54 protein-coding genes (1 of these 54 only partly in view) are annotated in these 57,671 nt (G+C 48.2%); 32 read left to right on the top strand and 22 right to left on the bottom strand.

All coding sequences use genetic code 11. From position 1 onward, the window contains the following. Positions 1-260 precede the first annotated feature (260 nt). From KIU71_RS03715 to KIU71_RS03705, 3 genes are all read left to right on the top strand, one after another. Entirely contained in the window at positions 261-956 is a 696-nt protein-coding gene (locus tag KIU71_RS03715; protein WP_214129836.1) for an AAA family ATPase, read from the top strand. Beyond that, complete coding sequence (locus tag KIU71_RS03710; protein WP_214129835.1) at positions 916-1,230, top strand: ribbon-helix-helix domain-containing protein; 315 nt, start codon at positions 916-918, stop codon at positions 1,228-1,230. Before KIU71_RS03715 ends, KIU71_RS03710 begins: the two co-directional genes overlap by 41 nt. Before the next feature lie 255 nt (positions 1,231-1,485). Next, positions 1,486-3,612, top strand: a complete 2,127-nt coding sequence (locus tag KIU71_RS03705) for a tetratricopeptide repeat-containing diguanylate cyclase (RefSeq protein ID WP_214129834.1) — start codon at positions 1,486-1,488, stop codon at positions 3,610-3,612. A 4-nt stretch (positions 3,613-3,616) separates the two neighbouring features. Here KIU71_RS03705 and prsR read toward each other — a convergent pair whose 3' ends face one another. From prsR to KIU71_RS03685, 4 genes are all read right to left on the bottom strand, one after another. Then, entirely contained in the window at positions 3,617-4,975 is a 1,359-nt protein-coding gene (gene prsR, locus KIU71_RS03700; RefSeq protein ID WP_214129833.1) for a PEP-CTERM-box response regulator transcription factor, read from the bottom strand. Between the two features lie 20 nt (positions 4,976-4,995). After that, the gene (gene prsK, locus KIU71_RS03695; protein WP_214129832.1) at positions 4,996-7,023 is read right to left on the bottom strand and encodes an XrtA/PEP-CTERM system histidine kinase PrsK; all 2,028 of its coding nucleotides are present in this window, start codon (positions 7,021-7,023) and stop codon (positions 4,996-4,998) included. Continuing rightward, positions 7,020-8,144, bottom strand: coding sequence for a beta-ketoacyl-ACP synthase III (locus tag KIU71_RS03690; protein ID WP_214129831.1), 1,125 nt, complete (start codon positions 8,142-8,144; stop codon positions 7,020-7,022). The genes prsK and KIU71_RS03690 overlap by 4 nt, the downstream gene beginning before the upstream one ends. A gap of 131 nt (positions 8,145-8,275) precedes the next feature. Beyond that, positions 8,276-10,087, bottom strand: coding sequence for a choice-of-anchor I family protein (locus KIU71_RS03685; RefSeq protein ID WP_214129830.1), 1,812 nt, complete (start codon positions 10,085-10,087; stop codon positions 8,276-8,278). Between the two features lie 280 nt (positions 10,088-10,367). Between KIU71_RS03685 and KIU71_RS03680 the strand changes: the two genes are divergently transcribed. Further along, the gene (locus tag KIU71_RS03680) at positions 10,368-11,159 is read left to right on the top strand and encodes a M48 family metallopeptidase (RefSeq protein WP_214129829.1); all 792 of its coding nucleotides are present in this window, start codon (positions 10,368-10,370) and stop codon (positions 11,157-11,159) included. Between the two features lie 95 nt (positions 11,160-11,254). On the opposite strand, the gene KIU71_RS03675 is transcribed toward KIU71_RS03680, so the two are convergent. Next, entirely contained in the window at positions 11,255-12,094 is an 840-nt protein-coding gene (locus KIU71_RS03675) for a mechanosensitive ion channel family protein (protein WP_214129828.1), read from the bottom strand. A gap of 383 nt (positions 12,095-12,477) precedes the next feature. Here KIU71_RS03675 and KIU71_RS03670 point away from each other — a divergent pair, with 383 nt between their 5' ends. The 6 genes from KIU71_RS03670 (at position 12,478) to ruvX (ending at position 17,201) form a co-directional block, all read left to right on the top strand. Next, positions 12,478-12,654 (top strand): hypothetical protein, encoded by a 177-nt coding sequence (locus KIU71_RS03670; protein WP_214129827.1) that lies wholly within the window; start codon positions 12,478-12,480, stop codon positions 12,652-12,654. 198 nt (positions 12,655-12,852) lie between these two features. Next, on the top strand, positions 12,853-13,581 hold the full coding sequence (locus tag KIU71_RS03665; RefSeq protein ID WP_214129826.1) for a 16S rRNA (uracil(1498)-N(3))-methyltransferase: 729 nt from the start codon (positions 12,853-12,855) through the stop codon (positions 13,579-13,581). A gap of 132 nt (positions 13,582-13,713) precedes the next feature. Further along, positions 13,714-15,150 (top strand): sensor histidine kinase, encoded by a 1,437-nt coding sequence (locus KIU71_RS03660; protein ID WP_214129825.1) that lies wholly within the window; start codon positions 13,714-13,716, stop codon positions 15,148-15,150. A 93-nt stretch (positions 15,151-15,243) separates the two neighbouring features. Then, positions 15,244-16,200, top strand: coding sequence for a glutathione synthase (gene gshB / locus KIU71_RS03655; protein WP_214129824.1), 957 nt, complete (start codon positions 15,244-15,246; stop codon positions 16,198-16,200). A 5-nt stretch (positions 16,201-16,205) separates the two neighbouring features. Continuing rightward, positions 16,206-16,763, top strand: coding sequence for a YqgE/AlgH family protein (locus KIU71_RS03650; RefSeq protein WP_214129823.1), 558 nt, complete (start codon positions 16,206-16,208; stop codon positions 16,761-16,763). 12 nt (positions 16,764-16,775) lie between these two features. Further along, a complete protein-coding gene (gene ruvX / locus KIU71_RS03645) occupies positions 16,776-17,201 on the top strand; it encodes a Holliday junction resolvase RuvX (protein WP_214129822.1) in 426 nt (141 codons plus the stop codon). 26 nt (positions 17,202-17,227) lie between these two features. Here the strand turns inward: ruvX and KIU71_RS03640 are convergent, their stop codons facing one another. Genes KIU71_RS03640 through KIU71_RS03630 form a run of 3 tightly spaced genes read right to left on the bottom strand, consistent with a single transcriptional unit; the run spans position 17,228 to position 19,718 of the window. Then, complete coding sequence (locus tag KIU71_RS03640; protein WP_250207243.1) at positions 17,228-17,572, bottom strand: putative signal transducing protein; 345 nt, start codon at positions 17,570-17,572, stop codon at positions 17,228-17,230. Beyond that, positions 17,550-18,665 (bottom strand): PilT/PilU family type 4a pilus ATPase, encoded by a 1,116-nt coding sequence (locus KIU71_RS03635; RefSeq protein ID WP_214129821.1) that lies wholly within the window; start codon positions 18,663-18,665, stop codon positions 17,550-17,552. The genes KIU71_RS03640 and KIU71_RS03635 overlap by 23 nt, the downstream gene beginning before the upstream one ends. 9 nt (positions 18,666-18,674) lie before the next feature. Continuing rightward, positions 18,675-19,718 (bottom strand): type IV pilus twitching motility protein PilT, encoded by a 1,044-nt coding sequence (locus KIU71_RS03630; RefSeq protein ID WP_214129820.1) that lies wholly within the window; start codon positions 19,716-19,718, stop codon positions 18,675-18,677. Positions 19,719-19,749: 31 nt separating this feature from the next. Between KIU71_RS03630 and KIU71_RS03625 the strand changes: the two genes are divergently transcribed. From KIU71_RS03625 to KIU71_RS03610, 4 genes are read left to right on the top strand one after another with little or no spacing between them, the layout of a single operon-like run. After that, positions 19,750-20,436, top strand: coding sequence for a YggS family pyridoxal phosphate-dependent enzyme (locus KIU71_RS03625; protein ID WP_214129819.1), 687 nt, complete (start codon positions 19,750-19,752; stop codon positions 20,434-20,436). 8 nt (positions 20,437-20,444) lie between these two features. Then, positions 20,445-21,266: a pyrroline-5-carboxylate reductase gene (gene proC, locus KIU71_RS03620; protein ID WP_214129818.1), complete on the top strand. Its 822-nt coding sequence runs from the start codon at positions 20,445-20,447 to the stop codon at positions 21,264-21,266. A 14-nt stretch (positions 21,267-21,280) separates the two neighbouring features. Then, positions 21,281-21,820, top strand: coding sequence for a YggT family protein (locus tag KIU71_RS03615; protein WP_214129817.1), 540 nt, complete (start codon positions 21,281-21,283; stop codon positions 21,818-21,820). A gap of 32 nt (positions 21,821-21,852) precedes the next feature. Then, positions 21,853-22,287, top strand: coding sequence for a DUF4426 domain-containing protein (locus tag KIU71_RS03610; RefSeq protein WP_214129816.1), 435 nt, complete (start codon positions 21,853-21,855; stop codon positions 22,285-22,287). 9 nt (positions 22,288-22,296) lie between these two features. Here the strand turns inward: KIU71_RS03610 and yaaA are convergent, their stop codons facing one another. Continuing rightward, a complete protein-coding gene (gene yaaA, locus KIU71_RS03605) occupies positions 22,297-23,070 on the bottom strand; it encodes a peroxide stress protein YaaA (RefSeq protein WP_214129815.1) in 774 nt (257 codons plus the stop codon). 182 nt (positions 23,071-23,252) lie between these two features. On the opposite strand from yaaA, the gene tal reads away from it, so the two are divergent. The 3 genes from tal (at position 23,253) to KIU71_RS03590 (ending at position 26,392) form a co-directional block, all read left to right on the top strand. Next, a complete protein-coding gene (gene tal, locus KIU71_RS03600; RefSeq protein ID WP_214129814.1) occupies positions 23,253-24,206 on the top strand; it encodes a transaldolase in 954 nt (317 codons plus the stop codon). A gap of 170 nt (positions 24,207-24,376) precedes the next feature. Further along, positions 24,377-26,044 (top strand): glucose-6-phosphate isomerase, encoded by a 1,668-nt coding sequence (gene pgi / locus KIU71_RS03595; RefSeq protein WP_214129813.1) that lies wholly within the window; start codon positions 24,377-24,379, stop codon positions 26,042-26,044. 171 nt (positions 26,045-26,215) lie between these two features. Beyond that, positions 26,216-26,392, top strand: coding sequence for a DUF3545 family protein (locus KIU71_RS03590; RefSeq protein WP_214129812.1), 177 nt, complete (start codon positions 26,216-26,218; stop codon positions 26,390-26,392). A gap of 78 nt (positions 26,393-26,470) precedes the next feature. Here KIU71_RS03590 and ung read toward each other — a convergent pair whose 3' ends face one another. The 6 genes from ung to KIU71_RS03560 all read right to left on the bottom strand — a co-directional run bounded on the left by ung (position 26,471) and on the right by KIU71_RS03560 (position 33,292). Next, entirely contained in the window at positions 26,471-27,133 is a 663-nt protein-coding gene (gene ung / locus KIU71_RS03585; RefSeq protein WP_214129811.1) for a uracil-DNA glycosylase, read from the bottom strand. Positions 27,134-27,139: 6 nt separating this feature from the next. Then, positions 27,140-28,426, bottom strand: a complete 1,287-nt coding sequence (thrC, locus tag KIU71_RS03580; RefSeq protein WP_214129810.1) for a threonine synthase — start codon at positions 28,424-28,426, stop codon at positions 27,140-27,142. Between the two features lie 6 nt (positions 28,427-28,432). Then, positions 28,433-29,392 carry a homoserine kinase gene (gene thrB, locus KIU71_RS03575; protein ID WP_214129809.1) on the bottom strand — a complete coding sequence of 320 codons (960 nt, stop codon included), beginning with the start codon at positions 29,390-29,392 and terminating at the stop codon, positions 28,433-28,435. Next, complete coding sequence (gene thrA / locus KIU71_RS03570) at positions 29,393-31,858, bottom strand: bifunctional aspartate kinase/homoserine dehydrogenase I (RefSeq protein ID WP_214129808.1); 2,466 nt, start codon at positions 31,856-31,858, stop codon at positions 29,393-29,395. It abuts the gene before it with no gap. 315 nt (positions 31,859-32,173) lie between these two features. Continuing rightward, positions 32,174-32,512 carry a DUF3718 domain-containing protein gene (locus KIU71_RS03565; protein WP_214129807.1) on the bottom strand — a complete coding sequence of 113 codons (339 nt, stop codon included), beginning with the start codon at positions 32,510-32,512 and terminating at the stop codon, positions 32,174-32,176. Positions 32,513-32,926: 414 nt separating this feature from the next. Further along, positions 32,927-33,292 carry a response regulator gene (locus tag KIU71_RS03560; protein ID WP_214129806.1) on the bottom strand — a complete coding sequence of 122 codons (366 nt, stop codon included), beginning with the start codon at positions 33,290-33,292 and terminating at the stop codon, positions 32,927-32,929. Positions 33,293-33,442: 150 nt separating this feature from the next. On the opposite strand from KIU71_RS03560, the gene aceK reads away from it, so the two are divergent. The 3 genes from aceK to KIU71_RS03545 all read left to right on the top strand — a co-directional run bounded on the left by aceK (position 33,443) and on the right by KIU71_RS03545 (position 39,448). Beyond that, entirely contained in the window at positions 33,443-35,146 is a 1,704-nt protein-coding gene (gene aceK, locus KIU71_RS03555; RefSeq protein WP_214129805.1) for a bifunctional isocitrate dehydrogenase kinase/phosphatase, read from the top strand. A 500-nt stretch (positions 35,147-35,646) separates the two neighbouring features. After that, positions 35,647-38,856 (top strand): S8 family serine peptidase, encoded by a 3,210-nt coding sequence (locus KIU71_RS03550; protein ID WP_214129804.1) that lies wholly within the window; start codon positions 35,647-35,649, stop codon positions 38,854-38,856. Positions 38,857-38,914: 58 nt separating this feature from the next. Continuing rightward, on the top strand, positions 38,915-39,448 hold the full coding sequence (locus KIU71_RS03545) for a PEP-CTERM sorting domain-containing protein (RefSeq protein WP_214129803.1): 534 nt from the start codon (positions 38,915-38,917) through the stop codon (positions 39,446-39,448). A 70-nt stretch (positions 39,449-39,518) separates the two neighbouring features. Here the strand turns inward: KIU71_RS03545 and KIU71_RS03540 are convergent, their stop codons facing one another. After that, positions 39,519-39,914, bottom strand: coding sequence for an MAPEG family protein (locus KIU71_RS03540; RefSeq protein ID WP_214129802.1), 396 nt, complete (start codon positions 39,912-39,914; stop codon positions 39,519-39,521). Between the two features lie 143 nt (positions 39,915-40,057). Between KIU71_RS03540 and KIU71_RS03535 the strand changes: the two genes are divergently transcribed. Beyond that, on the top strand, positions 40,058-40,762 hold the full coding sequence (locus KIU71_RS03535) for a response regulator transcription factor (RefSeq protein WP_214129801.1): 705 nt from the start codon (positions 40,058-40,060) through the stop codon (positions 40,760-40,762). Then, the gene (locus tag KIU71_RS18000) at positions 40,759-42,156 is read left to right on the top strand and encodes a sensor histidine kinase (protein WP_214129800.1); all 1,398 of its coding nucleotides are present in this window, start codon (positions 40,759-40,761) and stop codon (positions 42,154-42,156) included. The genes KIU71_RS03535 and KIU71_RS18000 overlap by 4 nt, the downstream gene beginning before the upstream one ends. Positions 42,157-42,264: 108 nt before the next feature. Here the strand turns inward: KIU71_RS18000 and KIU71_RS03525 are convergent, their stop codons facing one another. The 3 genes from KIU71_RS03525 to KIU71_RS03515 form a co-directional block, all read right to left on the bottom strand. Continuing rightward, entirely contained in the window at positions 42,265-42,786 is a 522-nt protein-coding gene (locus KIU71_RS03525; protein WP_214129799.1) for a GNAT family N-acetyltransferase, read from the bottom strand. Further along, positions 42,783-43,340, bottom strand: a complete 558-nt coding sequence (locus KIU71_RS03520; protein WP_214130151.1) for a DUF3833 domain-containing protein — start codon at positions 43,338-43,340, stop codon at positions 42,783-42,785. The genes KIU71_RS03525 and KIU71_RS03520 overlap by 4 nt, the downstream gene beginning before the upstream one ends. 91 nt (positions 43,341-43,431) lie before the next feature. Then, a complete protein-coding gene (locus KIU71_RS03515) occupies positions 43,432-43,965 on the bottom strand; it encodes a chalcone isomerase family protein (RefSeq protein WP_250207242.1) in 534 nt (177 codons plus the stop codon). 191 nt (positions 43,966-44,156) lie between these two features. Here KIU71_RS03515 and KIU71_RS03510 point away from each other — a divergent pair, with 191 nt between their 5' ends. The 5 genes from KIU71_RS03510 to nspC all read left to right on the top strand — a co-directional run bounded on the left by KIU71_RS03510 (position 44,157) and on the right by nspC (position 48,724). Next, positions 44,157-44,855 (top strand): outer membrane protein, encoded by a 699-nt coding sequence (locus KIU71_RS03510; RefSeq protein ID WP_214129798.1) that lies wholly within the window; start codon positions 44,157-44,159, stop codon positions 44,853-44,855. 16 nt (positions 44,856-44,871) lie between these two features. Continuing rightward, positions 44,872-45,804: a 1-aminocyclopropane-1-carboxylate deaminase/D-cysteine desulfhydrase gene (locus KIU71_RS03505; RefSeq protein ID WP_214129797.1), complete on the top strand. Its 933-nt coding sequence runs from the start codon at positions 44,872-44,874 to the stop codon at positions 45,802-45,804. A gap of 56 nt (positions 45,805-45,860) precedes the next feature. Further along, complete coding sequence (locus KIU71_RS03500) at positions 45,861-46,271, top strand: hypothetical protein (protein WP_214129796.1); 411 nt, start codon at positions 45,861-45,863, stop codon at positions 46,269-46,271. Between the two features lie 99 nt (positions 46,272-46,370). Further along, entirely contained in the window at positions 46,371-47,570 is a 1,200-nt protein-coding gene (locus KIU71_RS03495) for a saccharopine dehydrogenase family protein (RefSeq protein WP_214129795.1), read from the top strand. A gap of 17 nt (positions 47,571-47,587) precedes the next feature. After that, the gene (gene nspC / locus KIU71_RS03490; RefSeq protein WP_214129794.1) at positions 47,588-48,724 is read left to right on the top strand and encodes a carboxynorspermidine decarboxylase; all 1,137 of its coding nucleotides are present in this window, start codon (positions 47,588-47,590) and stop codon (positions 48,722-48,724) included. A 5-nt stretch (positions 48,725-48,729) separates the two neighbouring features. On the opposite strand, the gene KIU71_RS03485 is transcribed toward nspC, so the two are convergent. After that, the gene (locus KIU71_RS03485) at positions 48,730-50,808 is read right to left on the bottom strand and encodes a TonB-dependent receptor (protein ID WP_390881768.1); all 2,079 of its coding nucleotides are present in this window, start codon (positions 50,806-50,808) and stop codon (positions 48,730-48,732) included. Between the two features lie 76 nt (positions 50,809-50,884). Beyond that, a complete protein-coding gene (gene rsmI, locus KIU71_RS03480; RefSeq protein WP_214129793.1) occupies positions 50,885-51,781 on the bottom strand; it encodes a 16S rRNA (cytidine(1402)-2'-O)-methyltransferase in 897 nt (298 codons plus the stop codon). 90 nt (positions 51,782-51,871) lie between these two features. On the opposite strand from rsmI, the gene KIU71_RS03475 reads away from it, so the two are divergent. From KIU71_RS03475 to KIU71_RS03455, 5 genes are all read left to right on the top strand, one after another. Continuing rightward, positions 51,872-53,815 carry a penicillin-binding protein activator gene (locus KIU71_RS03475; protein ID WP_214129792.1) on the top strand — a complete coding sequence of 648 codons (1,944 nt, stop codon included), beginning with the start codon at positions 51,872-51,874 and terminating at the stop codon, positions 53,813-53,815. Continuing rightward, entirely contained in the window at positions 53,802-54,167 is a 366-nt protein-coding gene (locus KIU71_RS03470) for a YraN family protein (protein WP_250207240.1), read from the top strand. The genes KIU71_RS03475 and KIU71_RS03470 overlap by 14 nt, the downstream gene beginning before the upstream one ends. A gap of 5 nt (positions 54,168-54,172) precedes the next feature. Next, complete coding sequence (locus KIU71_RS03465; protein ID WP_214130148.1) at positions 54,173-54,766, top strand: phosphoheptose isomerase; 594 nt, start codon at positions 54,173-54,175, stop codon at positions 54,764-54,766. Beyond that, the gene (locus KIU71_RS03460) at positions 54,766-55,359 is read left to right on the top strand and encodes a BON domain-containing protein (protein ID WP_214129790.1); all 594 of its coding nucleotides are present in this window, start codon (positions 54,766-54,768) and stop codon (positions 55,357-55,359) included. The genes KIU71_RS03465 and KIU71_RS03460 overlap by 1 nt, the downstream gene beginning before the upstream one ends. Before the next feature lie 73 nt (positions 55,360-55,432). Then, the gene (locus KIU71_RS03455; protein WP_214129789.1) at positions 55,433-56,935 is read left to right on the top strand and encodes an Hsp70 family protein; all 1,503 of its coding nucleotides are present in this window, start codon (positions 55,433-55,435) and stop codon (positions 56,933-56,935) included. Positions 56,936-56,945: 10 nt separating this feature from the next. On the opposite strand, the gene KIU71_RS03450 is transcribed toward KIU71_RS03455, so the two are convergent. After that, positions 56,946-57,671 carry the 3' portion of a lipase chaperone family protein gene (locus KIU71_RS03450; protein ID WP_214129788.1) on the bottom strand. The gene runs 228 nt beyond the window's last position, so only the last 726 of its 954 coding nucleotides appear in the window; the start codon falls outside the window, past its right edge; it ends in the stop codon at positions 56,946-56,948.

Raw genomic sequence — 57,671 nt, 5'->3', positions numbered from 1 at the left:
TATCCCCTTGTTGGATTTTCGCTTAGTGTGTAAAGCAAAGATGATGGTACTTTGCCACGAACAAATGCACAACATACGGGCATCAAACCGTATCAATTCACATGCCTAGTTATGAATCACCATGCCGTAGCAGGCTTGCGACACCTGTCCAATCGCTCTATCTTTGCGATGTCGACGCAAAACTCAGTGGTTTATTCAATCGGCACGTTGCCCGCTAGCGACAGTGCGGGTCGGCCAACGCAGTAATTGAGGCAAGTAGTATGATTATTTTAGTGGGTGGTGAAAAGGGCGGCAGCGGTAAAAGTTGTTTGGCGCAAAATATTGCCGTGTATTTGCGCACTGAAAAAGAAGCGTCGGTGCTGATGGTGGATTGCGATCCGCAGCGCACCACGTCAGATTGGATCCAGGAACGAAATGCCAATGATGCGCTACCTGATATCAATTGTGTGCAACTGTACGGAAAAATACGTAATGAATTGCTCAGCCTAAGAAATCATTATGATTATGTGATTGTTGATTGTGGTGGGCAAGACAATTTGGCGCTACGTTCATCAATGGCCGTTGCAGACCATATTCTCATTCCGCTACGCCCTAAACGACGTGATCTAAAAACCGTTCCGCACATGGAAGATATTATTTCAACCTGTAAAATGGTGAACCCCAGAATGAACGCTGCCTTTGTAATAACGCAGTGCCCCTCTCTGCCGAGCTTGGCGTCACGCATTCTCGAAGCCAAAGAGGTTTGTCGTTCTTTTGAAGTGGCCGTGCTGAATTCAGTCACCTTCAGCCGAAACATGTACGACGACTCGGAAGAGTCTGGTCAGTCTGTGATGGAAAGTGAGCCCGATGGCAAAGCGGCGGTTGAAATTCGCAGCATCATAGAAGAACTATTAGCACGAGGCAAAGGCGAGAACAATGAGTTTAGCCACTTTGAAGAAAACCGCGCGTTCGGTTAAAAATACGGATTCAAACGCCGCAGTTGACGTGGATAGCTTCATTCAAGGAGCCGTAGTTTATGCCAATGGCGGCGTTGGCGAAGCCGACAATGTTATTGCGTTTCACGCTCACGGTGTTGAACAGCCCATTCAGTCGCCGCTAAAACGCGCGACCTTTACCTTGGGTGATGAAGCCATCGCGCAGCTTGGAAAAATTGCAAAACGCAACGGTGTTGCCAAATCCAAGATGCTGCGTTTACTCATCGCCGCCCATTCGGAAAAAGGGAGTCGCTAGCAAAGTCGGTAAATCGCTACACAACTTGATCAATAAAAACAGTGACGTGACGTATTTATACGTTCGCATCAATTGAAATACCTTTAATTCGCATCAATTTCTGGTTATGTTGGTCATACTTTGGACAGTAGCTTTAACATGGATTTTCGTTTGAAACTCAGTTCAATCCACTCTGCAAAAAGCGCGATTTTACGGCTTCGAGTATGTGCCCGCAGCCTGCTTTGTATGCCTGTTATTTGCCTGACGTTTGCCCTCATGGCAACCTCATTTGCGCAGCACGTGTTTGCGCAAAACGCGTCCTCGCTGATTGACGTGATGAGTCCGAAAGGATACGAGCAGTATACGCGCATAATGTCATTACAAGACGAGGGCTTATACAGTCAGGTTCAGGCTGAAGCGCTTACACTGCTTAATGATGCTCGGTTGCGAGAACACAGTATTGATGAAGCAGCCGCTCAACGCTTAATTGGTCTTGCGGCGATGGAGCGCAATCAACACGACTTTGCCCATCAAGCGTTTTCACAAGCCGCCGAAACTGTGGCGCAAGCTGAGGAGTTTTTACTACTCGCGCAGATAAACTCTGATATTGGTCGCAATTACCGCTATCAATCAGACTATCACGCCGCACTGGATTACTACTATCGCTCGCTGTCTTACTACGAATCTCTGAATGATCGTGAGGGTATCGCTAACCAAAAAGCCAGTATTGGTGTGGTACTGGAACTGATGGGTCAATTCGAGCTGGCACTGAACGCGTATTTAGAGGCACTGGATGTTCAGCGCGAACAAAATGATGTGCGCGGTATTTCTAACAGTTTGTTCAACATCGCCGAAATTTATCGTGAACTGGGCAATTTAGATCGCGCGTTAACGTTCTTTAATGACGCACTCGCCATTGATAAGCAGCTTGGGTTGGTACGCAACATTGCCTACAGTCACGTTAAAATTGGCATCGTTTTGCGCCAACAGCAGCGTTATGCTGACGCTAAGCAACATCTAAACACCGCTATCCAACTGTTCACCGAGCTGCAAGCGCCGCGCGATAAAGATTGGGCCATTGCCAGCCTAGGTGAAGTGATGATTTCAGAGGGCAAACTCGCAGAGGGTATGTCGACATTACTCGACACACTAGAACGATCGAAACAACGCAATAACCTCGCATTGACGACAGACTTGCGGCTAGCGATTGCCCGCGCGGCAATTATCAGCGAGGACGCCGATCTAGCTTTGTATCATGCAGACCTCGGCCTCGAGGAATCGAACGTACGCGGTGAGCTAAAGCGCCAGGCTGAGTTCTATTCCGTTCGCGTTGCGGCATTAAGGCTTAAAGGTCAGTTTGAAGAAGCCTTGTTAGCCCGCGAGCAACAACTTGCTATCGAGCAAAGTATTCTAATGCAAGGCCGTGAAGCCGCGTTACAAAGCCTGCAATCAGAAGTTGAATATGCACGCCAGGAGCAATCGATCGAAACGCTGCGTAAAGATAAAGCCATGGAGCTTCATCTTGCTGAGCAGCGAAACATACGCAATGTTTCATTGCTCGCCAGTCTTATCGTTGTGTTATTGCTGGGTTTTTTACTTGTCAGCAGGCAATCACATCGATTACGCAGCAAAGAATTGTCTGATATTGTCAACCGCCGAACACTTGAGTTAGAGCGCAAGAATAGCGAGTTGCAGCAAGCGTATCGAACGCTTGAACAGATGAGTTTGCGCGACCCGTTGACGGGCTGTTATAACCGACACTATCTAGATGCGAACCTACCCGCAGAAATCCAGCGCTGCGTGCACAGCTACTCGTCAGCCATTGCCTTGGGACAATCTTTCCCAGACGACGCTGACCTGATCTGCTTTTTAATCGATATCGATGACTTTAAAGAGATTAATGACACTCACGGGCATGTCAGTGGGGATAAGTTTCTGGTTAAATTCGCGCAGATTATCAGTCAGGTCTTCAGGCATTCTGATCTACAGGTTCGTTGGGGGGGAGAAGAGTTTTTGGTGATCTGCCGAAATACGCCGCGCAGTGAAGCATCGTTGCTCGCTGAACGCTTGCGGATGGCCGTGAGTGAAAGTGTATTTGAAGCGCAAGACGGAACAATTTACACCGCCACTTGCTCGATCGGATTTAGTGCATTCCCGTTGGACCAAAAGGATCCCGAAAAAGCCAGTTGGGATGACATTTTCAATGCCGCTGATAATTGCCTGTATGCCGCTAAGTACTCTGGAAAAGATAGCTGGGTGGGCGTCTTGCGGGTGATTGATAAACACGCGCAAGATGAGCAAAATCCATTGGAGCAACAGCTGAACATTGGGCGGCTGGAGTTGGTAACCTCACTGAACAACACCGCCTCCATACAATGGCAGCATCGCGTCACGGCGACCTGACGCGCTACATTCCGGTTTTTAGGTCTTCCAGATGGTATTTATCAATCAGTGAATACAGCGTAGGGCGAGTCACTCCCAGCAACTCTGCTGTTTTAGAGATATTTTTGTCGGCGCGCACGTAGGCTTTTCGTATCGCATTGCTTTCCGCGTACTCTCGTACCTCGCGCAAATTAAGAATTTCTTTCTCTTGTTCTTCCTTCGGCCCACGCAGGCTCATGTCTTCCGCCGTGATCAGTTGCCCTTCTGCTAAAATAACAGCTGACTTCAATTTGTTTTGCAACTCGCGAATATTACCCGGCCACGGGTGACTTAGCATCGCTTGGAGTGCCGATTCACTGAAGCCCTTAATTTTGACATTGAACTCCTGACAGTATTGACCCAAAAAGGTTTTTGCCAGCAATACCACGTCTTGGTCGCGGTCTTTAAGCGGCGGGATATCAATGGTAATTTCGCCCACACGATAAAATAAATCTTCGCGGAAGGTTTCCTCAGCCACCATCGATTGTAAATCTCTGTGTGTCGCACAGATTACGCGAATGTCCACCGGAATTTCGGTTCTACCGCCAACACGTTCAATCACCCTCTCTTGCAGAAAGCGCAACATTTTTGCTTGCAAACCGATCGGCATGTCGCCAATCTCATCGAGGAACAGTGTGCCTCCCTGCGCCATCTCAATTTTACCGAGCGTGGTTTTGTTGGCACCGGTGAATGCTCCTTTTTCGTAGCCAAATAGCTCACTCTCCAGCAGGTTTTCTGGAATTGACGCACAGTTTATGGCTACGAAAGCTTTATCACTGCGATGACTGTGTTCGTGAATACTGCGCGCAAACACTTCTTTACCGGTGCCACTTTCGCCCAGTAGCAAAGCGCTGATATCGGTCTGCGCGATCTTCTCCGCTCGTCGACTGACCGACTGAATAGCCGCACTGTTACCAATAATTTTGCCCATTGACGGGTTTGAGCGGATAAGCACTCGATTTTCATGTTCCAGGTTGGCCAGATTCAGTGCACGATTGATAATCACTTTTATCGTGTCAGAATCGATAGGCTTTTGGTAAAAATCGTACGCGCCAAGTTCAATGGCTCTTAAGGCGTTTGACTTGTCATTATTGCCCGTTACCACGATCACTTTCGTGTGCGGTGCCAGACTTAAAATTTCTGACAACGCCAAAAGCCCTTCGGAGGCGTTGGCAGGATCCGGAGGTAACCCAAGGTCGAGTGTCACTACGGCGGGTTCATGCCGTCTAAGCTGTGCGATGGCGGATGTTCGGTCATCTGCATACACGACATCAAAATCAGTCAGGCTCCACTTTAACTGTTTTTGGATGCCTAGATCATCATCCACTACTAAGACTTTACTCATTTAGCCAACTTCCTATTGTGTTAAATCGACGGAATACGCAATGTAAACTGTGTGCCTGTGCCTTGCTCACTTTCAACGGACAACCGGCCATTGATCGATACAATGTAACTGCGCGCATCATACACGCCAATACCCATTCCGGCGTTACCCTTGGTGGTCTCGAACGGTTTAAACAAGCGTTGTTCAATGAACTCCTGGCTCATTCCTTCACCTGAGTCAGTGATGGTGACGACTTGCTCTTGCCGGTCTTGATCAACCGCTAATTCTATATTGATGGTGCCGCTATCAGCGGTTGCCTGCTGCGCGTTGTTGACCAAATGGTACACAACATTGGCAAATTTTTCTGCATCAATCACAACAGGAACTTCATCCTCCACATCAAGGGTGGGAGTCGGTTTTAGACCCGCACAGCGCTTTTTCAGCACATGCTCAATAATGGAAGACAATAAATGGCTACCAGCCCGTGCTTCGTTCGGCTGTAATTTATCAGTTAACTGACGCAACATCTTATCCATACGAGACTTGGTGTGCTCTAGCGTTTCAAAGGTATCGTCGATAAATTCCGGGTTGTGCTTGTGCTGCTGCGCATTGCATAAGATAAGATCAATTTGCGCCAATACATTTTTAAGATCGTGCACAACGAATGCTGACATCCGGCTGAAGGCAGCAAACTGGGCGTTCTCTGCCAGATCATTTGATGCCTCATGATGAAAAATAAAATTGCTGATTTGCGCAGTCGCTGCATTCAGATAGTCCCGCAACTCCCAATTAAGCCGCAAGCGTTCTGCTTCCACACAACCTAACACGACAATACCCCAGAGTTTTTCATGCTGAAAAATAGGGATCAGGATATGCCCTTTCAGGCTGGCAACCTCGTCTTCACTAAGTTTTAGGTCCGAATAGAGGTAGGGCTTCACGCGGTATTCATCAACATCCATTATCCATTCTGTTGTCGTGAAAAATGCGCGTAACTTGGCCATTAAGCTCGGCGCTGTCACGGCGCTAACATCACACTGTGATGATGCAACACAGTCAATCATGGCGTTTTTTATTTTGATAATTGCACCGCTATCGTAATTTAACGCCCCAAGATACCCCTGCAATGCAGAGCCATAGACCTTTGGCAAGGCGGAGCCTTCTGCACTCAGGGTTTGAGTGAGTTTGACCCACTCAATACGATAGTCGAACTGATTGGCGAAAAAGTTTTTGGTAATAAACACTTTCACTTGCGTACGGAAGTTGTTCGACAAGAACACCGTCACCAGTAAAGCTATCGACAATGCAATCAATACGATTTGTATGGTTGGGCCCCAACTTCCACCCACAAATTTTATCGCGTAGCCGATTGCTGCCATCACAAATAAATAGCCGCCGGCGACTAACAACAGCGAACTATGCAACACGACCTCACGAGAGATAAAGATATCTACGCCCCAATGTTTTATGCGACGAGTGGCAATCACTAAAAATGGCACCATCAACACGTAAATGTAGCCACGAGCAGCGATGTAAATTGGCTCAACCTGAGCCACCATGGTGGCATTAGCGTAAGTAACGAACTCAAACAAATTGAGTACGCCAAGGTAGAGCACTAAGGGTTTAAATGCCCAGCGCTGAGTGCCAGACTGACGATAAACCTGTTCGAGTAAGATGAGCACCTCAAGTGCAATCACGGTTTGTAGCAGGAAACGCCACGTAAAAGACATGGGGATGAAATACGGCAGTACTAATGCCCCGGCAGGTAGTGCCAGAATGGCTATGCTGACGGGGCGCTTGAGTACATCCCACAGCGTGGCGAAATCATCCCGAAGAAACGCTGCCAAAAACAGTAACCAAACGCTCTGTTTGGCGATGTCAATGAATAGCAGGCGCTCCAGCGTCATCGTGCCCGTCACCAATGAGATGTGCGCGACACTCCACACCACAGTCACAATGGCCGACAGGATCAATAAGTATTTTGCGAGTCCGCCTTTACGTACCGTAAACAGCAGGAGCAGTAAGAGTAAATAGGCTGCTCCGGAAAACCCGTACCCCAGGTCGGAAATCAACGCTTTTTAAGCACCAAACTGCCGATTGAATAACCCGCGCCAAAGGAGCACAGGACACCTGTGCTTCCCGCTGTTAGGTCGGTGTGATTCAGAGCAAACGCGATCACCGAGCCCGCTGACGCGGTATTGGCATAAGTGTCTAATACTATCGGGGCTTCTTCGCGCGTTGCTTCGCGCCCGAGTAACTTTTTACTGATCAACGTATTCATGTTGATATTCGCCTGGTGCAGCCACCATCGGCTCACGTCAGCGACACCCAATCCACAACTTTCCAGGTGAGACTGAATGTGCTGGGCAGCGAGCGGACACACTTCCTTGAACACCTTTCTTCCTTCCTGATGAAACAATTTGTCAGCAGCATAGGGTTCAGCATCGGTAGCGTGAGTTATGTAGCCAAAGTTGGAACGAATGTTGTTCGAAAATGACGTTAAGGCTTTAGTACCTAAAATCTCATACTGATGCTCCCCCTGTGCGGTTGAGGCTTTTTCAACCACGCTGGCAGTCGCAACATCACCAAAAATAAAGTGACTGTCTCTGTCGGTATAGTTTACCTGTGGCGATACCAGCTCGGGGTTGATGACCAATACACACTTGGCCGTGTTGGCATTGAGCATTTCATAGGCGCGGTGCAAACCGAAAGTTGCAGCTGAACAAGCCACCAACATGTCAAACCCAAAGCCCTGAATACCCAGCTCTTGTTGAACTTCAATCGCGATCGCCGGATAAGAACGTTGTGTGTACGCGCAGCTCACAATAACAGCGTCAACGTCGTTGGCGTGTTTGTTGGCCGCTTGCAATGCAATTTTCGCTGCCGCCACGGCAATTTCCGCTTGTTGAGACAGTTCATCGTCCGCGCGCTCGGTCAGCTTTGGCCGCATGCGTTCAACATCTAACACACCGTCTTTGCAATAGATATAGCGGCTTTTGATGCCCGATGCTTTTTCGATAAATTCTGCACTACTGTGTGGCATGGCAGCCATTTCACCCTGTTCGATGGCGTGCTGATTTTCTCGGTTGAATTTGTCCGCATAAGCGTTGTAGCTGTGAACGAGTTCTTCGTTACTGATTTGATGCGGTGGATTCCAAACGCCTACGCCACTAATGACTACTGGATCGGTCATAAACACTCTCTTATTTTTGTGTATCGGCCAAGCCCGACACGAATGAAGCAAGAATACCTTGAGTGACTATAAATGTCATGAAACAAAAACGGCACCCTAAGGTGCCGTTCTTATGCTCACCAATGCTGGGATCAGTTTAGCGTGATTTCCCACACGCTAACCGTACCACTTACTTCGTTGCCCGTGATCAGCAGTGGACTACCGGTAGGGCTATCGTCTGCTGCGACGAACACCAAGCTTTCTGGAGCAAGGTCACCGATCACATCATTCACTGTCAGCCCTTCCGTAAGGTCGCGGTTAATCACGTATTCTGCAAACTTCGCATCGTAAGGGTTGGTGATGTCGTACACCATAATTCCACTCATGCGCTCAAGGCCAATGAATGCATAGGTACGGTCGCCAATGGTGCCAACCGTCAATGCTTCTGGCTCTGGACCTTTGTTTTCAGAGCGTGAGTCACCTTCGTTTTCATCATTATTATTGTTGAACTGAGCACCATGAATTGACGCTGTGATCCGTTCAAAATCGTCGCCCGAATCAAACACCACCAGGCCATTTTGATCCCAAATGGTAAATGAGCGTGAGCCATAGGCATACGCAGCTGAATATTCACCATCACCATCGCTATCGCCCAACTCAGCGGTCACACGAAGGTCGTCAATTTCGCCGCCCATTTGAATCGACTCCAGCGCCGAACCAGGCTCAGCGGTGAGATCTTCAATCTTCACTTCATCCGTGTAGCTTAAACAGCCGTCATCTTCATCAAAGCTAACACCACCTGCGGCTGTACAAGCAGCTTCATCATCGGTTGCAAAGAAATATTCACGCGCATCACCTTCATTTGCCGTGACTAAAAAGTTTGCGCCCTTCCACTGATAAGTATCAATGGTGTCAGGCATATAAACACCAAACAAACCTTCGTATTGCCCGAAACTCACTGCACCATCTTCGTTGCCATCAAAATTCAAGCCAGACCAGTTTTTAAACCCAAGCCCCATGACTTGCACTGATAAGTCTTCCAAATCGACAATAGCGAGACCATTGTTTTCCTGTAGCGTGATGTAGGCTGTGGTATTGGTCGCAACAATGGCTTCGGGTTCAAGATCCTGAGCGACCGTAATATTGATTGCATTGCCATTGATAGTGCGGCCGCTAGGGTTAGGGAAATGCATACCTTGCGACGCTAACTCAACTTGTTGACCATTGAACGCCGTAAAGGTGATGGTGTCAGCCGTTTCTGCGGGTTCACCGCTGGCCAAAATATCAATCACCGAGATAGTGCCTTCTGGGTCAACACTGTAATCGCCGTTCGGCTCGCCTTCGTTAGCAACAATGACCTTACCGCCATTCGGTGTGAACTTCACCATATCTGGCAAGTTACCCACTTCTACTGCATCCAAAAAGGCAGGCGCTGAGCTGTCTAGGCCATTATAGAAAAGTACAAAACCATTATCAGCCTGAGTTGCACCCGCCACGGCTACTGCCATCAAATCGCCACTGACTGCAATGCTGTTGACGCCGCCCAGTGCGGTTCCTTCAAATTCGGCCGGTAGCGCAATTGTCGTTGGATTTAAATTAACCAAATTGATGGGGTCAGAAATCGGATTCGACGTTAAGTTCGATGCATTGATGACTGCAATGCTATTGGTTGTGCTGTTCGTGGCATAAATCGTTTGCGTCTGCGCATGATACTGGGCAATTTCTGCCGCACCACTCACACCCAAGCTAGCACGACCCACAATGGTCATGGTGATACCGAGCGAAGCATCTGAGCCGTCGTCACCGTCGCTGCCAGGTGCGCCATCTTGACCCGGCTCACCTTGTGGGCCCTGAAGTCCTTGTTCACCTTGAGCGCCATCGTCACCGTCTAACCCGCAGCCAGTCAAGGTTGCACTGATAAATAACGCTAACAAGCCGTATTTGAATACTTTTGAAGCCGCCATCTGCTTTCCTTTTAGTCTTAGTTTTTTTTGAACGTGTGTCTATTTATCCAATCATGCTAAATAGTCAGGATTAAGTCCACCGCTAAGTGAAAATTAGCTACCCGACCTCTATCAAACCGTTACATTCGCTGATCCGTGTTACAGTTTAGTGACGTGGTTGCAATTTAGTATCACTATTTACCTTGATCTTAGTGAGACTAGTGCAAATACTAGAGCGTGTTGATCTTTGCGGTACAAATTTTGTTCAACACGCTCTAGTGCAAAAATTAGGAACTTCATTATGAAACGATGTTTAATCAGTTTTTTCGTGTGTGCCGCCTTAGCGGGGTGTGCAACGTCGCCAACGGGCAGAAATCAAGTACTTCTTTACTCAGATAGCCAGCTTTCGGAAATGGGCTCGCAAGCATTTGCAGGAATGAAAGATGAACTGACTATATCCTCGGCGCGTGTTGAAAACAGCTACGTGCAGTGTGTAGCGAACTATATTACCGCGCAAGTACCGCCGAAAGTTTTCTCTGGCCAGTGGGAAGTGGTTGTTTTTGATGATGAGCAAGTTAATGCGTTTGCACTACCAGGAGGAAAAATCGGCGTTTACACAGGCCTTCTCAAGGTCGCCGAAAACCAACATCAACTGGCTGCTGTTATTGGTCATGAGGTTGGCCACGTGATCGCGCAGCACGGTAATGAGCGCATGTCGCAAAGTACGTTGATCAACGTAGGAACGCAGGCGGTTGGTGCGGCCATGGCTGCTAATGAAGTAGCCAACAGCGGCCCGATCATGGCGGCTATTGGTTTGGGTGTTCAGGTTGGCGTGCAGTTACCCTTTAGCCGCACGCATGAGTCAGAAGCGGATGCCATCGGCCTGAACCTGATGGCACAAGCAGGCTTTGACCCACGCCAATCGGTGAACTTGTGGGAGAACATGGCAGCGGCAAGCGGCGGTCAGCGCCAACCCGAGTTTTTATCCACTCACCCTGCGCCACAGACACGGATTGAGGATTTGAGTGCCGATATGCCTGCCGCGCTACCACTGTACCGCAACGCTAAATCCAAACCCAATTGCAAAGCTTAACCTGATAGAAAGCATTACCCGATAAAAAAGGCCGAATGCGTGAGCATTTCGGCCTTTTTTAATCCGCATCAACACAGGACGTGTTGTGCTGGCGACTATTCTTTTCCTTTTTCGTCCTGTTCCTCTTTGTGCACGTGCACATCCATTTGTGGGAACGGGATTGAAATACCTTCTTTATCAAAGCGCAATTTTACTGCTTCAGTAAAATCAAATTTAACACCCCAATAGTCTGAACTATTCACCCACGGTCTCACCACAAAGTTAACACTGCTATCGCCTAGCTCAGAGACAGCTACCACTGGCGCAGGATCAGCCAAAATACGCGACTCTTCTTTGATCATGGTTTCGAGTACATTTTTTGCCTTGAGCAAATCATCGCCGTAGCCAATACCAAACACCATATCCACACGACGCGTATCCTTAGCCGAGAAATTGGTAATGTTGTTGGAATAGATTTTGCCGTTTGGAACGATAATTTCCTTGTTGTCAGGCGTGGTCATAATGGTGGTAAAAATACCAATCGATTTTACCGTTCCCATGGTACCGCCACCCTCGATAAAGTTACCGGCTTTAAAAGGTTTAAACACCAGCAACATGACGCCTGCGGCGAAATTCTGTAGTGACCCTTGTAACGACAAACCGATGGCCAAACCAGCAGCACCTAAAATCGCCACAAGTGACGTGGTATCGACACCTAATTCGTCCAGCGCAGCGACGATCACAAACAGCATCAAAATCGCATGCAAAATCGACTTCAAGAACTCGACTAACATCTCGTCGTACTTGGAGCGCGCCATCACTTTGGTAAATAGTGACATTAAAATGCTGACGACAATACGACCTATTACGTAAATCAAGATCGCCATCACAATATTGATCCCCCAAGGGATAACATAAGTGTTAATGAGCTGTTCGATATCTTCCGCCGTATACATGGTGTGTTCCTTAAAATAATTGTGCTGAGTTGGTCGTTTAAAAAATAGCAACAAATCGGCTTAGCAAGCAACCGTTTAAGAACAATTTATTGTTTTACCCACCCGAGGATAACCTGATGTATGCAAAAACGTGTGCCTGTCATCAAGGTGTCATTAACGTCAATTATCTTGCGCGAACTGAACACAAAGGGGCATAACTTATCTTTATCGTTTTTGTGTATCTGATCACAGACTGTATTTCACTGAATTTGTGTTTTCGTCGCATTTGGCTGGCTTTTTTCTAAAAAATGTCTATATTTCGACCACGCTTTTCTGAGGCATTTTGGGTTTATCCCCAGCGTTAACTCGGGAAGATTGGCTTAATATTTTTAAAGGAATTGAAAATGTTATTACTATCTATCTTAATTTCATTGGTCTGTTTGCTATTTGTTTATGCGCTAATGCGTGATACCGGAAAAAATACTCCGTACGCTAGACGCAACTCAGTAACACAAATCAGCAAGAAATCTAAAGTCGCTGCCTTAGATGTGCAGGAAGGGGATACCGAAGTTGCGGCTTGATTGCGTTACTTCGCACGGCTCCTCCAAATAACGACCAACACATTATTCAAGCGACACAGCAGCGTTATTGGGCTGCTCCTGATATACCTACTCCCCACATCATCAGTGGGGATTTTTTTGCCCAACGCCGTTACACCCCTTTCAACCAACATTAAGACTCGTTATTATCCCTGCGTCTCTACTATTGCTGTGGCTTTTATGCGCATTAATCGCTTCTATATTGATACGGTGTTGTCTGTTGACACAACCGTCGGGTTGCCTGCTGAAACAGCGCATTATGTGTGTAATGTGCTTCGGCTCAGTCAAGATGATCCCGTGGTGTTGTTTAATGGCGATGGGAATGAATACAGTGGGCGGATCGCGTCTATTGCGAAAAAGCGTGCGAGTGTCGACGTGGATGCCAAGCTGAGCATTGATGCACAATCACCACTGCCTTTACACCTAGGCCAAGCGGTGAGCAAAGGTGACCGCATGGATATTGTGCTGCAAAAAGCGACGGAATTGGGTGTCAGTGAAATTACACCGCTACTTACCGAACGCTGCGCTGTGAAACTCAGTTCAGAGCGGTGGCTGAAGAAGCACGCACAATGGCTAAAAATCATCCAATCAGCCTGTGAACAGTGTGGTCGGAATACCTTGCCGACACTGCACCAACCGAAATCACTCAATCAATGGTTATCTGACTCAACGTCAGCGACTCGTTTGTTGTTTTCGCCCACCGCACAAAGGCGTTTATCACAGTTAAGCCCACCATCACAGGGCTTCCGCTTATTGATCGGGCCAGAAGGCGGTCTTAGCGAACAGGAAATCTACACAGCTAAAGAAGCAGGCTATGCTGAAACGTACCTCGGCCCTCGCATTTTACGCACAGAAACGGCCGCCATTGCCGTTGTGTCTGTTCTGCAAGGGGTTTATGGAGACCTGTAGTACCGGTTATTTGACGGGAAAACAACAAGTTGCCAATTATTTGACGTGACTGTTGGTTTTTTACTCACATCATCACGGATCTGTGCGATAATCGTGATTAATAAGAATAAAAATCATTGAGCATTTTCGTGTATGCGTCTCAAACTCATCGACAATTCAGCCGCCGATAAATTTGCAAAATTGAAAAATCGCAGCGTTATTGAACAAGGTCGCGCAAATGCGCTAGACCTGTTGTTGTCTGGAGGTTCTCTTGAAGACGTAGCCACGGCCATGTTAGAGGGAGTAGAGCTTGCTGATACCAGTATGCGTTGTGCCGTGTTATTGGCCAATGACGATGGCTTAACCCTGACTCCACTGGTTGCTCCTAGCCTACCTGCCAGCTTTATTAAGGCGCTGCAACGGCACCCAATTTCAGAAAGTGGAGGCAGTTGTGGCGCTGCGGTGTACCATCGCAAAGCCGTTTTTGTCGATGACGTGTATTCACATCCAAATTGGGAAGCCCTGCGGGCAGATGCGCGCAAAGCCGGGATCCATTCAGCGTGGTCCCATCCTTTAGTGTCTCCTGATGGAAAACTGTATGGCACGTTAGCAGCCTATTTTACTCACGCAAAAGCGCCAACGAGTGAAGACACAGACGCGCTTGAGTACGAGGCGAAGATCCTCAGCATTATCATTGAACGCGCTGAAAACATAGCGGCGTTAAAGCAGGCTAATGCTGACTTAGAACAAAAAGTCAGTGAGCGAACACGCGACCTTAGCCAATCAAACGCGTTGTTAAGCAAAGCGCTGGATCAACGCAACGAAGTACGCCTGCAGTTGTTAGAAATGGAAAACATGGCAGCGTTGGGTACGATGATGTCAAGTTTGACCCATGAAATTAACACACCGATTGGCGTGGCCATTACGGCATCGACCTATTTAAAAGCGATGCAGCAAAAGTCAGAGACTTTGTTCAAAAAAAACGGCCTCAGACGCTCCGACCTTGAAGCCTTTTATCAGGAATGTGCGGAAGCGTCAGATATTATAGAGCGCAATTTAAATCGCACCAGTCAGCTCATTCGCACGTTTAAACAGCTTTCTACTGATCAGCATTCTCAGCAAGCGCGCCCGGTTAACCTATGTGGTTACATTGATGAAGTGCTCTTGTCATTGAAACCACGATTAAAGCGCATCGGGCATGTGTTTTGTATTGATGTTAACGCAAACCTTGAAATCCAGAGTAATCCAGGCGCGTTGAGCCAAATATTGATCAACCTCATTATGAATTCGACTAATCATGGCTTCGAGCCTGGCGAACGCGGCCAAATCACGATCCGGGCTCGTGTCGAAAACGATGCACAAACACAACAACATTTGGTGTTGGAGTACAGTGACAACGGCAAAGGAATGACCGAACACACCGTGGCCAATATTTATAAACCGTTTTTCACTAATGCTCGCCACAATGGCGGAACCGGCCTAGGTATGCATATTTGCTACAATTTGGCAGTTGAAGCACTACAAGGCTCTATAGATTGCGTCTCTTCACTTGGCAAAGGCACGAAGTTCACCCTCCGCTTCCCTATATAGAGCAAGGCTTAGGGTTGATACTTTTCAAGTTCAACGCTTGATTTTATCGCCCAAGACGCCATTATTCACTAAACACCGCCACCGGGTAGCCGAATGACAATAGCGCTGGGGATCGTGATGGATCCTATTCACCGAATCAATATCAAAAAAGACACCAGTTTTGCCATGTTGCTTGAAGCGCAGGCGCGCGGTTATGTGCTTCACTATATTGAAATGTCGGACTTATTTTTAGACGATGGTGTCGCTTACGCGAACGTGCGCCAATTAACCGTTAAACAGGATGAGGCGAATTGGTTCTCGCTTGAACAGCCAAGCGTGATCAGGCTGGCTGACCTGGACGTACTGTTAATGCGTAAAGATCCGCCAGTTGATGCAGAGTTTATTTACGCCACCCATTTATTTTCTCTCGCTGAAAAAGAAGGCACTTTGGTGGTAAACCGCCCGCAAAGTCTGCGAGATTTTAACGAAAAACTCTTCACGGCATGGTTTCCTCAGTTCACGCCGCCGACGCTTGTCACTGCGAACAAAACTCAGGTGAAAGCCTTTCACCAGCAGCATCAGGATATTATCTGTAAACCCTTGGATGGGATGGGCGGAGTGTCGATTTTTAGAATCGGTTCTGACGGTGTCAATCTAGGCGTGGTCGCTGAAACACTGACCAACAATGGCAAGCGCTTCGCTATGTTTCAAAAATACATGCCGGCAATCAAAGACGGCGATAAACGTATTTTGATAGTTGACGGACAAGTCGTCCCCTATGCATTGGCTCGTCTGCCCAGTGGTGGCGAAACCCGCGGCAATTTAGCCGCCGGTGGTACCGGTAGGCCGCAGCCCTTGTCAGACAGTGACCGGAACATTGCGGAAGCCATTGCGCCATTGTTGGTTGAAAAGGGCTTACTGTTTGTCGGCCTTGACGTTATCGGCGACAAAGTCACAGAAATCAACGTGACCAGCCCAACGTGCGTGCGTGAGATTGAAGCGGCGTACAATATTAATATCTGTGCGATGCTGTTTGACGCTATCGAAAAACGGTTATCCTCAATACAATGAGCATTATGACTACCTTCGAAAATCATTTTCTCATCGCCATGCCCACATTGGACGATCCTTACTTTTCTCGCTCACTCACCTATATCTGCGAGCATAATGCTGAGGGAGCAATGGGACTTGTTATTAATCAACCGACAACACTGTCGTTAGCCGCGTTACTTGAACAAATTGATGAATCGCTACCCGTTGAAGACGACTACGCCGACACGATTGTGTTAGCCGGGGGGCCGGTGGCCCAAGACCGTGGTTTTATTCTACACACCAACCAACCAGGCTGGTCATCCAGTTTACAGTTGACACCCGAGATTATGGTTACCACGTCAAAAGACATCTTACCCGCATTGGCAACGTCGGCGGGCCCGGATAAATCCATCATTACGTTAGGGTACGCCGGTTGGACAGCAGGGCAGCTAGAACAAGAAATCCAAGAGAACAGCTGGCTGACGGTAGAAGCTGATCTGGATATTCTCTTCAACACGCCGATTCACAAACGCTGGCAAGCCGCAGTCAACAAACTGGGTGTTGATATTTGGCAACTTGCGCCGAATGTCGGGCATGCTTAAAGGACGGTTAACATGTCTCAAACGCTACTTTGCTTTGACTATGGCCTGAAAAGTATTGGTGTCGCGATAGGTCAATCTATCACTGGCACAGCGTCACCGCTTTTTGCGCTAAAAGCTAACGACGGTGTCCCCGACTGGGCTCGGGTTCAAGCGTTATTTGATGACTGGATACCCAATCGCTGTATTGTCGGCCTGCCACTCAACATGGATGGTACCGAACAGCCTATTTCTGCTCGCGCCAGAACTTTTGCCAATCGTTTGCAGGGGCGATTCAGAAAGCCTGTCGAGTTATGGGACGAACGCTTAACTACGGTTGACGCTAAAGCCGAACTTTTCTCTCTGGGTGGATTTAAAAAGTTGGAAAAAGGCAAAGTCGATAGTGTCTCTGCCTGCCTGATATTACAAAGTTGGTTTGAAGCGCAGGGGCATGCCCTCTAGAGCATGTTGATCTTTGCTCGGTTTGGCTAGTCAGGTCGAGCAGTACCGCACTGCCAACACAGGTTAAAACTTGGTTCATTTACCTCCTGACACCCTGAACACAACCAGCTCGCTTGCCCCTGCTTCGCTTGGTTTTCTGTCATAAAAGTATCGATCAGACGCTGTGCTTTCGGTTGCCATTCATCATCAGCAATCCACACTTCTGGCTGGGCATCAAGAGGCGACACCTCGCCAATGGCCCCAGCGATGTACTCGTTTTTCAGGTAGCACGGCACGCCACTGTCATCGAGTAATTGCTTGATGCGATAAACCGTGAAATGGTCAAAATCCCGGAAAACCCGCAAGCCATTAATCCATGTCGATGGACACATTGGACAAGGAGCCTAGCCCACTGCCCTCATTGGTATCCAGTTTGATCATGAGGCGCAGATCATTCGGTGAATCGGCGTGATGTAATGCTTGATCTAACGATATTTTACCCGCCTTGAAATGTTCATAAAGGGCCATATCGAAGCTCTGCATCCCCATTTCGCGACCTTTTTTCATGGCCTCTTTCAGGCCGCCAATTTCATTGCGCTGTATAAGATCGGTGACCAGTGGTGAGTTCAATAATATTTCTATTGCGGCTACGCGGCCCTTCCCATCAATAGTGGGTACTAACTGCTGTGCAACAATGGCACGGATATTTAAACTCAAATCAAAGCGTAACTTGTCGTGCAAATCTTTCGGCGCGAGATGCATGATCCGCTCAATCGCTTGATTAGCATTGTTGGCATGCAATGTCGCAACGCACAGATGGCCGGTGTCGGCAAACGACATTGCGTATTCCATAGTCTCCATAGAACGTATTTCGCCAATCAGGATCACATCAGGCGCTTGGCGAAGGGATGATTTTAGCGCATCGTGAAAGGAATGTGTGTCGATCCCGACCTCGCGCTGAGTAACCACACAGTTGCGATGTTCGTGAACAAATTCAATGGGATCTTCAATCGTCAGGATATGACCTTTCGAATGTTGGTTTCTATGTCCAATGAGTGCCGCCAGTGAAGTTGATTTCCCTGTGCCTGTCCCGCCAACAAACAATACCAAACCGCGCTTTGCCATAATGATGTCTTGCAAAACAGGCGGCAAGCCAAGTTCTTCGGCTTTGGGGATCTGCGTAACAATGCGGCGAATAACCATACCAGCAAGATCACGCTGCCAAAACGCACTGCAGCGAAAGCGGCCAATTCCCTCACGCGCGATGGCGAAATTACATTCCTTATTTTCAGCGAACTCTTTCTGTTGCGCAGGGGTCATTGCCTGATGCACTAAACTAAGCGCGTCATCAGCCGTCAGCTTCGTATCGTCCAATGGGGTGAGTGTGCCATTAATTTTGGCGCTGACCGGATAATTCACCGTCACAAAAATATCTGACGCGTCGCGCGTGACCATATCCTGCAAATAATCGTCTATGGCAAACATAGTCATTCCTTAGAAACTGGGTTTAGGCTGTTTATCAATCGACTTGGCGGCCGCGTCCTGAGCTGAGATAACGCCCTGCCCGACCAATCGCTGTAAACACTGATCCATCGTCTGCATACCATGGGCTTGGCCCGTTTGGATAACTGAATACATTTGCGGCACTTTATCCTCACGGATCAAGTTTCGGATGGCAGGAATGCCGACCATGATTTCGTGAGCCGCTATACGCCCACCGCCCACTTTTTTCAGCAATGTTTGCGAAATAACGGCACGCAGCGATTCTGACAACATTGAGCGTACCATGGCTTTTTCCTCGGCTGGAAATACATCAATGATCCGGTCAATCGTTTTTGGTGCGGAGTTGGTGTGCAGCGTACCAAACACCAAATGCCCCGTTTCGGCAGCAGAAATCGCCAAGCGTATGGTTTCTAAATCACGTAACTCACCGACCAGAATAACGTCTGGATCTTCACGCAGGGCTGAACGCAATGCATTTGAAAAACTGTGGGTATCACGGTGTACTTCGCGCTGATTCACGACGCATAATTTGTTATCGTGCACGAACTCGATGGGGTCTTCAATCGTCAGAATATGTTCACGTTTGTGTGTATTAATATGGTCAACCATGGCGGCGAGGGTCGTACTTTTACCTGAGCCAGTCGCCCCCGTCACCAACACAATCCCGGTTGGCTGATTAATGATGTCCTTAAAGATGTTTGGCGCGCCCAAGTCATCCAGCGTCAGCACTTTACTGGGGATCGTTCTCAGCACGGCTGCCGCCCCACGGTTTTGCACAAATGCATTGACCCGGAAACGCGATAGATCTTTCACTTCGAAAGAGAAATCTGTTTCCAGATTTTCTTCATACTCTTTGCGTTGCATATCGTTCATGATTTCATAGATCAACGCATGCACTTGTTTATGGTCGAGTGCGGGCACATTGAGTCGGCGCATCTCGCCATCAACCCGAATAATCGGTGGTAAACCTGCGGTCAAATGCAAATCTGATGCGTTGTTTTTTACACTAAAAGCCAAAAGTTCGGTAATATCCAAAGCCTGTTTCTCCGATTAAACTGTTGATGCAATGCAAACAATAGCAGATAGCCTGCACTGCGCACAGAACTTGATTGCGCAAAGTCTCAATAACGCTAATCGTCCTGCAAACGCAGTAAAATTACTAGCCGTTAGCAAAACAAAACCCGTATCTGATTTGCGTGCTGCGTATATCGCTGGGCAACGTTTATTTGGTGAAAACTACGTTCAGGAAGGCGTGAGTAAAATCGAGGCATTGCAAGATTTAAAGGATATTGAGTGGCACTTTATTGGCCCGTTACAATCCAATAAAACGCGCTTAGTGGCGGAGCATTTCGACTGGGTTCACAGTGTTGATCGTCTTAAAATCGCAGGACGGCTGTCGGACCAACGCCCTCACTATAAAGGCCCAATGAACGTGTGTATTCAGGTCAACATTGACGACGAAGAGAGCAAATCTGGCGTATCTGCCGATGAGGTAGGCGCTTTGGCAGACGCTGTGAGCTCGTGTGTTAATCTGCGGCTTCGTGGCCTGATGACGATCCCAAATGCGTCTCAGAATAACACCCAGCTGGACCAGAGTTTTCAACGCATGGCAACGTTGTTCACTGACTTGAAAGGACAGTATTCAACCATAGATACACTATCAATGGGAATGAGTGGTGACTTAGATCAGGCCATTTCCGCAGGTTCGACTATGGTACGATTAGGTACCGCTATTTTCGGCGCAAGAACGTAAGGAGTAGAATGCAACAACGTACAGTAGGTTTCATCGGCGCGGGTAACATGACCCAAAGTATCATTCGCGGCCTCGTGGCCTCAGGCTATCCGGCCGACGCCATTATCGCGAGCAACCGTTCTGAGGGCAAATTGAACGCGCTCAACGCTGATTTAGGCATTCAGATAACCACAGACAATAACGATGTACTGCGGCAATCTGACGTTGTGGTGTTGTCCGTTAAACCGCAGATGATGGCCGATATGCTGTCTGCTTGTGATGCTTCTTTAGTCAGTGACGACATGGTTTTTATGTCTATCGCCGCCGGCTTACCCTTACAGCGGCTTGCTGAAATGCTGCCTGCCGCACAGAAATGGGTTCGCGCCATGCCAAATACGCCCAGTGCTGTGGGCTTAGGTATGACAGGCTTGTACGGTAATCCACACGTCACGCAAGCTGATCAAGCCTTATGTAATGAATTGATGTCTGCTGTGGGTGAAACGCTGTGGGTAGAAAATGAAGCCCAAATTGATGGTGTCATCGCCGCTGCAGGTAGCTCTCCGGCCTATTTCTTTTTATTTTTGGAAGCAATGCAAGCTGAAGCTGAAAAAATGGGATTTAGCCACCAACAAGCACGAGTTCTCGTGCAACAAGCCATGCGTGGCGCTGCCGAGATGGTGATGCAAAACCCAGATACTGAAATTAGCACGTTGCGCACGAATGTCATGTCGAAAGGGGGCACAACGGCAGAAGCGGTCAACACATTCATCGCGGGCGGTTTACCTGAACTGGTCAGCAAATCAATGCAGGCCGCGGTGACGCGCGCTCAGCAAATGTCAAAGCAACTTTAGGAAAGACTGAGTCTATGAACGCTACCTACTTTTTGGTTTCCACCCTATTCAACCTGTATTTAATGGTGGTGCTTTTGCGTCTCTGGTTGCAATTAGCACGCGCTGACTTTTACAACCCGTTAAGTCAGGTAGTGGTCAAAGCGACACAGCCTGTTGTCGGCCCGCTTCGCCGCGTGATCCCTTCAATAGGGCCTTTTGATACGGCAACCTTTGTGTTTGCACTAGCCGTTTCGGCACTTAAAATTGTGGTGATCAGTCTGATGTTTAGCGCGCCTCTCAACCCCATAGGGGTGATTGTTGCCGCCCTGATCGATATGCTTCGCGAGGGACTCTCGTTGGTGTTCTGGGTGTTGATTTTGCGCGCGATACTCAGTTGGGTCAGTCAGGGCAATAATCCTGTTGAATATGTGTTAATGCAGCTAACTGAGCCGTTTCTGCGCCCAATTCGTAGTGTATTACCACAGATGGGTGGACTTGACCTGTCGGTACTGGTGGCCATCATCGCTTTGCAGTTTATCCGAATTTTATTGGGTGATGTGTTTGGCGGCTTTTAATCCTCATTTGCCTTTTATTGTCAGGAGATTTTATGCCTAATAGACTTTATCGCGCGCTATTGAGTGTGCTTCTCCTGACCATGCTGGCTTTTTCAGTCCACGCTGAACAGAAAGTGACGCTGGGTGATTGGGACGTGCACTATATGGTGGTGGGCACCACCTTCCTAACGCCGCAGGTCGCGAATGCCAATGACATTGTGCGCAGCCGCTACAATGCATTGATCAATATTTCGGTGCTTGACGCAGACACTCAAAAGGCGCAGGACATTGCTATCACAGGCTCCGCGACCAATCTGTTAGGCACAAAAAAGAACCTCTCCTTCAAGCAGGTGCGTGAAGGCGAAGCGATATACTACTTGGCTCAATTAAATTTTCGTGACCGTGAAACCTATCGTTTCAACGTGGTTATTCAGCAAGGCAATCAGTCGCAAACCTTAAAATTCCAACAGGAGTTATTTGTCGACTAATGCGCTGAGTTATTGCTCAGCGCGTGTGAATACCCATTCTTGGTCTGAACTCAGCGACGCTGAATACTGATAATCCGCTGTGTCAAATTGTTTGAGTTGCTCAGCGTCTGTGATTTTATGTTGAATAATATAACGAGCCATGAGGCCACGGGCTTTTTTGGCGTAAAAACTAATCACTTTTAGCTTGCCGTTTTTTGTATCTTTGAATACCGGTGTAATGACCCGAGGTGTCAACGCTTGCTCGTCAACGGCTTTAAAGTACTCGTTTGAAGCGAGGTTAACCAATACATCCGTGTTCTGTTTCTCTGCCGCGTTATTCAGTGCTTCTGAGATCTTTTGCCCCCAGTATTGATATAGATTATCCCCCCGATCATTTTTGAGTTTTGTCCCCATTTCTAAGCGGTATGCCTGCATCAAATCCATAGGTTTCAAAACACCGTAGAGTCCGGACAATATACGTAGATGTTGTTGCGCAAAGGCCATGTCGCTTTTATCCAACGTGGTTGCGTCAAGTCCTACGTAAACATCACCATTGAACGTCAGTACTGCCGGTTTAGCGTTTTGCTGTGTAAATGGCGTCGTAAAATTGTTGAAACGCTCTGCATTCAAAATCGCCAGTTTGTCGCTGATCTTCATTAAAGAGGCTAACTCTGCTGGTGATAATTTTTTGCATTGCTCGGCGAGATTCTTTGCATCGTCAAGCAATTGTGGTTGAGAGGGTTCCAGAGGAGCCGAATAAGGCTCGGTATCCAGATTTTTAGCGGGGGACAATACGACCAGCATGCCGACTCCTAACAGTGTTTGTTCTGATATGTATTGAGAGATTGCGTCATTTTTCCCGGTTACAAGGCAGGATGATGATTTTCATTGAATTTTTACAACACCACTGGCACTGATGCACGGACAGCGATACCCTACACGTATGACACAGTGCTATTCACGACACGCTAATTCAGGACACCACTATGACAAACCAACTTGCTTCACTCCGTTCAATGACCACTGTGGTTGCCGATACGGGTGACATTGAAGCTATCCGTAAATATCAGCCAGTTGACGCGACGACCAACCCTTCATTGCTGCTTAAAGCTGCAGAGCTGCCGCAATATGCTGACTTAATTGACGATGCCATCGATTATGCTAAATCCAAAACCAACGATGCCAATCAACAAGTTGAGTTAGCCAGTGACAAGCTAGCGGTGAATATTGGCGAACAGATCCAGTCGATTATACCCGGAAGAATTTCGACAGAAGTTGATGCGCGGCTGTCCTTTGATACCCAAGCAACCATTGCTAAGGCACACGAGCTTATTGCCCTGTACGAACAAGCTGGCGTTGACAAATCACGTATCTTGATCAAAATCGCCTCTACATGGGAAGGGATAAAAGCCGCTGAACAACTTGAGAAGGAAGGTATCAACTGTAACCTTACTTTGCTGTTCAGCTTTGCTCAGGCACAAGCTTGTGCAGAGGCTGGTGTTTATCTTATTTCGCCTTTTGTCGGGCGCATTCTTGACTGGCATAAAAAGAACACAGGAAAAGAGGGTTACGCGCCAGCCGAGGATCCCGGCGTAATATCAGTAACTCGCATTTATAATTACTACAAACAACACGGCTACCCTACTGTTGTCATGGGCGCCAGTTTCAGAAATACCGATGAAATCATCGAACTGGCTGGCTGTGACCGATTAACCATTAGTCCGCAGCTATTGGAAACCTTGGCAAATGCAGCCGGCGAGCTGACGCAAAAATTGGTGGCTGTCGATTCCGATTCACCGAAGCAAGAGGCCTTAACAGAGTCAGCTTTTCGTTGGGCGCACAACGAGGATGCGATGGCCACGGAAAAGCTGGCAGAGGGCATTCGTAATTTTGCCGCGGATCAAGTTAAACTCGAAACTCTCTTGCGGAAAAAATTGTAAACGCCGTGAAGGTCTCAAATTAAACCATTGCTCAGCCGAGATTTTTTCTCGGCTGTTTTTTTACAGCTCCGACCTTTCAGCAAATGTGGTTTTATTTCAACATTTACGCTGCAAACCTTAAGAAATATCCTTTACCATAGCGGAAAACACGCGATTTAAAGGATATCATCATGACCAATCTTACAGCATCAGCGCCATGGCAGGCGCTCAATCAATTGGCCAATCAACTGGAAGGCCAACATATGCGGGACTGGTTTCGTGCCGATCCACAGCGTGTCGCGCGTTATTCTGCCACTGCCTGCGGTATTGAGGTAGATTTTTCCAAAAACCGTATCAACGACAGTGTGATGACGGCACTTTACGAACTTGCCGATCACTGCACAGTGGAAGCTAAGCGAGATGCTATGTTTTCCGGTGAAATGATCAACACCACCGAAGGGCGGGCGGTACTGCACACCGCACTGCGCAATTTCTCGGGTGATGCGGTGATTGTCGATGGTGAAGATGTGATGCCACAAGTCCGGTCCACGCTGAGTAAAATGCGTGAGTTTACGGATACATTGCTGAACGGAAAAATGCTTGGGTACACTGGCAAACCGCTATCTCACGTGGTCGCCATCGGTATCGGCGGTTCGTTCCTGGGGCCTAAAATAATCAGTGAGGCGCTCAAGCCTTACCACAATGACAGCGTTCGCGTTCACTTTGTCGCCAACGTGGATGGGTGTCACATTCGAGACGTTTTGAAGAGTTTAGATCATGAAGAAACGCTGGTACTCATGTCGTCTAAATCCTTCACGACTCAAGAAACTCTGCAAAATACACAAACCGCTAAGGACTGGTTTATGCAACAGGGCGGAGCGCAAAAAGACATTGCGCAACATTTTGCTTGTGTATCCTCGAACGTCACTGCGGCGAAAGAATTTGGTATCAATCCAGATAATGTATTCCCGATGTGGGATTGGGTGGGAGGCCGCTACAGCTTATGGTCTGCCATCGGATTACCCATCGCCCTGTGCCTAGGGTTCAATGCCTTTGAGCAGCTTCTTAAGGGTGCCTTCGCCATGGATGAGCATTTTAAGTCCGCCCCTAAACATGAAAACCTGCCTTTTATCTTGGCCTTGCTAGGAGTGTGGTATCGAAACTTTCAAGGTGCGCAATCACACGTGTTGTTGCCTTACTATCACTACCTTCGCGGCTTCCCTGCCTATGTGCAACAATTGGATATGGAGAGTAATGGTAAGCAAGTGACGCAAAGCGGCAAAAGCATTAATTGTGCGACGGGCCCAATTATCTGGGGTAGCGAAGGAACAAATGGTCAACATTCCTTTCATCAGCTCATTCATCAGAGCAGTACACTGATCCCTGCTGATTTTCTATTACCACTGCGGGTCGACAGCAATGATCTGAATGCGGCACAACACCATGCGATGCTGGCATCTAACTGTTTTGGTCAAACTCAGGCGCTGATGCAAGGTAAAAGCTATGACGAATGCCTGGCTGACTTAAGTGCCACTCAGTACAGTGAAAAAGAGCGCATGCGCATTGCAGCGCATAAAACCATGCCCGGCAATAAGCCAAGCAACACACTGACTTTTGAACGCCTCGATCCGTTTACACTCGGCGCTATCGTTGCGCTGTATGAGCATAAGGTGTTTGTGCAGGGTGCAATCTGGGATGTGAATTCGTTTGATCAATGGGGTGTGGAGTTGGGTAAAGTTTTAGGTAATCAGGTGCTTGACGGTATCGGCGGGAAAAAAGACTTGGGTGAGTTTGACGCCTCTACCGCACGATTAATTGAGCGTTTCGTGCACGCGCAGCAATCGGATGATAGCCACTAGCGTAAAGTCCACGGGTCAGGTCATGGATTGTCATAAAAGCGCAATAAAATGTTAATCGTAAGTTAACATTTCCATTTTATATTAGTCGCCGATGTGGTACATATGTCGTGTTGATGGCAAATTAATCAACCCAATTTCGAAAGTGCGCAATATAACTATAAGGAGATCGCCGTGAATCAAAATGATGTATTCGCGATGGCAGATAGTGAAACCCGAACTACGAAACAACGTTCTAAAAAGCGTAAATGGCGAGAGATAGAAGCCATTCAAGACCGCTTCAAATTAGAAAAAGAACTCTCAGAATACGATTTCGATTTCGACCTTGAATTAGATAGCGCAAACAGATAATCATCTAAACGGCCGCACATTATGCGGCCGTTTTTTGTTGTGTTGTGTTGTGTTGTGTTGCAAGGGCCTGTGCCCTAGTTAAAGCTGCCAGTTTATAGGTGCTTTGCCTTGCTGGATAAGATAGTCATTGGCCTGACGAAAGTGACCACACCCAATGAAGCCTCGATAGGCTGATAGCGGCGATGGATGGGGCGCAGTGAGTATACAATGCCGATCAGGTTCAACCTGACTCGCTTTGCGTTGTGCATGGCCCCCCCAGAGAAGAAATACGACCCCAGTTGAGTGACGGTTTAATGCCGTGATCACGGTATCGGTAAACCGCTCCCACCCTAATTTAGCATGTGAGTGGGCCTGCCCAGCCTGCACGGTCAGAACGGTATTCAAGAGCAGAACGCCTTGCGCCGCCCAAGCTTGTAAATTGCCATGCGCGGGCATTGAGAAGCCATTGAATTCGTGTTGCAACTCTTTGAATATATTGACCAATGACGGTGGTGGCTTGACCCCCTGTTGAACCGAAAAGCATAAGCCATGCGCTTGGTTTGGTCCGTGATAGGGATCCTGACCGAGAATAACAACTTTGACATTCTCAAATGGCGTACTCGAAAACGCGCTAAACACCGATTCCTTGGGCGGATAGATCACCTCACCCGCCGCACGGCGACGGGCTAATTCCTGCATCATTTCGACGAAGTACGGCTGCTGTTTCTCATCGCCGAGAACATCACTCCACGTAGTTGCCACGCCGCATTACTTCCCTAATCTGTCGAACATAAACTTCTTCAAAGCAGCGTAGTCGTTTGCAATATCTACGGACAGACCCTCTTTTCCAGCAACATCAACTAAGGCGGGCGGGAGAGCAATCGGTTGCCCCAATACATTTTCCACAGATTCGCGGAACTTGGCGGGATGAGCGGTACCTAAGAACAGGCCGGTTTCACCCTCTTGCAATTGCTTTGTCAGGGCTCTGAATGCCACTGCCGCGTGAGGCTCACTCAAATAGCCTAATTTTGCCAGTTGCTTCATCGCTACCTGAGTGTAGTCTTCATCAACCGACTCGCCAACAATCTCATCAGGCTGGATTTCGCCGCGTTGCAGCATCGCCTCTATACGCGGCCAGTTGTTAGGTTGACTCACATCCATTGCGTTAGACAAGGTAGCAACCGTTTTCTTTGGTTGCCATTCGCCGGTACGCAAATAGCGCGGTACCGTATCGTTCACATTGGTCGCCGCGATGAAGCGCTTAATGGGTAGCCCAAGCACTTTTGCAATGACGCCAGCAGTGAGATTACCGAAATTACCACTGGGCACTGACACCACCACTTGATTTCGCGCAGACTCTGGCAATTGCGCAAACGCTTCAAAGTAGTAGCACACTTGCGCCATTAGCCGGCTGATATTGATCGAGTTGGCGCTATTCAAATGCAAGCCCTGGCGCACTTCGGGATCGTCGAATGCTGTTTTAACCAATGACTGACAAGCATCAAAATCGGCATCAATGGCAACGGTGTGAATATTTCCACCCAAAGTGGTAAACAACTTTTCCTGTAATGGGCTGATCTTGCCCTTAGGAAACAGGATGACCACGTTAATATTGTCAATGCCGTGAAAAGCATGGGCAACTGCAGCACCTGTATCACCAGATGTAGCTGTTAATATAGTTATTGGCTCACCGGCACTGATATTGGCCAGACACTGAGCCATGAAACGGCCACCAAAATCTTTAAACGCCAGTGTTGGCCCATGGAATAATTCAAGACAATGGATCTGTTCGCTGACAGCTTCAACACGGGCGGGAAAATTAAATGCATTACCCACAATGCTATTCAACGTGGCGTCATCTAACTCGTCACCTAATAAGTGTCTCAATATGACAACGCTGCGTTCTACTAAGGGTTTGTCGAGTAAACCTTGAACATCTTGCATTGGCTGAATGTGTTCTGGAAAAAATAGTCCCTGCTGTTGACCCAAACCGGTCTTGACGGCAGTGGCAAAGTTGACGCGCTCTTCAGCGACTTTTAAATTAACTAATTCCACGCTGTTTTAACTCACTGTAGTTGTTGTTATCGCCGCGCCGGTCGGCGGTATCCGGCAAATATGACTGAAGCCATCCTCAGTCTGCACGTACGCTTGTTGCAGATAGTCACAAATGGCGCGCGCTTTATCAATATCATCTGTCACACTAAACACAGTGGGACCTGAACCGGAAATTCCAAAGGCCAGCCCACCACGCTCAAGCGTCGCCGTACGGGCCGAGTCGAAACCGGGTAACAGTGACTTTCGCCAAGGTTCTGCAAGCACGTCATGCATGACTCTGGCGGCATCTGCAGGCGCTTTTCGGTGCAACGCATCGACGAAAACCCCTAATTGGCGCCCAAAGGTGAGTACATCATTGATCTTATATTGCTTGGGAAGAATTTCACGCGCTGCCGCAGTTGACACTGATAGCCCCGAGTAACTCACTATCCAATACCAGTCATCCAGCAGAGGCAGTTGAGTCACTGGCTTTTGACTATCTCCGGTCATGAGCGTCATCCCACCTAAGTAGCAGGGCGCGACATTGTCATAGTGGATACTGCCACTGATTTGCCCCTCCAGCTCTCCCATCATCAACAGCAACTGTGGCGCCGTGAAAGGCTTATCGAAATAATGATTCAGAGCGCAAAATGCCGCGACGATCGAACTCGCGCTGCTGCCCAAACCACTGCCAATCGGTAAGCGCTTTTCAAGGTGCAGTGCAACGGCGGGGCATGCTTTGTCTATTGACTGCATCGCACGCGCAAAATAGTGATAGCAGTCGAGTACGATATTGTCATTCGGCGTTGCCGGTAATTTGTGGGCAAAACCGCCCGATACGTTAAGCGTAAGGGTCTCCGCCGGAGACACAGTCACACTATCACCTAGCGATGTTCCGTCAATCGGTGCTAGCGCCGCTCCCAATAAATCAAACCCCAAACTCACGTTACCAATCGAGGCTGGCGCGAACGCGCTGACTTTTTGCATTTATGCGATTTCCTGTTTCCATGGCATGGTACGCAATATATCAGCAAATACCCCAGCAGCGGTAACCATTGCACCGGCTCCGTAACCGCGGATGACGTAAGGGATAGGTTGATAGTAAGCACTATGAATAGCCAATGCGTTTTCACCATCTTTAATCGCGGCGAGCGGATGATCCTGCGCCACAGCCTGAATACTGACTTTGCACTGCCCGTTTACAATAGCACCGACATAGCGCAACACTTTATTCTCCAGCTTGGCCGACTGCACACGTTTATCAAACTCAACATCGATTGAGGCAAGGTTGTCTAGAAATTCCTCAACGCTACCTTGTGCGTCAAAAGAAGCCGGTAGCACAGACTCTATGGTGATATCGCTGAGTTCAAGCGGCATATCGGCCTCACGAGCCATGATCAGTAGTTTACGCGCGACATCCATGCCACTGAGATCATCGCGTGGATCAGGTTCGGTATAGCCTTTTTCGCGTGCGATACGTGTTGCTTCTGAAAGCGTTTTTCCGTTTTCCAGTTCACCAAACACAAACGACAACGAACCCGATAAGATGCCTTCGAAGCGCTCTAATTGGTCGCCTGCGCTGAGCAACTTTTGTAAATTATCAATAACCGGTAACCCTGCCCCCACGGTTGTTTCATAGAGATACTGTCGGCTGGTATCCTGAGCGACACGCTGTAGTTGACGATAGTAAGCCATCGACTTTGTATTGGCTTTTTTGTTCGGCGTGACCACATGAAAGCCATTCTCAAGCATATCTAAGTATTGGTCTGCCACACTGTCACTGCTGGTACAATCTACGATGACCGGATTGACCAACGCATTATCGGCAACAAAATCAGCCAAACGCTGCGTGCTAAAAGACTCATTGCTTTCAGACAATGCGTTTTCCCAACCATTGTTCAACGCAATCGACGCGTCACGTAACAAGAGTTTTTTGCTGTTAGCGATGCCATACACATTAAGGCGCACGTTGCGCGCTAGCAATGACGGTTGCTGTTTATGGATTTGTTCAAGTAGTGCCTTTCCGACGGTACCACAGCCAATCAGGAAAACATCGATGGTGTGTAAACTTGAGAAGAAATTTTGATGGACAACTTTCACGGCCTTTTTCGCTTTATGTAGTTCTATAACAGTGGAAATGGATCGCTCAGAGCTGCCCTGTGCAATCGCGACATTGTTCACCCGAGCTTGGGCCAGTGCGCTGAAAAAGCGTGCCGCTAGCCCTTTCTGATGACGCATACCATCGCCGACGAGCGTCACAATAGCGAGTGACTTGCGCACCTCAATCGGATCAAGCAGATGATTACTCAGTTCTAGGGCAAAAGCGTCTTCCAACACGTCCAACGCTTTACCGGAATCTTTTTCGTGAATACAAAAGCTTATGCTGTACTCGCTTGATGACTGCGTGATGAGGCAAATAGAAATGTTAGCCTGTGCCAACACTTCAAAAACGCGACTGGCCATGCCGACCATCCCTTTCATGCCTGGACCGGCCACGTTGAACATCGCCATATTATCAAGCTGCGAAATCCCTTTTACGCTAGTCCATCTGGTACTTGGCTCAGCACTGATGAGCGTACCGGGTGCCGCAGGATTTAGTGTGTTTTTTATCCAGCAGGGGATGTGAAACTGAGCAATCGGCCCTATGGTTTTCGGATGCAGTACCTTCGCACCAAAGTAGGACAGTTCCATCGCTTCCTGATAAGTCAGTTTATCCAGCAACACGGCCCCATCGACCTGATTAGGATCAGCGTTGAAAACACCATCAACGTCGGTCCAGATTTCACAACTTTCCGCGTCCAGACAGGCCGCTAAAATGGCCGCTGAATAATCAGAACCGTTTCGGCCAAGAGTGACTTTCTCACCCTCAGGATTAGCTGCCACGAAACCCGGCATAACCAGCAGTTGTGTACCATCCTTGACGACGTCAGAAAATCTTGCACGGCTTTGATTAAGATCGGCGATGCTGTCCAAGTAGTCTCCGTCAGCAATAACGTAGTTCACCGGATCGATGATGGTGTTGGCCACCCCTTGCGCGCTCAGCATGTGACTGAACAGTGTGACACTAACATACTCCCCTAAGCTCAAAATGCTGGCCGTAACCGGTGCTGGTGCCAGACCCAGTAGCTTGATCCCTTTAAGTTGGTCGTTAAGCACGTCAAGACGTTGTCGAATAAAGGTGGTGACCGCATCAAGGTTAAAGTTATCCAAAGTGTCATTCAGCTCGTTGGCAATGCCTAGCAAGGTCATTTCCAGCTTGGCGTAAAGCTCACCGACGTCTTTGCCTCTCGCGGATTCTTCACACAATAGCGACAAAGCATTGGTGACTCCTTTAGGCGCTGAAAGCACGACAGCCGCACCGTGTGAAGCATGTGTCTGCTGGCTGATATTCATGACGCTTAAGTACCGTTTTGCGTCTGCCAACGACGACCCGCCAAATTTCATTACTTTCACTGTTTTTCTCCCGTGTTGTGCGCTGACATATGCGATAACTTTATGCAGTTTAGAGCTAAAAAAAAACCCGCTGTTGTGAGCGGGCTTTCGTTGAATTTGTGTCTTGCACTAGTCAACGACCGCCCGAATAAGGGTGGTTGTCATCATGGTAATAGTGCAAATAATCGTCTTCATGGGTTCAATGTGACGTATAGACGTCTAGATGTCAATACTGAAAATAAAGAAATCGGAAAAGGTGGGTAAATAGCCGCTTCTGTCGCACCTTGGTGTGCGTTCAAAAGCGGCGTAGATTGGGTTGCCCTGCACGCAGACATGTTAGCTTTGCGCTAACAAGTATGCGTGTACATCTTCAGCCTGTTTGTCCTGCGAAAACTCAATCAGCGTTTTTCCATTACAGGTAACGCCTTGCTCAGAGGTCACCGCGCGAAGCACACCGCGTTGACTGCCCGCCAGACGCCCTACCTTGCGAGAAGCCTGCTTGCGTAACTTAATGACATCATCCTGTACGATTGCCTGACAAAAACCGGCGTATTGTGTGTCACCGACAAAACGGATATCGCGCGTTTCAGAGGCATTATTGGCAAAGGCGCTTACGCTACTCAGTAGTGCTGCACCCAGTGTTACTATCGTTACTGATTTTCTTAACGTGTTCATCGTTATTCCTCGACCTTTAATTAAATGACGTTGCGTTATCATGTGCATTGATGCAGCGTCGGCAATGCATCTAGCCGACCTGCTGAATGCACAATCAGTTATGGCAGAGGTTAAATGGATTTGTTGTAGCAATATTGTGGCGTTGGCGTAAATCTAGGGTTAAATGAGATGTTAGCGACTCGTAAAAATTCTAAATTACGGAAATATAGGAAGATTATTTGATTCTTTAGTCAAACTCATTCTATAAATGAAATTTATAGATCAAAATAATTCTAAAAGTAGGGGCGATAATCAGTGACAACGAGTACCGCAGTGGTCTCAATGCAAAAAATTTTACAAAAGTACAGCAATAAGCAAGTGAGCGGCCGCGCCAGGCGCTCTGAAAACAGAGAGTGAAACGGTTAAAAACGCGCGTTAATACAATCCAAATTTTTTCAAAACGGCACCCAGGCGCTGTGTATCCACGGGCTTTTTGATAAAATCTAGCGCCCCCAAGCTCAACACCTTCTCTTGCATTTGTGGTTGAATATCACCGGAAACCACAACCACAAACACTTCCAAACCGCGTGCCTTGATCTGTTCTAGTACGCCGACACCATCCAATACCGGCATGGTTAAATCCAATAGCAACAAGGTGATTTGTTCTCGTAACATGATGTCGAGTGCCTGTTGACCATTTTCAGCAGTCACCACAGAGGCTTGCAATGGTGGCGGTAAACTGCGTTTAGCCATCTTGCGCGCAAGCGAAGAGTCATCGCAAATGAGTACGGGGAAAGTCATACGGCGTCTTGTAATTATTGTATTTGGCGTATAGTCCTAAAATAACCGATGATCACAACAATTGAAAGCTGTAGCGAACATGTTCCCTTCTTTTCTTCTTAGCTGTTAATCTAAGGTCTATTGAACTAACACGCCATCGACACTGAACCTATGAAATTACCTGACAAAGTCGCCTACCAAATACTTAATGGATTTGATAAAAGTTTTAGATGGTACAGCCGTATCACTCGCGGCGCGCAATCTCGTTTTGAACAGGGCCAGTGGGCCGCAACGCATCAGGCAGTCAAAGAGCGCATTACTATTTACGAACAATCTTTGTCGGATATCGTCAGTGAGATTTATCAACTCATTCACGTTCACCAACAGAATCACCAGTTTTGGGTGGATCTCAAAAGTCGGTTTACTCGGCTTCTGGACAACCACCCGCAGTTTGAGCTCGCAGAAACCTTCTTCAACTCTGTGATTGGCCGCGTGTTTAAACACCAGCATATAGATGACCAGATAATGTACGTTCTGCCCAGTCGTTGTTTTCTTTCGGGAGCAGACAGGCAAAAAGTGTTGAATAGCTTTGATACCACCGGAACGGTGCGAGCCATGCATGAAGCCATATTGGCTACGTATCGATTTAACATCGAATATGAAAATAAAGAGCGCGATCTCGAGTTTATGGATATTGCATTGCGTAAGCGCTTAAGCAGAGCCCAACTCGCCAGTGTCAAAGCCGTAGAGCTGCTAAAACCTGTTTTTTATCGCAGTAAAGCCGCGTATCTGGTTGGGCGAATTTGTATGCCCGATGAGACCGTCCCCTTCGTGATTGCCTTGCAAACCAACGAAAATCACCAACTGTTTGTCGACGCGTTGCTAACTGAGCGAATGGATCTCAGCGTGATTTTTGGCTTTGCGCGTTCTTATTTTATGGCGGATACACTGTATCCCGGTGAAGTAGTTTCCTTCTTACATGAGCTGCTGCCCCATAAAAAACAGTTTGAGCTGTATATGTCTTTAGGCTTCTATAAGCACGGAAAAACGGTCTTTTATCGTAATTTCCTCCAGCATCTTTCCCGTAGCGACGATCGCTTCGAGTCTGCGCCGGGCACCAAAGGCCTGGTGATGGCAGTGTTTCATCTTCCCAGTTACGGTGTGGTGTTTAAGATTATTAAAGATGAATTTGCAGAAAGTAAAAAAATCACGCGTGACCACGTCAAAGAGTGCTATCGACTGGTCAAGACATCCGATCGGGTGGGTCGAATGGCAGACACTCACGAGTATGTGAATTTTCGGTTACCCAGAAAACGGGTATGCCCTGCGCTTATTGATGAGCTGCTTGACACCTGTCAATCCAGCATTGAACTGACAGAAGAAGAAGTCATTATAAAGCATCTGTATATTGAACGAAAAATGACACCGCTTAACTTATACTTACAGCAGGAGCAAGATCCAGAAAAGCAAAGGCATGCGATTGACGAACTAGGGCTTTGCATTAAACAGATAGCAATGGCGAATATTTTTCCCGGCGATATGTTGCATAAAAACTTTGGGATCACAAAATCGGGGCGCGTTATTTTTTACGACTATGACGAGATTTGCTTAATGAGTGAGCGTCAATTCAGAGCTTTGCCTACCTCAGATGACCCGTTCGCAATCGACACCTTATCGGTGGGTCCTAACGATGTGTTTCCAGAGCAATTTGAACATTTTATTGTGGGCAAAAAAGTCTTCAAAGAGTTGCTTAAAGCACTACACGGTGACCTGATGACGCCCGCTTATTGGCGAAAAGTGCAGGCGATGACGAAAACCGGCACGATACAAGACTTTACGCCCTACCCGGCATCACATCGATTTCAGCAGCGGTGAATGAAGATAGTCATTAGTAATTCAGAGAATAAAGAGGTAACGCTAAGGTTAGTGCCCCATTATTGTGCAGGTTGTACCTCCAAACCAATCACTACACGCACGTGTAAGCCGTACGCTTTCGCATTGAGATTGGTATAATTAAACGGCTCAAGCTCGCCATACGATTGACTTACCGCATGATCGAACTGGGCTATAGCACTCTTGCGAAAGATAGTTGTACAAACTTTGTTCTGTCAGCATTTTTTACAATTTCATTGTGACTCTTCCACATTCTGAATAAAAATTCATTAAAACCAAGAACGTATATCAATGGCACGAAACTTGTAATGTTAATCTGCTGCCAAACAATTTACATCCTGTTAATCTTAACCAGGTAATGGCAACAAAATTCGTGGTCACTCCACCGAATAGTTAGACATTAGCGATTCTATGCAAAGGCATCTTATGCTGCCTTTTTTGTTAAGCATGAAAATAATAATAATATGTCAACGGAGACTTACATGAAGTTCAACAAGTACTTAAGCAGTATGGCTTTAGCCTGTGTTGCTTCGAGCTGCATTGCGTCAGCCTCGGATTACACGGTCGAGGTCGATCCCACCCAGTTCCGAGCAGCAGGCGCAGCGCCTGTTCAAAATAGTTCAACCGGCATGTATATTGTCCAGTTGAAAGGTGCGCCAGCGATAGCGGTTGCAGCTGATATTGGAGAGCTTACGCCGAGCAACCAGCTGGTTGCGCGATATGGCAACAACTACAACGCCAACACCCCAGCGATGACAGAATATGTTCGCACTGTCAAAGAACGGCAGGAAGCGGTCGCTTCGGCGATTGGTGTCAATGATGTATTGCATAGCTATGCGCATACATTCAACGGTTTCTCCGCAAAACTAACGCCAGCTCAAGCCAACGCGCTTAGAGCACACCCAGACGTTGCGAATGTGTTCGCAGACGAGTTACATCAGCTCCAGACGGCCAATACGCCTGCCTTTTTAGGATTAACAGGAGCCAATGGTCAGCACACTTTAGGTATCAAAGGTGAAGATGTAGTCGTTGGTATTCTAGATTCAGGTATTTGGCCTGAAAACCCTTCTTTTTCAGAAGATTCCTCTATCAGTGAGCGAGCTTATGGTGCGCCCCCCTCTGGCTGGAATGGCGAATGTAACGTAGGTTCGGTGGGTTCATTTACAGACGGCGAAGGTAGCGTTATTTATGATGACGCCACCGCTCCAGTCGATGAATTTGAGTGTAACAACAAACTCATCGGTGCACGTTACTTCGGTCAATCATTTTCTAGCGTATACGAGATCCGCTTCGGTCTAGGTGAGTTTGCCTCGCCGCGAGACGCAGACGGTCACGGTAGCCATACGGCTTCAACCGCTGCGGGTAATGCTGGTGTGACGGCCACGCTATCAGGCGTTGAAGTTGGCACAGTTTCAGGTATTGCGCCCAGAGCCCGCGTGGCGGCCTATAAGGTGTGCTGGAATGCGAATTTTGTCAGTGAAGCCGGCGTGAACGAACGCGGTTGTTTCTTCGGTGACAGCATGGCAGCAATCGACCAAGCAGTTGTTGATGGTGTGGACGTCTTGAACTACTCCATCGGTAACAGCCAAGCCATCAATTCACCGGTGTACACGGCTTCACTTCGAGCTGCACAAGCTGGCGTGTTCTTCTCTGGTTCTGCTGGCAACAGCGGCCCGACAGCAGATACCGTAAGTAACATCGCACCGTGGATCACGACGGTTGCTGCATCGACGTATGACGGTGAGTCAGCGTTGATTGGCAATGCGCTTACAATCAACTCAGGTGACCTTGAGGGTGATTCGCTGTTTTCTATTCACTCAGCGATTGGTCCTGATGTTCCTGAAGGCGGCTTAACCGGTGACTTAGGTTTAGCAAGTCCTATCTTGGCATGCGACCCCATCACAACTGACTTAACCGGTCAGATTGCGCTTATCGCTCGCGGCGCCTGTGCATTTTCGACTAAAATGCTCAATGCCCAAGCCGCTGGTGCTATCGGTGTTGTCGTTTATACTGACAACCGTACGCCAATCGCCATGGGTGGAGAAGGTGCAGGAATCAACATTCCTGGTGTCATGGTCACCAATGCTGATGGCCTGGCGCTTGTTGATAGCGTTAACAATGGTGTTACCAACGTTACAATGACCTTTGACCCAGCAGCGGGTACTTCAACTGAAGTTGGTAATATTATGGCTAACTTCTCATCACGTGGTGTGAATACGCAATCGAATGATATTTTGAAGCCTGATATTACGGCACCCGGTGTGCGTATTTTGGCCGCCACTAGCTCAAATCAATTTGAATTCGATGGCAATGTCGATGGTGAGAGCTTCGCGTATTTGCAAGGTACTTCGATGTCGAGCCCTCACATTGCCGGTATGGCAGCGCTTTTGAGCGGTCAGTATCCAGAATGGAGCCCAGCGCAAATTAAATCGGCGCTAATGACGACTGCTTATCAAGATGTTGTGAAAGAAGATGGCGCGACACCAGCAACGCCATTTGATTTCGGTGCAGGTCATGCATCTCCGGTTGATGCAATGAACCCTGGCGTTGTATACGACGCTAACCTAGGTGACTATCTCGGCTTCTTGTGTGGCCAAGGTGAAGACTCCTTAGTGCTAAGTTTGCAAGGTGAAGATGCTCTTAGCTGTGCGCAGATTGCTGACGCTGGCTTTGCCACCGACGCGACTGAATTGAACTACCCGTCAATCGCTATCGGCACGCTTGATTCTATCGAAACCGTATCACGTACAGTAACTGATGTTACGGGTGATGGTGGTCAGTATGCAGTTGTTGTTGATGCACCTGCCGGCATTTCAGTTAGCGTAGAAACATTCGATTCTGAAGGTACCTTAACTGAAGATAATATGTTGATCCTTGAGCCAAATGGAACAGCAAGCTATCGACTCACGTTTGACCGTGTGGCAAACGCCTTTACTCCTGATCAGTGGGTGTTTGGGTCAGTCACGTTGCAAGGCAATAACGGTATCGATGCACGCAGTCCAATTGCTGTGTTCCCATTGGCTGACTCAACTATCATCGTGCCAGAATCACTGTCGATTCAGCTCAACCGAGGTCGTGCAGCGTTTGCTGTTCAAACATTGTATACCGGTGACTTGAGCATGGACTACACAGGCCTAGTGGAAGGTTTTGGGATTACTGGCGAAGCACCAAACCGTAACGGCGGCGCATTCAACTTTAGCGCTGGATTGGCAACGTCAACGTTCCTTTCTATTCCTGAGGGGACTTCATTGGCTCGTTTCGCTCTTCGTGACGCGCTTGTCGGTGACGGAACATTAGACACTAACCTTGATCTCTATCTCTACGCGTGTACAGGCTTCTCTTGTGTACCTGTTGCAGATAGCACAAATGTGGACTCGAACGAAGAAATCATGCTGGTTAATCCTGAGCCGAAATTCAATCGTGCCGCGGGTGACTTGTATATTCTCTTTGTCCACGGTGTTGACACGGCGGGTCAAGACTCAGTTGATTACACAGTGCCTACGTGGATTGTGGAAGGTGCTGATCCGTCGACTCGTATGACGACATCACGTCGCGCGGTCGAAGGTCGATTCCACAATGTGAGCCTACGTACACGTGGTCTAAACCCTGACCTGCTTTATATGGGTACAGTGTCTTTCACTGACGACTTTGGTGAAGTTCAAGGCACGACCGTATTAGAAGTTCAACCCTAAAGACATTCACTCGGGGCCATGCCCCGAGTGACTATTTTGATAAACGAGGAAGTAGATTATGAAATCTCTCAAGCAATTATTGATAAACGCAGCCGCTGCAACTGGCTTGCTATTAGCGACAACATTCAGTGCCAATGCAACACTCATTACACAAGACATTATCGCGGGTGGGTTTAATATCGCGACGGTCGAAATCGACGTTCCTGATGAGTTTTTGGGAACAGGGCTTATCGACACGGCATTTGATGGTGTACCAACGCTGGTTAGCCTGAACTTTTTCGGCGTATTCCCTGCACTGGAAATTTTTGATTTTCAAGCCGTAATCAACACTGACGACTTGTTTGCCGGAATTGAATTTCTAGCGATCGACGCAATAGACTCAGATGGCTCTAACCCATGGACGTATCAAATTATCATCGATATTTTCGACCCGAGTTTTAACTTTGTCGATATTTTTGATGCAAATAATGACCCGGTATTTTTTAGTGCAGATGTCCAATTAAGCCAAGCGCAAGTCAACACGCCTGCCACACTTGGACTGTTTGTACTTGCTATTGCCGGCGTTTTTGCTGCACGCATGCGCAAGTCATAAGAAGCAATTTTAGGCGAAAGCCTTCTACAAGCACGATGAAATGCTCAGGCTTGCCTGAGCATTTTTTTGCTTAACTCATCGCCAACAACAGTCTAACCAGTAGCGCAAGTGCACAGCCAAAGCCAATCACCCACGCGGCACTGCGCAATATGTCCCAGTTAACCCAGTACATCACCAAGTAGATAAAACGGCTGATCACAAAGGCAATCGCCAGTAATTTTGCCACGTCGTCAATCGCCCCGAGGCTCATTACAGTAACGACCGCTGGCGCGAAATACGCAATCGCTTCAAAACAGTTTTTATGCGCAGCCAGCGCGCGAGCGCCAAACCCCGTTAACGAATTTTGTTGATTTCGAGGGTGCTTATTATCGTAACGACTCGATTGATGCATGGCGTAAGCCAAGGGCACTTTGGCGATGATCGGCATCACCAGCACAATCAATAAACTTATTATCATTACAGCCATGGTATTCCTTCTATTGTTTTGTTCACCTAACGCCAGTGTAACCACGATCGGCCTTAGAATGATCATCATTACAAAAGATTAAGCCAATCTCATGCGAAGATTAGCTATTATAGTTAAGTTTTTACACCACTGAGCTACCGAACATGAAGTGTTTACTCATTGAAGACGACGAAACCGTGAGACACTTTATCGAAAAGGGGCTGCATGAGTCTAATCATGTGTGTGACAGCGCAGCGGATGGTAAGCAAGGCCTGTTGCTCGCGACAAGTGAACACTACGATGTGCTGATACTTGATCGTATGCTCCCCCAAATGGATGGCTTAACGCTGCTAGACACCTTCCGTTCGACCAACACCTTTACACCCGTATTAATTTTAAGTGCGCAGAACAAGGTTGATGACAAAGTAAAAGGACTTCGCTCAGGTGCAGACGACTACCTGACCAAACCCTTTGCCTTTGAAGAGCTGTTGGCGCGATTGGAACTGCTGGTTCAGCGAGCTGCGACTCAATCCAGTAAGGATATCGAGGTGACCCTTACTGCAGCTGATTTGTCACTCAATTTGTTAACTCGCCAAGTGACGCGTTCGTCACAAACCATTGATTTGCAAGGAAGAGAATTCAGGCTACTTGAGTATATGATGCGTAACAAGGGCCGTGTTATCACGCGTACCATGCTGCTTGAGAAAGTATGGGATTATCACTTTGATCCACAGACCAATGTCATTGATGTACACATCAGCCGACTACGTCAGAAAATTGATAAAGGCTTCAGCTCCCCCTTGATAGAGACAGTGCGCGGCGCCGGGTATCGATTGCACGACAAGCTCCCGGATGTGTCTGCTCAGTGAAAGCGATCCGCGATTTTTCCAAAAGCAGTAGCTTTTCGTTAAGCGCACTTTTTACCACCCTATTAATGTTGGGCGTGTTTTTTATTGCCTATTTTATGGTGATCAGCACAGATGAAACACTGATGCGTGAATCAGAGGCCGCGGTGATGTTAGATGTTCGAGGGCTTGAGCAAATCTATTCTCTCGGCGGCATCAAAACATTGCAAGAAACATTACGTCAGCGCTCTGAAAACAAACAATTAGGCGCAGTTTACGTTCTACGCGATAGCGGTGGACAAGTGATCGAGGGGGACCTACCGGCCTGGCCGATGGTCATTGATGAGGTCCGTCACGATGGTTTTGTCATTTACGCTATCGAACCATCATTCCATGAAGCCAGCCCGGCACGGTCGGTTCGCGCGTTCAGTGAAGGTCACGATTTGCTCTCTCAATCCGTAAAGTTAGATAACGGCTACGAGCTTTTAGTGGGCCGCAATGTTGATGACATTGAAGTCGCCCAATGGGTCGGTAGTACATTCGGCTGGGTGATCATGGCGATGCTTGTTCTGATTGCTGGTGTTAGTTTGTGGGTAGGTTACTACGTTGTAGCCCGAATCAATGCGATTGCTGGTACCGCGCAAACCATTATGGATACCGGTGATTTGTCCGCACGCCTGCCGATCGAGAGCACATGGGATGATTTAAGTAAGCTGGCAGAAGCCTTGAATCGCATGCTGGAAGAAATTGAACTCTCTGTGACCAACATTCAGTCTGTGTCAGACAATATTGCTCATGACTTGCGCACCCCATTGACTCGTCTGCGGCAGCGCATTGAAAATCAAATAGAACCCGAAACCGCCCAACCGCTGTTGGCGGAGGCAGATAACCTTTTGAATATGTTTAACGGTTTGCTGCGTATCGCGGATATTGAATCAGACAAACAAAAAAGCGGGTTTGCGGAGTACAATCTTGCCACCATCGTGGATGATGTTGTGGACCTGTATCTGCCTTTAGCCGAAGAAAAGTGCATTGAGTTTTCAACCGATGTGACTCATACAGTGCACTTCTGCGACCGCGACTTGATGTTTCAATGCATCGCGAACATTGTCGACAATGCTATCAAATTCACACCCGAACGAGGCCAAATCAGGATATTTCTAGGCCGATCAGAGACTCATACCATTATCAGAGTCGATGACAATGGCGTCGGTGTTGCAAAACATAAATTTGCTGACATCACACGGCGCTTTTTCCGTGAAGATAAAAGTCGCAGCGCCAACGGAAACGGATTGGGTATGTCGATGGTATCGGCCATTACAAAGTTGCACCAAGGAACGCTGAAATTTGTGGAAAATCCGTTGTCAGCAAAAACGGGATTGGGCGTTGCGATTTACCTTCCTATCTCACGGCACTGAAGCCGCGTGGTTCATGTAACCTCAACCCATGATAGGAAATTAGCAGCACGTTGAATGTAGTACGTATCTAACCATAGTTGCCCACAGCTCATCTTAATCGCGTTCAGTTTATTTAGAGGATGGGACGTAGGCGAACATAAATGCGTCGCGCCCGAAAATTCTAGAACGTAGCAACCCCTCATTGACACAACCGACTTTTTGCGCAATCGCCAGGCTGGATACGTTTGCTGGCTCAATAACTAATTCCACTCTACGCAATCCCAATTGCTCGACAGCAAAAGTGAGCAACTGGTTGGCAGCCATAGTTGCCAACCCTTTCCCGCAGAATGCGGGTGCAATCCAATAACCAAGATTGCAAAATTGATGAACGGAATTTATCGCGTTTAGAAACCCTACGCCGACGTACTCATGGGCAGATTTGTCAGTTCCTGCCAATATCAAAAAACAATGATGGCTGCGCTGTTTTAAACCCAGTTCACACCATGTTAAGAACGCTTCGCACTCGCCGCTGTCTATCGGTGTAAAAAATGTTCCCAACCAAGGTTCGACACTCGAACGCGCAGATTCAGATAACGCCTTTAGATCAGCTTTATGAGCGCGTGTAATGCGCGTTAAAGCCACTTTGTTCATTCTTGCTTTTGCATAAAAATGGTCACTTCCGCCATTACCAGACCAAACTTACGAATATAGCTACGGTTCATCATCGTGGTGTCGTCAAATGCCCAAAACCAGTCATCGAAAGTGACACGATAAGTGGTGTCGTCGACAGGCAAATCCATTTCATAGCTAAAATTAAACGCATTCCCGTAACTGGTACCGGCGGCGGGCCCTGCGATATCTCCAGCGTTGCCTACATATTTGCCTTCACCGACTTTTTCAATCTTCCACACGCGTGATTTAGCGCCGTCGCCCAATCCATATGTGAATTTCTCGTCCAGCGTTAAGACACCATCTTGCATACTGCCGTCGATATCGACGACAAACCGCTGTATCACTTCGCCACTGCGATCCTGAACGATGCCCCAGGCACGCACATCGCCATCAAAAAAAGATTCAATGTTGAAGTCAGGAGATACATCGCGGTAATTATTTCCATCTACCGACACCGAGCAAGCGGTTAAGGTCAGCATAGCCACGCACAGAGTGGCAAATCGACTGAAGCATTTTACGACTTTTTTGCGCATGATCAGGGCTTGGCTTCTAGCGCGGCCGAGACGGTTTTTCATGAATATCATACTCTCTCCTTAAAGGGGTGTTTTCAATGTGGTTCGCTGATCAGCGATTGAGTAAACGCTTGCGCAACTTAGGTTCGGACGTTTTCTCTCCAAGCCAAATGTCGAAAAAAGCCTGCGTAAACTCTTCATCTTCAACAAGGCCAATCTGCTTATCTTCCAGAAAGAAACGAGCATGCCCGCTGTCCTTGTGTGCAATACCAGTTAACGTCTGACCTTCTTTAACATCTGGGAAAATTGATGACATTTGCGCTAACCAGTCGTCTAATTTGGCGCTGTCATTTTGACCCTGCTTACGCATCTCTTTAACAGAACGCTCAGCAATATCGCGACCATCGAAGTCACGAAGATAAGTCAGTGATAGCGCAAACGCACCGTTAGGATCGTATTCCCCATTGGGTGTGTACAGTTTCACGTCGTAAACATCCCAGAAAAAATACTCAAACCTTGCTTCGCCGACCACCTCAGCTCCGCCGATGTGTTCTTCAACCACCGCTTTGTTAGCATAAGCATTGTTGTTCATCAAAAATCCAAAAAAGAATAAGCCAATTACGGTAATACGTGAGCGTTTTTTCATTCTCAACCTCCTGTTGCGATGTACTTTATACGACACCAAACACAAATTGATCATGTCGTCGTATGTAATTAATAATGTCTTCGGCGTACCATAGTTGCATGAAAAAAATGTCATCAACACTCCATGTTGGTGTAACGTTGCGTGGACTAGACTGTCATTCGAACTAACCCAACTCAATTAAAGGTATTTCGATGAACTGCTCTTGTCCCCTACCAATGAATATGATAGCTGCGACCTTATTTTTCGTACCCGCGATATGTTCCACGGCTCATGCCAAGGAAAGCCCATGGTACGTTCGCTCCTCAGTCGGCGTTAGCCAGTTGTCTGACCATAGATTTGTCGCCGATAATGTCAATGTCGACTCGCAACGGCTGAGTAATGGTATTTGGAACGTGGACAGCGACACCGGATTTTACTCCGGGTTGGGTGCGGGTTATCAGTTTAGTTCGGGTTGGCGAACTGAGCTTTTTTGGGAGTACCGCACCAATGACTCGACTACGCAGGTTGCCAATGCCGGCAACAATTTCCAAGGGAATTTGGCGTCAAGCATCGTTTTTGCAAATATTTACTACCCGTTGATAGAACTCAACAAATGGAAGGTGCTGGTAGGAGCAGGAATTGGCTGGATACAGGAAATCGATATTGATCTCGAAGATACGATAACAGGCACTGAGGTTGAGCGGTCATTTTCTGGCGACAATGATGTTGCTGCACAGATTATGCTGGTCGCCGAATTCGAATTAACACGCTCGTGGTCCGTTGCTGCTGAAGGCCGCTACACTCGTGCCAACGATATTGCGCTCAGTGGAGAGGAAAATGCCGTAGGTCATCTCAGTGGATTTAAATATACCCCCATCAGCTTAGGTATTTCGATACAATACCAATTTTGATGATTAAGTGTGAAATGTGTCTGAAGCAGACGATTCTACAAAGGCGATAGCTCTGCAATTGCCATCGCCAGTTCAAGCAATCTCACCACAATGGCGGAATGCTAATTGTCTACAATTGTTTGTTAAGCGTGATGATTTAATACACCCCATCGTGTCGGGCAACAAATGGCGTAAGCTCGCCCCCCAGCTTGCGCGTCTTTCTGGAACTCGACCGGTGCACGTCATCAGTTTCGGCGGTGGATTTTCTAACCATCTACATTCACTCAGTTTTTGCTGTGCGCATAACGGGTTCCGCTTCACCGCCATGGTTCGCGGCGACTATCGACGTAATCTGACTCCCATGCTACGCGACTGCGAACGCTGGGGCAGCGAGATCCGCTTTCTGACTAAAGCTGAGTACGCCAGGCGTACAGAGGAAGGGTTCATAAACTCACTTAAGTCGCAAAACCCTGGAGCAACCCTGATTCCTGAGGGCGGCAGTCACCCTGATTGCTTGACAGGCATGCAGATGCTCGCCGATGAACTCACACAACAAATCGGGCAGGTTGACGCATTATTCGTTCCGGTTGCCAGCGGCGGCACGTTAGCCGGTCTCGCCGCTGCACGCGGGCAAACAAAGCAACTGATTGGCGTGGCAGTACTGAAGGGCCAGCAATACCTTGAGTCACTGGTTGAGGGGCTTCTAACCCATAATCCGCGGAAAACCGTGAATACGTCTTATAGGATCACGCACGATTTTCATCATGGTGGCTATGCGAAGGCGCCTCATTTGCTGAAGTGCTTTTGTGATGAACACTCTGAACAACTTAACCTTCCGCTTGAACCTATCTATTCTGGCAAAGCGTTGTTCGCCATGAGGCAGTTTGTTGAGTCGGGCTATTTCACGCCCGGTCAGAAAGTCGTGTTTTTGCACACCGGAGGTATTCAAGGTACTCGCCCTCTTGTGTGAACTAAAAACCATGCAAAAGCGTTTCTACACTATCAATGTGAACAGATGAGGTTTGTTTGAAGCGATTTAAGACACCGAGCATGGCATCGGAATGTGAGTCGCTGGTGCAGCATGTATTGGATTTCGCTGCCGTTATGTTGCAGTTTTCAGATAATCCATACCCATTTGCCGCCATCCGCGTGCATGGCCGAATAGAGTGTGTGTTCTGCCCGGAAAATTCGAATGAAGACGCAAGGTCTAACTCCATGATCGAACAATTGGAGTGGCTAGTACTAGATCGCCAATTTCAAACACGCACCATCAGCAGTGTCGTGGCATTCTGTGCTGAAGTCGAGACGGCCGGTCATGATCGAATGGATGTTATTGTCACCAAGATTGATGATGGGCAAGGTTTGGAAGTGACACGGTTATATCCGTTTAGCCGTGATCAGACAGGATTGACGTTCAGCGATCCGATTTCCTATTAGGACGCGTTGATTGTTACGGTACATTCAAAACTTGAAAGAAATCCATTAGCTGCTAGCATTCAGCGCAATTACACTTATCGCAATTTTGGAAGATTATCTATGGCTAACGTTTTAATCATCGGTGCAGGCGGCGTTGCTGCCGTTACCATTAAAAAATGCGCACGACTGCCGGCGCATTTTGACGAAATCTATTTAGCAAGTCGAACCGTCTCTAAATGTGAAGCCCTGCAAAAAGAAATCGGTGCAGACCGCGTGAAAGGCGTGTTTGCTGTAGATGCTGACAACGCCAGCGAAGTAGAAGCGCTAATCAATAAAGTCAAACCAGACTTAGTCATCAATCTGGCACTGCCCTATCAAGACTTACCGATTATGGATGCCTGTTTAGCGACTAAGACTGACTACCTTGATACCGCAAACTATGAGCCTAAAGATGAAGCCAAATTTGAATACTCGTGGCAATGGGCATATCAACAGCGCTTTCAGGATGCCGGTATCATGGCTCTACTCGGCAGTGGTTTTGATCCAGGCGTTACCAATGTATATACGGCGTATGCGGCAAAGCACCATTTTGATGAAATTCACTATTTAGATATTGTCGACTGCAACGGCGGCGATCACGGGCAAGCATTTGCCACTAACTTCAATCCCGAAATTAATATCCGCGAAATAACTCAGCGCGGTAAATTCTGGGAAAACGGCGAGTGGAAAGAAACCGACCCACTCAGCGTGCGCGAAGATTTGGACTATCAGAATATCGGCGTTCGCGCGTCTTACCTGATGTTTCATGAAGAGCTTGAATCGATTGTAAAACACTTCCCAACGCTCAAACGTGCGCGCTTTTGGATGACCTTCGGCGATGCTTACCTCAATCACCTACGCGTGCTGGAAGGTATTGGTATGACAAGCATTGAACCGGTTGAGTTTCAGGGGCAGAAAATTGTGCCGCTTGAATTCTTGAAAGCGGTGTTACCCAACCCGGGTTCACTGGCAGAAGGCTATACCGGACAGACTTGTATCGGTACGTACATCACAGGTATCAAAGACGGTAAAGAAAAAACGATCTTCATTTACAATAATTGCGATCATGCGGTGTGCTATGAAGAGGTTGGCGCACAGGCAGTTTCTTACACCACGGGCGTACCGGCAATGATCGGGGCTTCGCTAATGTTAAACGGAACATGGAAGAAGCCAGGAGTGTGGAATATGGAGCAGTTCGATCCTGATCCTTTCATGGACATGCTTAACCAACATGGCTTGCCATGGCATGTCATTGAATGTGATAGCCCATTTAAACGTTAATTAGATAAAGGACTGTTATGGACTTGCTCGATCGCGATGATATTCCATCACCCTGTTACGTCATGGAAGAACAACGCCTTGAAGCCAACCTGAGGTTGATGCAACGCGTTCAGGATGCCACTGGCGTGCGTATCATCTTGGCTTTGAAGGGGTTTTCCATGTGGTCGACATTTGACCTCGTAAAACAGTATTTGCACGGCGCGACGGCAAGTTCAGTGTGGGAAGCCAAATTAGCCCGAGAAGAAATGGGGGGAGAGGTTCATGCCTTTTCGCCGGCTTACAAAGAGTCAGACATGCGTGAACTCATCGAGCTGGTCGATCATTTATCCTTCAACAGCTTGACTCAATGGGAACGTCACAAAGCCACAATGCAGGCCTCATCTGTCAGCGTTGGGTTACGCGTGAACCCCGAAAACCAAGAAGCGGATACCCCTCTGTATGACCCGTGCGCGCCAGGCTCAAGATTAGGCATTTTGGCGGCGCAGTTGCACGGTGTTGATTTAACCGGGATTGATGGTTTTCATGTGCATAACTTATGCGAATGTGATTCTTTTGCGACAGAGCGCACGCTTCAGGCCATTGATGAAAAGTTCTCATCATGGCTAGGTCAACTGAAGTGGCTCAATCTCGGTGGCGGTCATTTGATGACGCGTGAAGGCTACAATGTGGAACATTTGATTTCCACATTGAACACGTTCCAAGCTAAGTATCCTAATCTTGAAATCATCATGGAGCCGGGTTCTGCTGTGGCGTGGGATACTGGGCCTTTGATTTGTGAAGTTGTCGATATTGTTGAGAATGACGGTAAAATCGCCATACTGGACATTTCGGCGACGGCACACATGCCTGACGTTTTAGAAATGCCCTACCGCCCTCGTTTGCGCAATGCAGGGCTACCAAAGGACAAACCCTATGTGTATCGATTAGGTGGCAACTCGTGCCTTGCTGGCGATGTCATTGACGCATTTAGCTTTGACAAGCCTCTGCAAGTGGGCGACCGATTGCAGTTTGAAGACATGATGCACTACACCATGGTTAAAACTACGTTCTTCAACGGCGTTGAGCACCCTGCCATAGCCATTTTGCGCAAAGATGGCTCGTTGGATGTGGTTCGTCAGTTTACCTACGCAGACTTTAAAGCGCGGTTGTCCTAACCGCGCTAAAAGCTATATTCAACGCCCACTAGACCGCTTCGCGGTTTGCCCGGAAAGTATCGGGGCCCTGTGAAGCTGGTTGTGTCAGCGCGTTCAGCGTATTCACGATCAAACACATTCGCTATCTTTGCGGTTAACGTCACATTTTGGGTAACAGCCCATACCATTCCAACATCAAATACGTTGTGTCCAGCGTAGTATTCTTCATTTTCAGGATCTAAGAAGTAACCATCGGTGTACACCCAATTCAGCTCTACATCAAGGGATTCAATGGGTTGCCATAATAGCTGCGCATTCGCTAAGCGTCTTGGAGCTGTATCCATATCATTGCCCGCAATAACAAGGTCGCCCTGATCATTCTGATACTGATGACGACCATAGGTTAGCGCGCCACTCACCTGCCAATGGGAACTGAGTGTGTAGTTTGCGCTGATCTCAATACCCTGATGGCGCGTGTCACTTTCACTACGATTGAAGAAGTCTGTATCACGAATAATGCCGTTGCGCTTTTCCATATGATACACCGCCAGTTGCCAGCTTATCGGCTCAGAAAAGAAGCGATAGCCTATTTCAGCATTGGTTGCCTCTACATTGTCCAAATCAGCAACGACTTGATCACGCTGAAGCCGGTACAGCTCAGTTGCCTGAGGAGCGCGAAAGCCTTGTCCGACAGACGCATACCAGAGACTGTTTTCACTGGCGTAGTAGCTTAGTGACGCTTGAGGAGATACCTGATTAAACCGGTCATCGCGGCTCGCCGGACGACTGTAGCGACAGCCTCCGAATCCACACGGTTCGCCTGTATCACGGGTGCGCCCCGAAAGCATATTGTTGGTGTAATCATAGGCAATACTTTCGGCTCTTGCTCCAAAGGTGAATTGCCATTGCGTTGTCAAATCCCACTGCCACTGAAAAAACGCTGACAGCACCTGCGCGTCAACCTGGTAATCATACTGTTGCCCACTGGGTATGGTTGCCATCAAAAATGCAGAGCCTTGGGTGGGTGATTCTTGGAACTGAGTTAGCGATCCATCGGTGGCTTCTGCGTCAATACCTGCCGTCAATCGATGTGCTGGCGATAGTGTCAACTCGAGAGCACTTTTCAATCCGATACCCTGTTGGCTATTTTGCTCCAGTGGCTGACCGGGTAGAAAGTGCATCAGAAATGTCATGTCCTGATCACGGGCATAGGGCGTGACTTGCCATTTCACTGGATGGTTGGCTAATTCAGTTTGCCCTTCAAGCTTGACCCACAATCGCGTTGCTCTGGCTTTACGAAAAGCTTCAGGATTGGGATTGCTCTGTGCGATTTCTGAGTCTTGATAACTGTCGGGACCCACGATGTACCCTGCCGTTTCCTGATCGAGATCACTGAAACTTAAGCCAGCGGTGAGCGCCAGATCCGTACTGTCGTATCGATACCGCACATGAAACTTCGTTTGCTTAATGCCTTCTTCATCGCGGTAGCCACCATCATCTGTCACTGACAGATTCAGACCTACACCATGCTGGCTAAGCCCATTGCCAACACGCAAACCGGCACGAGTGTAACCAAAAGACCCCCAATCTGCACTGAGCAGCGTTTGCGCATCGATTGGATCCTGCGTTATAACATTGATCACGCCGTGCAAGGCATTTGAGCCATACAACACGCTACCAGGCCCTTTTAACACTTCAACCGAACTGGCGTATTCAGTTCCCGCCTCAAACAACTCATTGATGTTACAAAACCCGGCTGCTCGTAACGGGATCCCGTCTTCAGCGGTCAGAATTTCACCACAAGCGCCCGCGCCGGTGAACACCGGAGAGCGAATACTGGGCAAATACTCCTGCCCATTGCCGCGCTGCACATTGACGCCGGCTATTCTCACCAACGCCTGTTGAATATGCACTGGATTAACGCGTTGCAACTGTTGCTCATCGAGCCAAGACAAAGTCAGCGGTGCTGCCAATGCCGGACTGTCAAAACGTGATGCTGTGGTAGAAATGCGTTCAATATCGTCCAGCGGGGTTTGCGCTGCTACAGCATTAAAAACCGCCATAGCAACAAAAAGCGCACGTAGTTTCAAAGAGAGAAGCTCCATCCAAGTGATGTCGTAAACGCTATGATAACAAACACCCGCGGGAGCACGGCACGTCATTGAACGAGTGACGGAGTAATTACACCGTGTTCTTGTGGAGCGTGGCTTGATACAGCGCGTTTTTCTTAAGCCCATAGTGCTCAGCCACGATTGCAGCAGCTTGCTTGGGTGGCAGTAACGGCACCAGCGCCGCGTGCAGTTTAAGGGCTTCTGCCGGTATACTTTCATTGCGCTGCGGATTAGGCCCTACCATTAAAACGAATTCGCCTCGCTGATGATTAACATCACTGTGAAGCCAGTTCAGCACATCTTGCGCGCTGCCGGTAACGTAGGTTTCAAACGTCTTAGTCAGTTCTTTGGCCAGAACCACGGTTTGGTCCTCTGGCAATATATGCACCATCGCTTGCAGTGTCTGTTCAATGCGGCGCGGAGCTTCATAGCACACAGACGTGTAAGGTGATTGTTGCAACCGCTCAAGCGCCTGGGTCAATGCAACCTGCTTGACCGGCAAAAAACCCACAAATATAAAGCGATCGGTCGGCAGCCCCGATGCACTTAAGGCAGTAATTGCTGCGCACGCTCCAGGTAGCGCGACGATTCGGATACTCTGCTTCCGACACTCGCTGACTAGCACATAACCGGGATCGCTGATCAGCGGCGTTCCGGCGTCTGAGATCAGCGCGACGCTTGCGCCACCTTGTAATTTGCTGATCAATAATTTTGTTCGTTTTTCTTCATTATGATTGTGCAATGACAACATATTGACCTGTAAACCGATGTGTTGAAACAAACGCTGGCTGTGCCGAGTGTCTTCAGCGGCAACCACATCCACGGCGTCCAGTACTTGCACAGCGCGATGCGTAATATCACCCAGATTGCCAATCGGCGTGGGTACGATATAAAGAACACCAGGCTCAACAGCAGCGTGGTCAGGCGCGTCATCAGCTAACACCGCGTCATCAATGCGATCGGACATGCAATAGGGCTCTATATTTTGTGTGTATGGGGTGAATCATATCATGCTCATGGTACACTGGATTAAAATTAGCGGATTACCCTTTATCGCATGCCGAATTACCTATTCCAATTTATCTCAACGTACCGCTTTGCAGCGCTTTCTGCGACGGTACTGATCGGTTTATCAGGCTGTGGTTCGACACCGACTCCAGCACAAAAGATTGCGAAACCGTCACCAATTTCTACCAACGACGTGGTCGATCCAGCGCAGTCAGAGCGCACGGCTGAAGATGTACTTAAAGAGGCCGAGGCAGCATGGTTATCCCAAGGCAACGTAGCGTCTCGCAATAAAGCGGTAGTAGAGGCTGCCGAGCTTTTTTTACAGACGTCGCGGTGCCCAAGAGCGTTAACCGCGTTGAACTCGGTCTACGCGGGTCTCACAGACCGACAAACTCAAATACTGGCTGACTCGATTATTGCAGAATGCGCTCCGCAGCAAGCTCTCACACTCGAAGAACACGCTCAACTTATCGCAATTCCAGCTGCTCAACATACTGTTCGTAACCGTCAACATCGCATTCAGGCTGGGATTTTTGAGCGACAGAGTCAATGGTTAGCGGCCGCCAATGCATTAGCCCAGCAAACCGAACTAGATGAACGCAGTGTCGAATTTATTTGGTCCTTTATCCACCGAACGCCCTACACAGTGCAGCAACAATCACTTAATCGCTACCCCGCACTGCGTCAGTGGTTAGCACTATCGGCAATGCTTCATCGATATGGCCAAAGCCCAATGCAGTTGAAAAGAGCGTTTGACAGCTTTTCCGTTCAAAACCCCGACCATCCACTCGTGCTCAACGTACCGGCCGAGTTTGTTGACGGTATGGCAGTAAATTTCACGCCACCGCAGCGCATCGTCGCGGTATTGCCCTTATCAGGCCGCTTAGAAGCGCAAGGTACAGCCATTAAGCACGGGATTCTAGCCGCGTATTTACATGCTAATGGAGCGCAGGAAAACGTTACTGGTGTAGCACCAGAGTTAACCTTTCTCGATAGCAATGTGTTCTCAATGGTGCAGATTGCAGAGCAACTGGACAACGTTGACCTCGTGATTGGCCCGTTACTGAAAGGCAATATTGATGAACTTACGCCACTATTAGCCCCCCAAACGGTGATGATCGGGCTGAATCGCGTCGACACCCAGAGCTCACGTGTCGAGATGGCTCTTGACTCTCAAACCGAGGTTGCTCAGAACGATACTGAGAGTATTGATGCGCATCGCCTATATTTCGGACTCGCTCCAGAAGATGAAGCTAAGCAAATGGCGCAGATAATCTTTGCGCGAGGGCTGCGCACGCCCATCGTAGTGCATGGGCAAGACTCCATTGGACAACGACTCGCCGCAGCGTTTTTGGAAGAGTGGCGTTACCTTACCGGCCAACGCGACAATCGCGGTGTCGATATCGTTAGCTTTAACGATAACGATGGTATGCGCGAGGGTATACTTGGCGCGCTAGATGTTGAACAAAGCAAGGCTCGCATTCGGGCATTAGAAAACATTCTTATTCCCGAGCTGTACAACGTGCCGCGCAACCGCCGCGATGTAGACGCGATCATCGCGTTTGCAACGCCGGAGCAAACAGAGCTGCTTAATCCGATTATTGAAGCCAGTTTAAGTCCATTTACCGATGCTCAAGTTCCGGTATTTACCACATCACGCAGCGTCAGTTTGAACGTCACCAAGAATCAGCTTCGTGACTTGCAGAATGTGCACTTTATCGATATGCCTTGGCTTTTGCCCAGTGCCGCAAACACTGAGTTAGGCGCACAAATGAACACGCTATACCCTAATCAGCGCGACAGTGTGAAGCGTCTATTTGCGTTGGGTTTCGATGCTTATCAGAAAATACCTGCTTTCGCTCATCTGGCTGCTATCCCTCAACTAAGCGTTGACGGACTCAGTGGCACACTGAGTATCAACACCGCCGATGAAGTTGAGCGGACGTTGCCATTAGCAAAAATTGATAATGAGCGTGTCGTTGAGCTCGACTAAACCACCCACGAGTAAAAGTATTGGTGATCGGGCCGAAACCGCTGCCAGGGTCTATTTAGAGCTGAACGGCTTGCAATTTATTGCACAAAACTATCGCTGCAAAATGGGCGAGATTGACTTGATTATGCGTGAACAAAATTGCTGGGTGTTTGTCGAAGTAAAATTCCGCCAGCAATCCGATCACGGTCGCGCAGCGGAATTTTACAACGCCGCGAAGCAGCGAAAGCTGCTTAATGCAGTGCGCTTGTTTTTATTGGATAATCAACTAAATGAACACCACACCCCCATTCGTATCGACGTTGTTGCCATTGACGATGACGAGCTCGAGTGGATAAAAAACGTTACGGGATGATGTCGATGTTAGAAAAAATCAAAGCGAACTTTACTGAAAGTGTGCAAACAAAAATATCCGCCATGGAAGTGCTGCCGGAAGCGATTGAAAAAGCGGCGACTATGATGACGCAATGTCTTATTGGGGGAAATAAAATACTTTCGTGCGGCAATGGCGGGTCGGCAGGAGACGCTCAGCATTTCTCATCTGAACTGCTAAATCGCTACGAGCGCGACCGCCCTAGCTTACCAGCGATGGCGCTAACCACAGACAGTTCGACCATTACATCGATTGCTAATGACTACAGCTACGATGAGGTATTTGCCAAGCAGGTTAGAGCGCTAGGGCAGCCCGGCGATATTTTACTCGCTATATCCACCAGCGGAAATTCGCGAAATGTCATCAACGCGATGCAGGCCGCACTCTCCCGAGATATGACTATTGTTGCATTAACCGGTAAAGACGGCGGAGAAATGGCTGGCTTCCTGGGACCGAATGATGTTGAAATTCGCGTTCCTTCTTCGCGCACCGCTCGTATACAAGAGGTACATCTCCTGGTGATACACAATTTGTGCGAATGCATTGACGATACATTATTCCCTGTTTCTGGAGATAGCTAATGCGTGGCAGAACAATTCTGAAATCGCTCATTTGTGCAGGTGTTGTCGCAAGTACCCTGCTCCAATCAGGGTGTGCTGTTGTGGCCGTCGGCGCAGCAGGAACGGTAGCGGCGGTGAGCGCCAATGACCGGCGCACGGTTGGCACCCAACTCGATGATACGACAATGCAAGGCAAAATAGCGTTTGAAATGTCTCGCGATGAGGTGCTCAAAGAGCAGGCTAATATTCAGGTTAAGGTGTATAACAAAGTTGCGCTATTGACCGGGCAAGCCCCTAATGAGGCACTCAAGCAAAGTGCGGTAGCCGCCGCTCAGCGTGTCGAACATATCAGTAAGATACACAATCAAATCCGGATCGGCTCGCCTATCAGCGCGACCACACAAGCCAATGATATTTGGCTGGCCTCCAAAATCAGGGCGCAGTTTGTGACTGATGAGCGTGTTCCCACGTTGAACGTGGATGTAGTCGTTGAAAACAGCGAGGTTTTTCTCATGGGAATGTTAACCACTCAAGAGGCAAATGCGGCCGTGGACATTGCACGCAATGTCAAGGGCGTGACTCGCGTCACACGTGCTTTCGAACTAAAGACCTAGTGAAAGCCCTAGTCAAAACCCTGCATTTTACATTACAATCCGCGGCCGTTTTATTTATCGGCACGCGGACGTTATGGCAGCTATTGGAATCGATTACGGCACATCAAATTCAGAAGTCGTGTTTTATGATGGCAAAACGCATCACAGTATAAAGCTCGATCCCTCGCTTGAGGATGCCACCAAAATACGCTCGTCCGTGTTTATTTATTATAACGATGAATTACCCATGCCTCCGGCCAGCGCGATTGAAGCCAAGATGGAGCAGATACAACGGGTTATTCATGAGCAAATAGACAAAGCCAAAAGCCACTACTACGACGCCACAGACCCGAAAGAACAAGAAATTTATAGTGACAAAATTGATGACCTGCGCGCGCAGTTTCACAACCGCCCAGCGCTACAACGCCGAGCTATTCAAGCACTTCTGAACGATCTTACGGTTCAGGATTTGTCATTATCACAACTGGTCGACACCGGCACGTTCGCCTTCGGCGAGGCCGGTTTTAAGCGCTTTTTGAAAACCCCTGATAAAGGTCGCCTGATTTATTCCCCGAAAAACTTTCTAGGAGCCAGTTTGGTGGGTGGGCAGCAGCAAGCATTCGTAACCATGATTGCCAAACAACTGCAGTTTTTTCGCGCCAGTGCTGAGCAGCAACTGAATCAAAGCGTCGATACTGCCGTGATCGGGCGTCCGGTTCGCTTTCACGGGACACGGGGTGAAGAGGGCAATCAGCAGGCGCTCGGAATCATGCGCGACGCGGCGAAAAAAGCAGGGTTTAACCGTGTCGAATTTTTGGAAGAACCGATTGCCGCAGCCTACAAAGTTGAACATCAACTGCAACGAGACACCAATGTACTGGTCGTGGATATTGGGGGCGGCACGACCGACGTGTGTTGTATCAAGTTGTCGCCGAATCGCAGCATCGAGGTAGACAGACAAACAGACGTACTATCGGTGACAGGTGCTCGGCTAGGCGGTATGGAGTGCGACAAAAACCTGATCATCAAGGCGATAGCGCCAACTATGGGGCAAGACTTGCTGATGCAGAACGGCCTTCCGGTACCTCCAACGTATTTTTCAGATATGTGTGCGGTTGACGATATCCCCAAAATGAATCACTTCTTCTCTGATGAATATGGCTTGGATATCGCGCAGACCATGTCCATTGTTAAACAGCCCAAGTTACTGGGCAGGCTCCTCACCGTGCAAGAGGAGAAGTTATCTGCACGTTTGGTAAATTCCTCTCGTCTTTCGAAAGAATTACTATCATCCAAACGCAGCATTACCCTGCCCCTTCATTATATTGAAGCTGATTACGACGTTAAGATAACCCTAGATGACCTGCACCGTTCAATGCGGCCGTGGTTGCGGCGGGTAAAAAAATTAGTCACAGAATGCTTGGAAAGTAGCGCACAGCCGCCCGAAATGGTGTTTATTACCGGCGGAATGAGTCTATCGCCGATCGTTAAGCAGGAACTGCAAGCCATGCTGCCAAGTGACCTTCCATTGATTGAAGGCGATGCGTTCAATTCGGTCTGCGAAGGGCTAGCGATTCAAGCAGCTAAATTGTTCTAGGGCCTGTTGATTACAAGTCTGGGTTGTCTAGGTACACGCGCAAGCGACGTTGTTCAGTTTTGCTAAATGCACCAGCCACTTGTTCGTCTATCTTTCGCTGACGCGCTTTGGTACTTAAACTGTCGGGTAATTGACTAAGCCATTGGCGATGCGCTTCCACTCGCTGCTGCCAGACAGCTTCTTCCTGCTCGTAGGTTTCCAGTCGCTCGGCCACGGCACTGCCAAACTCTGCTGCCACTGCGCTAAAGCGTGTCGTAGATTTCGGGTAAACAGCTCTTAACGTTTTAAGCCGTTCAATATCAAGCGAAGGCTCGTAGCCCGCGCGCTGTTCTGGCGGTAAAGAGGCAATGTTCTGCATGACTAACCGGCGTTTTTCAGCGACAGGTAAATCTTTCGATGCACTGACGGCTAGTCGTGCGAGAGCTGCCTGATCAAACGCCGCCTCAGACGCAAATAGTACACGATACTCTGCTACCGAAAAGAACTTATGCCGAAGATCATCGCGCTGTTGCAATCGCGCTGCGAGTGAATCGATTTCGGTACGATCATCAATTGGTTCATCAACTTCCGCCAGCGCTGCTTTGTAATCAATGTAGCGTGAAAACAACAATATCGCGTACTCAGCGGTATGCGGAGAATACAAAGAAATCGCCTGTTGCGCAAAAGCCTGTTTAATAGCGTCGGGCTTAAAGTTTGCGTGCAACTCCTGATGCGAGAAGATAAACGCATCGAACTC

Source organism: Alteromonas oceanisediminis, assembly GCF_018474025.1.
Taxonomy (GTDB): Bacteria; Pseudomonadota; Gammaproteobacteria; order Enterobacterales; family Alteromonadaceae; genus Alteromonas_E; species Alteromonas_E oceanisediminis.
This window is presented reverse-complemented; position numbering and strand designations above follow the sequence as displayed.

Coding starts and splice junctions, on each gene's coding strand:
- KIU71_RS03715 (WP_214129836.1), top strand. CDS start 261: ATGATTATTTTAGTGGGTGGTGAAAAGGGCGGCAGCGGTAAAAGTTGT.
- KIU71_RS03710 (WP_214129835.1), top strand. CDS start 916: ATGAGTTTAGCCACTTTGAAGAAAACCGCGCGTTCGGTTAAAAATACG.
- KIU71_RS03705 (WP_214129834.1), top strand. CDS start 1,486: ATGGCAACCTCATTTGCGCAGCACGTGTTTGCGCAAAACGCGTCCTCG.
- prsR (WP_214129833.1), bottom strand. CDS start 4,975: ATGAGTAAAGTCTTAGTAGTGGATGATGATCTAGGCATCCAAAAACAG.
- KIU71_RS03690 (WP_214129831.1), bottom strand. CDS start 8,144: ATGACCGATCCAGTAGTCATTAGTGGCGTAGGCGTTTGGAATCCACCG.
- KIU71_RS03685 (WP_214129830.1), bottom strand. CDS start 10,087: ATGGCGGCTTCAAAAGTATTCAAATACGGCTTGTTAGCGTTATTTATC.
- KIU71_RS03680 (WP_214129829.1), top strand. CDS start 10,368: ATGAAACGATGTTTAATCAGTTTTTTCGTGTGTGCCGCCTTAGCGGGG.
- KIU71_RS03675 (WP_214129828.1), bottom strand. CDS start 12,094: ATGTATACGGCGGAAGATATCGAACAGCTCATTAACACTTATGTTATC.
- KIU71_RS03670 (WP_214129827.1), top strand. CDS start 12,478: ATGTTATTACTATCTATCTTAATTTCATTGGTCTGTTTGCTATTTGTT.
- KIU71_RS03665 (WP_214129826.1), top strand. CDS start 12,853: ATGCGCATTAATCGCTTCTATATTGATACGGTGTTGTCTGTTGACACA.
- KIU71_RS03660 (WP_214129825.1), top strand. CDS start 13,714: ATGCGTCTCAAACTCATCGACAATTCAGCCGCCGATAAATTTGCAAAA.
- gshB (WP_214129824.1), top strand. CDS start 15,244: ATGACAATAGCGCTGGGGATCGTGATGGATCCTATTCACCGAATCAAT.
- KIU71_RS03650 (WP_214129823.1), top strand. CDS start 16,206: ATGACTACCTTCGAAAATCATTTTCTCATCGCCATGCCCACATTGGAC.
- ruvX (WP_214129822.1), top strand. CDS start 16,776: ATGTCTCAAACGCTACTTTGCTTTGACTATGGCCTGAAAAGTATTGGT.
- KIU71_RS03640 (WP_250207243.1), bottom strand. CDS start 17,572: ATGTGTCCATCGACATGGATTAATGGCTTGCGGGTTTTCCGGGATTTT.
- KIU71_RS03635 (WP_214129821.1), bottom strand. CDS start 18,665: ATGTTTGCCATAGACGATTATTTGCAGGATATGGTCACGCGCGACGCG.
- KIU71_RS03625 (WP_214129819.1), top strand. CDS start 19,750: ATGCAAACAATAGCAGATAGCCTGCACTGCGCACAGAACTTGATTGCG.
- proC (WP_214129818.1), top strand. CDS start 20,445: ATGCAACAACGTACAGTAGGTTTCATCGGCGCGGGTAACATGACCCAA.
- KIU71_RS03615 (WP_214129817.1), top strand. CDS start 21,281: ATGAACGCTACCTACTTTTTGGTTTCCACCCTATTCAACCTGTATTTA.
- KIU71_RS03610 (WP_214129816.1), top strand. CDS start 21,853: ATGCCTAATAGACTTTATCGCGCGCTATTGAGTGTGCTTCTCCTGACC.
- yaaA (WP_214129815.1), bottom strand. CDS start 23,070: ATGCTGGTCGTATTGTCCCCCGCTAAAAATCTGGATACCGAGCCTTAT.
- tal (WP_214129814.1), top strand. CDS start 23,253: ATGACAAACCAACTTGCTTCACTCCGTTCAATGACCACTGTGGTTGCC.
- pgi (WP_214129813.1), top strand. CDS start 24,377: ATGACCAATCTTACAGCATCAGCGCCATGGCAGGCGCTCAATCAATTG.
- thrB (WP_214129809.1), bottom strand. CDS start 29,392: ATGCAAAAAGTCAGCGCGTTCGCGCCAGCCTCGATTGGTAACGTGAGT.
- KIU71_RS03565 (WP_214129807.1), bottom strand. CDS start 32,512: ATGAACACGTTAAGAAAATCAGTAACGATAGTAACACTGGGTGCAGCA.
- KIU71_RS03560 (WP_214129806.1), bottom strand. CDS start 33,292: ATGACTTTCCCCGTACTCATTTGCGATGACTCTTCGCTTGCGCGCAAG.
- aceK (WP_214129805.1), top strand. CDS start 33,443: ATGAAATTACCTGACAAAGTCGCCTACCAAATACTTAATGGATTTGAT.
- KIU71_RS03550 (WP_214129804.1), top strand. CDS start 35,647: ATGAAGTTCAACAAGTACTTAAGCAGTATGGCTTTAGCCTGTGTTGCT.
- KIU71_RS03545 (WP_214129803.1), top strand. CDS start 38,915: ATGAAATCTCTCAAGCAATTATTGATAAACGCAGCCGCTGCAACTGGC.
- KIU71_RS03540 (WP_214129802.1), bottom strand. CDS start 39,914: ATGGCTGTAATGATAATAAGTTTATTGATTGTGCTGGTGATGCCGATC.
- KIU71_RS03535 (WP_214129801.1), top strand. CDS start 40,058: ATGAAGTGTTTACTCATTGAAGACGACGAAACCGTGAGACACTTTATC.
- KIU71_RS03525 (WP_214129799.1), bottom strand. CDS start 42,786: ATGAACAAAGTGGCTTTAACGCGCATTACACGCGCTCATAAAGCTGAT.
- KIU71_RS03520 (WP_214130151.1), bottom strand. CDS start 43,340: ATGCGCAAAAAAGTCGTAAAATGCTTCAGTCGATTTGCCACTCTGTGC.
- KIU71_RS03515 (WP_250207242.1), bottom strand. CDS start 43,965: ATGAAAAAACGCTCACGTATTACCGTAATTGGCTTATTCTTTTTTGGA.
- KIU71_RS03510 (WP_214129798.1), top strand. CDS start 44,157: ATGAACTGCTCTTGTCCCCTACCAATGAATATGATAGCTGCGACCTTA.
- KIU71_RS03495 (WP_214129795.1), top strand. CDS start 46,371: ATGGCTAACGTTTTAATCATCGGTGCAGGCGGCGTTGCTGCCGTTACC.
- nspC (WP_214129794.1), top strand. CDS start 47,588: ATGGACTTGCTCGATCGCGATGATATTCCATCACCCTGTTACGTCATG.
- KIU71_RS03485 (WP_390881768.1), bottom strand. CDS start 50,808: ATGGAGCTTCTCTCTTTGAAACTACGTGCGCTTTTTGTTGCTATGGCG.
- rsmI (WP_214129793.1), bottom strand. CDS start 51,781: ATGTCCGATCGCATTGATGACGCGGTGTTAGCTGATGACGCGCCTGAC.
- KIU71_RS03475 (WP_214129792.1), top strand. CDS start 51,872: ATGCCGAATTACCTATTCCAATTTATCTCAACGTACCGCTTTGCAGCG.
- KIU71_RS03465 (WP_214130148.1), top strand. CDS start 54,173: ATGTTAGAAAAAATCAAAGCGAACTTTACTGAAAGTGTGCAAACAAAA.
- KIU71_RS03460 (WP_214129790.1), top strand. CDS start 54,766: ATGCGTGGCAGAACAATTCTGAAATCGCTCATTTGTGCAGGTGTTGTC.
- KIU71_RS03455 (WP_214129789.1), top strand. CDS start 55,433: ATGGCAGCTATTGGAATCGATTACGGCACATCAAATTCAGAAGTCGTG.